We start from the raw sequence: 57671 nt of genomic DNA on the forward strand, positions 1-57671 counted from the left end.
GTAAACCAGAACTTCTTTGATGCCAGCCCGGCAGAAGCCAAACAGGTGTGGGGCGCGTTCGGCGTGATGATGAAAGGCATCGACGAAACCCAGGGCATCCGGGTGATCGGAAACATGGATGACGACCGTCTGATGGTCGGCCCGTCCACCGCCTCGCCGTGGACCACCTACGTGCTGGCGGATGCCGACAACCTCGACAGCGTGGTGGCCGCCTGCAACCTGTTCCGCACCACCCCGGTGGGCGACGGGGAGAGCAAGCTGTGGAAGTACTGCAAGATCGAAGCCCGCGTCGGGCGCGAACTGATTATTCAGTAACGGAGCCGATCATGAGCCCACAGGATGCGCTGCGTTTACAGCAGCTGGAGGATCAGCAGGCAGCCCGGGTCTGTATCAGCAACTACATGCGGCTGTGCGATCGGCTGGAGAGCATGGAGACGGTGCAGGCCATCGGGGCGCTGTTCAGCGCAGACGCCTGCTGGGAAGGGGTCGGTGAGCCCTACGCTACCCGGCTGGGCAGACATCAGGGACGTGCGGCGATTGAGGCGATGATGGCGGGCTACGTCCGCCACCCGGCGCACTTTGCCCTGAACGCCCATTTTCTCTGTTCCGAAGCGCTGTATCAGGAAGCCGACGGCGAGCTGCACGGCCGCTGGCTGATGCTGCAAACCTCCGCCTTTACCGCGGGCGGCGCGCACCTGAACGCGGCTGAGCTGCAGATTATTTTCCGTCGCGAGGCGGGGGAGATGACCATCCACCATTTCACCACCCGCAACCTGTTCAGCAGGCCGGTAAGCCACTGGCAGGCGGCGGATGCGCTCCCGGTACCTGACAACAAGTAGAACCCCGACGACGAGCAGGAGAGAGATTATGCAGTGTGACCACATCATCAATGTCAAAAATATCGATACCAACGCGACAGTCCCAGGCCGGAAAGAGATTGCGGCCCTGGTCAAACATGACCGCGTCCACACCTCGCTCTACACCTCAGACGAGCTGTTCCAGCTGGAGCTGGACCGTATTTTCACCAGGACCTGGGTCTGGGTGGCGCACGTCAGCGAGATCCCCGAGACCGGCAGCTTCAAAACCACTGAGATCGGCACCCAGCCGGTGATCGTGGTCCGCGACCGCAAAGGCACCATTCACACCCTGCTGAACCGCTGCCGCCACCGCGCGGCCACCGTCTGCGAACACCGCACCGGCAAAACCAACAGCTTCGTCTGCCCGTATCACGGCTGGGGCTACGCCCTCGACGGCAGCCTGCGCGGCGTGCCACACCCGGAAAGCTATGCCGATCAGCTGGAGAAAAACGAGCTCGGGCTGGTCTCCCTGCGGACCGAGCAGTACGCCGGCATGGTCTTCGCCACCTTTAACGAGCAGATCGAACCCCTGGAGGATTTCCTCGGCGCGGCGAAGAAGTGGATGGATCTGTTTATGAAGCAGGGTGCGGGCTACCCGATCAAGACCGGGCCTGCACACCGCTTCCGCTTCCCGGGCAACTGGAAGATCCAGCTGGAGAACACCACCGACGGCTACCACTTCCCGGTGGTGCACCGCTCCTTCCTCAGTTCGGTCGATAAGCAGACCGAAGAGATGCTGAACTTCGTCGACGGCAGCGGCTATGTCGAAGATCTCGGCAACGGCCACAGCGTGATGGTGATGATCCCCGAGCTGGTGGATCTCGAAGCCAACCTTGATGCGCCGATCCCGGAACGCTTTGTCGAGCTGGCGGACGAACTGCGCAAAGAGCACGACGAAGAGCAGGTGCGCCGCATCGTGCGGGCGGTGGGCGGCTCCGGCTTCAACCTCAACCTGTTCCCCAACATCGCCTGTTCGATGGCCTTCTTCCGCGTCCTGCAGCCGATCTCGGTGATGGAAACCGAGATCCACCACGCGGTGATCACCATGGACGGCGGACCGGAGATTGCTAATCAGGCACGTCTGCGTCTGCACGAACATTTCCAGGGCCCGATGGGCTTTGGCACCCCGGATGACTCCGAAGCCTGGGAGCGCGTTCAGCGCGGGGCCACCGCGGGGGATGACCTGTGGATCATGCTCAACCGCGGCCTGGCCGGGGAGTACCGCACCGATGACGGCCTGCGCAGCGACGTCAGCGCCGAAACCGGGATGCGTGCGGCCTACCAGCAGTGGAAAAAGTTAATGACGGAGAGCGAAAAATGATGACGCCAGATTCTGTCCTGTTTGCGGCGATGTCCGTAATCAACCTCGAAGGCGATCTGCTGGACCAGGGCGAGTTCAACGCCTGGCTGGATCTGTGGCAGCACGACGGCCTGTACGTGGTGCCCATCGACCCGAACGAGAAGGATTTTAAAAACACCCTCAACTACGCCTGCGACGATCACCACATGCGCGAGCGCCGGGTAAAGCGTCTCTACAGCGGGGAGTCGATCTCCACCACCCCGCGGGCCAGAACGCTGCGCACCCTGTCGCGCTTCCGCCTGCTGGCATCCAGCGAGGATCTGATCGTGGTGCGCGGGGCGCAATCCCTGTGGGAGCACCGCAAGGGCCACAGTCGCCACTACGCGGCGGACATTACCTGGCACCTTAAGCCGCAGGAAGGCAGGTTGCTGATTACCCAGAAGGTGATCCGCCTGGTCAACAGCGACGATGTGCTGCACAGCATCGGCTACATCCTCTGAGGAGCCATCCATGACGCAAACCGTATTAGTGACCGGCGCCGCCGCCGGTCTGGGCAACGCGATTGCCGCTCATCTGCTGAAGCAGGGTTACCAGGTGGTGCTGACCGATGTCGATCTGGATCGCGCCCGGGAGGCCGCGGATCGTCTCGATGACGGTCAGGGCCGGGTGCTGGCGCTGGGGCTGGATATCTGCCAGCCGCAGGATTTCGCGAAGGCGCTCGACGCCACTCTTGAGCGCTTCGGCAGCCTGCAGGTGCTGGTGAACAACGCCGCGCTGACCCTCGCCACGCCGGTGATGGAGATTGCCGTCGAGGAGTTCGACCGGGTGATCGCCACCAATCTGCGCGGCACCTTTGTCGGCTGCCAGACCTTTGGGCGCTACTTCGCCACCCGCGGCTACGGTCGCATCATCAACCTGGCCTCATTAGCCGGGCAGAACGGCGGCACCGCCTCCGGGGCGCACTACGCGGCCTCGAAGGGCGGCATTTTAACCCTGACCAAAATCTTTGCCCGCGAGCTGAGCAAATCCGGCGTGACGGTGAACGCCATCGCCCCGGGTCCGCTGGATCTGCCGATGGTTCACGCCCTGGTACCGGAAGAGAAGATGCCCGGCCTGCTGCAGATGATCCCGGTGGGGCAGTTAGGGGAAGCTGAGTTTGTCGCCCAGGCCGTGGCCCTGCTGGCATCCGAGCAAGCGTCGTTTGTCACCGGGGCGACCTGGGACATCAACGGCGGCCTGTTTATGCGTTAAGGAGTCAACATGCTGACATTACAGGTGATCGGGCGGGAGTTGCGGGGCGAGGTGGTCCTGCTGACCCTGGCGCATGCTGACGGGATCGACCTCCCGGCCTTCAGCGCCGGGGCGCATATCGATCTGCATCTGGCAGAGGACCTGGTGCGACCGTACTCCCTGTGCGGCGACCCTAAAGATCGCCAGCACTACCAGCTTGGCATTCTGAAAGACCAAAAGTCGCAGGGGGGCTCCCTGGCCGCCCATGCCCTCAACGTTGGGGATCGGATCCAGGTCAGCGACCCGCGCAACCTGTTTGCACTGGATGCGTCAGCCGGTCACAGCCTGCTGATTGGCGGCGGGATTGGCATCACCCCGATGCTGGCGATGGCCGCTGAGCTGCATGCCGCCGGGCGATCTTTCAGCCTGCACTACTGCGCCCGCTCGCGCGACGGGGCGGCCTTTATTTCCCAGCTGGAGCAGGCGCCATACGCCGACCGCGTTCAGCTGCACTTCAGCGACAGCCAGCGCCTGAACCTGGCGGCGGTGCTGACCGACGTTCCGGCTAACACCCACGTCTACACCTGCGGTCCGGTTCGCCTGATGGACGCCGTTACTGAACAGGCCGCGGCCCTGGGTTACCGCCCGGAGCAGGTGCATCTGGAGTGTTTCAGCGCCGAAGTCGAAACCGGCGGCGCGGCCTTTGAAGTGTTTGCCGCCTCCAGCGGCATCACCGTGCAGGTGCTGGAGAACCAGAGCATCGTCGAGGCGCTGGCGCTTGCCGGGCTGAAGGTGTGCGTCTCCTGCAAACAGGGGATCTGCGGCAGTTGCCTGACCGACGTACTGGAAGGCGAGCCGGACCATCGCGACAGCTACCTGACCGACGAAGAGAAAGCCGACGGCGACCAGATTTTGTTGTGTTGTTCCCGGGCGAAAAGCGCCCGTTTAGTCATCGATCTGTGAGGAAACCTTATGACACTGCAAACCGAATTTCGTAATGCCATGGCGCAGCTGGGGAGTGCGGTCTCTGTGATCACCACCGACGGCCCGGCGGGCAAGTTTGGCTTTACCGCCTCTGCCGTGTGCAGCGTCACGGACTCGCCGCCGACGCTGCTGGTCTGCATGAACCGCAACTCCTTCGCCAACGAGCACTTCAAACAGAACGGGGCGCTGTGCGTCAACGTGCTCTCCAGCGACCACCAGCATCTCTCCGGGGTGTTTGCCAACGCCAGCCTGCGCTCCGAGCAGCGTTTTGAGTATGACTCCTGGCAGGTGATGGCCAGCGGTGCGCCGGTGCTCAGCTCATCGGTCGCCAGCTTCGACTGCCTGATCGACACCTGTCATGAAGTGGGTAGCCACACCGTTTTCTACTGCCAGGTGCAGGCGATCCGCATCAGCGAAGCGCCGCGCGGGCTGGTTTACATCAACCGTCGCTACCATGCCGTCGGGCATGACCTGGAAGCGTAACACCCACAATAAAAGGTAACGCGGATGAGCAATGTCGTGACTCAAACCACCGCCGCTCCGGCTGCGGTGACGCAGGATGCCGGACAGCTGCGCAAGCTGGTGATCGCCTCGGTGCTGGGCAATGCCCTGGAATGGTATGACTTCTTCCTCTACGGCACCGCCGCGGCGCTGGTCTTCGGCCCGCTGTTCTTCCCGGTGGGCGGCGACCCGATGCAGGGCACGCTGCTGGCCTTCTCGGGCTTTGCGGTGGGCTTCCTCGCCCGTCCGCTGGGCGGGATCGTCTTCGGCCATATCGGGGATCGCTACAGCCGCAAGATGACCCTGATCATGACCCTGACCCTGATGGGGGCCACCACCTTTATCATCGGCCTGCTGCCGGTCTATTCGCAGATTGGCATCTGGGCACCGATTTCCCTCATTACCCTGCGCTTTTTACAGGGGGTGGCGTCCGGTGGGGAGTGGGGCGGCGGCGTCCTGATGCTGAGCGAGAACGCTCCGGCATCGCGCCGCGGCTACTTTACCGCCTGGAGCCAGATGGGGGTCTCCGGTGGGTTTGTCCTCTCGGCCTTCGCCTTTTACCTGGTGCAGAAGCTGCCGGAAGAGGAGCTGATGAGCTGGGGCTGGCGCGTGCCCTTCCTGCTCAGCATCCTGATCTTCCTGGTCGGGGTCTATATCCGCAAAAACATCCGCGAGAGCAAGGCTTTCACTCAGGCAAAACCGGAGGCGAAGCACGAGAAGATCCCGCTGATGGTGCTGATCCGCGAGCACCCGAAGGCGCTGCTGCAGGCCATCGCCCTGCGTCTGCCGGAGAACGGGGCCTCCTATATCTTCTTCACCTTCTCGGTGGTCTACGCCAGACACATCGGCATCGGCACCGGGGAGATCATCAGCGCCGTGACCCTGGCGATGCTGGTGGAGTTCTTCTCGATCCTGTTCTGGGGCGCGCTCTCGGATCGCATCGGCCTGAAGCCGGTCTACTACATCGGCGTCATCGGCCTGCTGGTGATGGCCTTCCCGTTTTTCTGGCTGCTCTCCACCGGAGATTACGGCTGGATCATGCTGGCGATGCTGCTGGGTCTGCCGTTCTGCCACGGGGCGATGATCGGCACTCAGCCCTGCATCATGAGCGACCTGTTCCCGGTGCGCGTGCGCTACTCCGGCCTGGCGCTGGGGCATGAGGTGGGCTCGATCTTCTCAGGCGGTCTCGGGCCGATGCTGGCGGTGGCACTGCTGATGTACTTCGACGCCTCCTGGCCGGTCTCCCTGCTGCTGATGGCTTATGCATTGCTGGCGTGGATCGCCCTGCGCAGCCTGCCGTCGACAACGAAAAATAACGAGGTAAGCAAATGATTGATAAACGGATTGCCGCTACCGATAGTGCCGTGGCGGACATTTTCGACGGCGCGGTGGTGATGGTGGGCGGCTTTGGCGCGGCCGGACAGCCCGCCGAGCTGCTGGATGCCCTGATCCGCCGTCAGCCGCGGGATCTGACCCTGATCAGCAACAACGCCGGGAACGGTGACTATGGTCTGGCGGCGCTGCTGAAAGCCGGTTGCGTGAAAAAAGTGATCTGCTCTTTCCCGCGCCAGACCGACTCCTGGGTGTTTGACGACCTCTATCGCCGCGGCGAAGTCGAGCTGGAGCTCGTCCCGCAGGGCAACCTCGCGGCCCGTATTCAGGCGGGCGGCTCCGGTCTGGGGGCGATCTTCACCCCTACCGGGTTTGGCACCGAGCTGGCGGCAGGCAAAGAGACCCGCCACATCGACGGTAAAGATTATCTCCTCGAGTATCCGCTAAAAGCCGATTTTGCCCTGATCAAAGCCCTGAAGGCCGACCGCTGGGGCAACCTGGTGTATGACAAAACCGGGCGCAACTTCGGGCCGATCATGGCCGCCGCCGCCAGCTGCACCATTGCCCAGGTGAGCGAAATCGTCGCCCTCGGCGAACTCGATCCGGAAGCGGTGGTCACCCCGGGCATTTTTGTTCAACGCGTGGTGACGGTTGCGCCCGTTCGCCTGCCGCAGACGGTATAAGGAGATCCCGTGAATAAACTGACCCATCAACAGCTGGCCGAACGCATCGCCCGTGATATCCCCGAAGGGGCCTATGTCAACCTCGGTATCGGCCTGCCGACCCGGATCGCCAACTACCTTCCGGCGGATCGCGAGATCTTCCTCCACAGCGAAAACGGCATTCTCGGTATGGGGCCTGCGCCTGCGCCCGGCTGTGAAGATCCGGAACTGATTAACGCCGGCAAGCAGCCGGTGACGCTGCTTGCCGGCGGCTGCTATTTCCACCACGGCGACTCGTTCACCATGATGCGCGGCGGCCACCTCGATATCTGCGTGCTGGGAGCCTATCAGGTCTCCGAGCGCGGCGATCTCGCGAACTGGAGCACCGGCGAACCCTCTTCCATTCCGGCGGTGGGCGGGGCGATGGACCTGGCGATTGGCGCGAAGCGCGTCTATGTGATGACCGAACATCTGACCCGTCAGGGCGAGTGCAAGATCGTCAAAACCTGTACCTACCCGCTGACCGGGATGGCCTGCATCGACCGGATCTACACCGACATGGCGGTGATGGATATCACCCAGCAGGGCATCGTGGTGCGCGAGCTGTTTGGCGACGTGACCCCAGAGTATCTCCAGTCCGTCACCCCGGTGGCGCTGACCTTTGCCCTCAACGCCGAAACCGAGGAGGCGTAATGGATCTGGGATATCGCCTCGATGGCCCGGAAGAGGCCCCGGTGCTGGTGCTCTCTAATTCGCTGGGCACTACCTGGCAGATGTGGCAGCCGCAGATGGCTGACTTTACTCAACACTTCCGCGTGCTGCGCTACAACACCCGCGGCCACGGTCGCTCTCCGGTTTCGGAAGGGGGTATCACCCTCGATTCGCTGGGGCAGGACGTGATCGCCTTGCTGGATCATCTGGATATTGAGCGCGCCTTCTTCTGCGGCATCTCCCTCGGCGGGATGACCGGGATGTGGCTCAACCGTCATGCCCCGTCGCGCTTTCCGCGCTTCGTGGTGGCCAACACCGCGGCGAAGATCGGCGAGTCCAGAGGCTGGTTACAGCGCGCCGCCACCGTCCGTCAGCAGGGAATGGCCCCGGTGGCCAGCACCGCGGCGGAACGCTGGTTTACCCCGGCCTTCCGCAAGCAGAACCCCGGCATGGTCCAGCTGCTGATCGACGATCTCGCCGACACCCCGACCGAAGGCTATGCCGCCTGCTGCGAAGCGCTGGCCGCGGCGGATCTGCGCGATGAGGTCGCCGCCATGCTGCGCCCGATGCGGGTGATTGCCGGTACTGAAGATCCGGTCACCACCCTGCAGGATGCGGAATGGCTCGCGGCCCAGGCGAAGCAGACCGAGTGCGTCGCCTTACCCGCCTCGCACCTGTCGAACGTCGCCTGCCCATCCGGGTTTAACCAGCACGTGATCACCTTTTTAACCGCAGGAGTTGCGACATGAGTATCACCATTGAATCCCTGGCCTGCTGGCTGGTGGATATCCCGACCATTCGCCCGCACAAGCTGTCGATGGCAACCATGGGTTGCCAGACGCTGACCATCGTCCGCATGGAATGCGCTAACGGCATCACCGGCTGGGGCGAAGCCACCACCATCGGCGGCCTGAGCTACGGCGCTGAAAGCCCGGAGGGGATTAAATCCGCCATTGAGACCTATCTGGCCCCGCTGCTGTGCGGCCAGTCATTCCACGGCGTGGCCGACCTGGCAGAGAAGATGAACGCCAGCGTGAAGGGCAATACCTTCGCTAAATCCGCCCTCGAAACCGCGTTTCTCGATGCTCAGGGCAAAGCGCTGGGGCTGCCGGTCAGCTCGCTGCTGGGCGGGGCGCTTACCACGCGCCTGCCGGTGCTGTGGACCCTGGCGAGCGGCGACACGCAAAAAGACATCGAAGAGGGCAAACGCCTGCTGGCGGAAGGGCGACATAACACCTTCAAACTGAAAATCGGTGCCCGGGGGCTGGATGTGGACGTTCGTCACGCCCTGGCGATCAAAGCCGCGCTTGGGGATGAGGTCAGCATCCGCGTGGACGTCAACCAGGCCTGGGATCTGACCACCGCCATCAAAGGGATAACCCGGCTGCAGGAGGGCGGGATCGACCTGGTGGAACAGCCGATCCCGCTGTGGGATCGGCAAGGGCTCATCACCCTCAGCCAGCGTTTTGCGGTGCCGATTCTGGCCGACGAAGCGGTGGCCACCAGCCATGACGGCTACTCCCTGGCAAGCGGCGGCTTTACCGGCGCGTACGCCCTGAAGATCGCCAAAGCGGGCGGCCCGGCGCAGGCCCTGAAGCTGGCGCACGTGGCACAGGCGGCGGGCGTGGCGCTGTATGGCGGCACCATGCTTGAAGGGACGCTCGGCACCGTGGCCTCGCTGCACGCCTGGTCGACGGTAAAGATGCAGTGGGGCACTGAGATGTTCGGCCCGCTGCTGCTGAAGGATGACATCGTGGTCCGTCCGCTGGACTTCATCCAGGGCGAGGTGACGTTACCGCCGGGGCCAGGACTGGGCGTCGACATCGACGAAGACAAGCTGCGTCATTACGCACGTTAATAAAAGGAAAACGCGATGCTTTTTAAAGTGGAAATGACGGTCAACATCCCGCCCTCGCTGCCGTCGGCAGAGGTTGAGGCGATCAAAGCGAAAGAGAAAGCTTACTCCCAGCGCTTACAGCGCGAAGGCAAGTGGCCGCACATCTGGCGCGTGGTCGGACAGTACGCCAACGTCAGCATTTTTGACGTGGCGGATAACCAGGAGCTGCACGACATCCTGACCGCGCTGCCGCTCTACCCGTGGATGGAAATCAGCGTGCAGCCCCTGTGCATGCATCCCTCCTCGATTCATCACGAACAGAAATAACAACAACAATCCGTACCCTACAATGAGGAAGAAGCAATGACCGTGAATCCTGTACATCAAACTGAGCTGGACACTTTACTGGCGATCAGCAGCGGCTTAAACGCCACTGGCGGCAACGATCGACTGAAAAACATCATGCACCAGCTGCTGAGCGATCTATGCAAGACCATCAAGCAGTTCGACGTGACCGACGAAGAGTTCTGGGTGGCGGTGAACTACCTCAACGAACTGGGCGGCCGCCAGGAAGCGGCGCTGCTGGCAGCCGGGCTGGGGCTGGAGCACTATCTGGATATGCGTGCCGATGAGAAAGAAGCCGCATCCGGCAACGACGTCGGCACCCCGCGCACCATCGAAGGGCCGCTGTACGTGGCCAACGCGCCGCTGAGCGAGGGCTTTGCCCGCATGGACGACGGAAAAGAGCAGGCTGAAACCCTATGGCTCCAGGGCCAGGTAACCGATCTGCAAGGTAAGCCGGTGGCCGGCGCGATTGTCGATATCTGGCACGCTAACACCCTCGGCGGCTATTCCTTCTTCGACCAGTCCCAGAGCGAATACAACCTGCGCCGCCGCATCCGTACCGGTGACGATGGTCGCTATGCTGTGCGCAGCATCGTGCCGTGCGGCTACGGCTGCCCGCCGGATGGCCCGACTCAGAAGCTGCTGACCGCGTTGGGGCGTCATGGTAATCGCCCGGCCCACGTGCACTTTTTTGTGTCGGCACCGGGGTATAAGCACCTGACCACCCAGATCAACCTGAACGGGGATGAGTATCTGTGGGATGACTTTGCGTTTGCGACAAGGGCGGAGCTGATTGCGAACCCGGTGAAGGTTACGGATGCGGCTGTGGCAAGGGAACGAGATATTGATGGGGAGCATACGGAGGTGAACTTTAGCTTTACGCTGGTGGAAGCGAATGAAGGGGGGGAAGAGGAGAGAGGGAAGCGGGCTCGGGTGATGGAGTGATTGCTGAGTATTGAAAGGACCGGGGCCGGTTTTTGGCCCCGTTTTTTAATTTTATAGGGGGATCACATTTATGGTTGGGTATGGAGATGATTCACTTGAATGACTGCTAAGTGTCAGGAGCGGACTTTGCTCATGAAGCAGTTAACCTACGGGTATTGGTTATTAATGCAGTTGATATTGTATTGTAATGAGTGATCAACCTCAGGTTGAGGGGGGACTCATTTATAGCCGAGTGTCCACTTTTGGTGGGTAACATCAGTTCAGCTATCCGCCGGACATCCGCAAAGCCATATACACCACAAACGCTATCGAATCGCTGAACAGTGTGATCCGAGCAGCGATTAAAAAATGCAAAGTGTTCCTGACAGATGACTCGGTACGAAAGGTTGTTTATCTGGCGATCAAGGATGCGTCGAAAAAGTGGAGTATGCCGCTCCAGAACTGGCGGCTGGCAATGAGTCGTTTTATTATCGAGTTCGGTGACCGCCTGAGCGATCACCTTTAACGAGTGGGCAGTTACACAGATTGAGAACGCACAGCAGGAGCCAAGCTGACAGTCAGGCTGAGCTTGAGATTACGCCAGGGACTAAGTTAATCAGTTCTGTCATCCCAACGCTAAATTAGCGTCAAGAAACGCTTTAGATTGCCGAAATATACATTTAGCGTTATTCCTGAAAATAAACAAAATGGATTTATCCGTATGAAGAAACTCTTAATTCTTTTTCCGTTGGTGTTTACTGCACCGGTACAGGCTTCTGAAGCCACTGTAGGTCAGGTTTGCAAGGCGGCTTCTGCTGCGATGTTTGGCCGTGACCATAAGATCATGCAGCTGGATAAAGTCGAATCAGGTATTGCCTATGTACATTATATCCGACAGAACGATGGCACCCGTTGGGCAATCAAGTGCAAACTTATAGGTGATCAAGTTATGTGGGCATCTGACAATCCTGACAGCACCGGTCGCTGGCGGGATGATCCTGCAGACAGTACTGTCAAATATGCTATTGAGGGTAAAAAAATAATTATTACCGAGCTCTACGGTGACGGTTCCAGTACCACGAACTCTTATCCCTTGAAGCAGCTAAAATGACTATGACCTGCTCTCCGTTGATTACGACACCTCAATGTTAGTCATGTAGTTGTGGGAGTTGCGAACTTCCGCTTCTCGCTTTTAGCAGACATCCATTGGTTCTTAACTTGTAAGTACGGGGCATGGCGTTGATTGAACCGTATAATAACTAAAAACCCGGTCTTTTTTGACCGGGTTATCTCTTATGTAAAAGCGTTCATCAACTGTCAGCAGCGCTTAGTGCGCCGTAATATACGGCTCTTTTACAAACTCCGCCAACAGCCACACCATATCATGCAGCAAACCCGTCAATTCCTTCGCCACGCCCGGCGGCAGCGTGCCTGCCAGCAGCGCCTGTGTTAACGCCTGCGCATAGTCCACCTGTAACGCCGTTTCCTGCCAGCACTCCGGTACGCAGGAGGTGACCTTTTCGCCGACGATTAGCTGTGCAATCAGATACGGCGGCAGATCGGCATCGCAGAGTTCTCGCAGCTGGCGGAGGCCATGCAGCAATCGCTCACAAAGCGCAGTGAATGCAGCTGCATCATCAGTTTCAACCAGCACGCTAACCAGCGCGGCACAGTGTTCGGCGGACTCGAAGAGATCCGCATCAGCCGGAAGGGGCAGGGCAATCAGTTGTTGAATAATGCTTTCGTCAGATGGGGTGTAAGACAGATTAAAGAGAGTTGTCATGTCGTGTTCCTTTTTAAAAAATCTCCTCACCATCCATGAGTTCCTACGCTCATGAGTGGTAGCGCTGACGGAGGTAGGAATGCCGTACACGACTAAAACGGCCAGCCTTGCGGCTGCTCCGCCAGCGCCACCGTGATTTTAACGGGATAAGCGCTGTCGCGACAAAAAATATTGTCGTGTCATGTAATTACGGGTTCCTACGCCCGATTGCGGATGTGCCGCAACGCCGTCACTCTACGACGCCGATCTCCTGAAAAAAAGAGGTAATCCCGAATTACATAAGGTTGCTTGAGGCTTTGCGAGGCGCTTTCCAGAAACGGCAATGCCGGGGGCGCTTCGCTTGCCCGGCCTACAAAGTTGGCGATCCAGTGATACAGTGAATACAGGCAACCACGCACCAGGAGAAAAGCAGATGAACGAACACCCGCTTCGCCAGATCATTAAGGCCTGTGACAGGGCGATCTCAGCCAAAGATTTCGATTCGCTGATGGAGTACTACGCTGAAGACGCCGTGCTGGTGGTGAAGCCCGGGACGATCGTCAGAGGCAAAAACAATATCCGCAGCGCGTTTATTTCTATCTCGGACTATTTTCAGGATCAGCTTATCGTCAAACAGGGCGAAATGGAGATTATCGAAGGCGGCGGCGATGCGCTGGTGATCATGGAAACACAGCTTTTTTACCCCGATGAACTGGGGGGAACCGCTGAGATAACACGTCGCGCAACCTATGTCTTCCGCCTGGAAAACGACCGCTGGCTCTGCACCATCGACAACTCTTACGGCACTTCGCTGTTAGATGGCGAGAATGCCTGAAAGTTGTGATCAGGTGGGGGTGACCAGCCCGATGCTGGCCATGCCTTTATTCCAGATAATCTGATGCAGGGAGGTCTGAATGATGCTGGTGATGGTTTTCGGCGTTAACAGCGCCCAGCAGATACCGTCCCGGTGACGAACCGAGCGGTACGTTACGCCGGTTTCACCCGCCACACGCAGGCTGGCGCCCAGCTGTTGCGGTTCGCTGTAGTCCGTTGGATGGTACCAGGGATGGGTATCCGCCAGGCCGGTGATATCGACAAATGACGAACTGCTCAGCTCGGTTTCCAGACAGCGATATTCGAAGCGCTCGAACTTCAGTTCAGGCACGTTCCGCCAGTAGTGCTGACAGTGGTAAACAACTTCGGCCAGCGCCGTTTCCTGGCTGTCCCCGAGGTAATAGACGCCAAAATCGCCATTCGAAAAGCGGCTGCCGTCGGGGTTGATATGGGTGAAGGCCGCCATCGCATAATGTGCGCCGCGGATCCCCAGCACCCACTCTTCACGCGGCAGCAGATCCAGATTTCCCACCTCCTGCGACAGGCGCGGGTTGGTTAGTTTCTGGATGTCGTAGAGAACGTCAAACTCCTCCGGGGTGGCAACGTCCTCAAACACGTAAATGGCCGGGTACTTGGTATGCAGCAGGCGATAGCCTTTGAAGGGGATTAGCGCTGTTCTGGGGATCTCAGGATGGATCATCCGGCCAGGCCTCCGCGCAGGACATCAACACGCCGGGCGACTTCATGCAGATTGCCGAACTCGCCATCCTCAATCAGGGATAACGGCGTTGCCCCATTGAAGTAAGCATTGTGGTTCGCCATGGTCATAAACCCGTAGACGTTCTCGGGGTTACTGAACACGATGCGCAGCGCCGAGTGCATATTCAGCAGGTAGCTGATCCGGGTTAACTGATCGTGACTTAACGAGGCCGTCTTCGTATCGTTATGGCGGTACTTATAGAGCGCCGCTCTGGAGAGTTGCAGTATGTTCTGCTGCTGCTCTGTTGTGCAGCCCCATTTTTCCAGAATGTTCATCGCAGCTCTGATGGCGATCAGATCGCGATCGCCGCGGGATTCAGAGGCAGGGTTCAGGTGCTTCGTCATAGGATGCCCCTCAGCTCAGATTGATTAATATAGTCTTAGCATGAACTAAATATAACAATCTGTCTACGTGAAGACACCTTTACCTGATTCATGGTCACTCTGCTTTATAACGCCCGGATCTCCTTAGAGCGCAGGGTGATATGCACCGGCACCGATTTATACGACGGCGTGCCGCTCTCTTTATCGAGATAATGTAGCGGAACCAGCACGTTAGCCTCGGGATAGTAAGCGGCCACCGTGCCGGGGGCGATGCTGTAGGCCACCAGGGTAATGTCGTTGAGGCGCTGCTGGCTGTCGGGCAGGGCGGTGGTGATATCCACCCGATCGCCATGCTCCAGCCCAAGCTGCTGCATATCGGCTTCGTTCATAAACAGCACGTCGCGGCGGCCAAACACCCCGCGATAGCGGTCATCGAGGGCGTAGATGGTGGTGTTGTACTGGTCGTGACTGCGCAGGGTGACCAGACGCAGCACATTCTCACCTTCACCGGGGAGATTCTCCTCAACGCCGTCAAACAGGGAGAACATCGCTTTGCCGGTGGGCGTCGGCCAGATGCGTTCGGTGGGGGGCAGCGGCATGCGGAATCCGCCAGCAATTCGGATGCGCGCGTTGAAGTTCTCAAAGCCGGGCAGGGTCTGTTCGATCCGGTCGCGGATACGGTCGTAGTCGGCCACCAGCTCCAGCCAGTCGGTGTTGCTGTTCGTCAGGGTGGCGTGGGCGATCCCGGCGACAATGGCTGGCTCCGAGCGCAGCAACGGCGAGGCAGGTTTCAGCTTACCGCTGGAGGCATGCACCATCGACATTGAATCTTCCACGGTAATCGACTGCTGGCCGCTGCGCTGCATGTCCAGCTCGGTGCGCCCGAGGCAGGGCAGGAGCCAGGTCTCTTTACCAACCAGCAGGTGGGTGCGGTTCAGCTTGGTGGCGACATGCACGCTGAGATCCAGTGTTTTCAGCGCCGGGAAGGCTTTGTCGTGATCGGGCATTGCTACGGCAAAATTACCCCCGAGGCACAGCAGCGCTTTGGCCTCGCCGTCGATCATCGCCTGAGCGGCCTGCACCGCGTCGTGGCCGTGGGCGGTGGGTGGCGTAAAGCCAAACACCGTGCCCAGCCGGTCGAGGAAGGCAGCGGTCGGTTTTTCGGTGATCCCCACCGTGCGGTTGCCCTGCACGTTGGAGTGGCCGCGTAACGGGCAGATGCCCGCCCCGGGCTTGCCGATATTGCCGCGCAGCAATAGCAGGTCGGCAATCAGGCGCACGTTGGCGGTGCCCTTGTTATGCTGGGTGATCCCCATGCCGTAGGTGATGATGGTGGCGCGGGACCTGGCGTAGATCTGCGCCACGTTCTCCAGATCGACGCGGCTGAGGCCGGACTCCCGTTCAATGGCCTCCCACGATGTCGCGGCGATGTCGGCGGCAAATTCTGCGAACCCTTGAGTCTGGGTAGCGATAAAGTCGTGATCCAGCGCGCCCAGCACCAGCAGATGTTTGGCAATCCCTTTTAACGCGGCGGCATCGCCCCCGGCTTTCACCTGATAGTAGGTCGAGGCGATATCGGTGGCGCTGTACGTCGCCATCTCCCTGACGCTTTGCGGATCGGCAAAGCGCTCCAGCGCCGTTTCGCGCAAAGGGTTAAAGACAATAATCGGCACCCCCCGGCGGGCAAGCTCGTGCAGGGTGCCCATCATCCGCGGGTGGTTGGTGCCCGGGTTGTGGCCGATGGAGATCACCAGCTCGGTCTGGTCAAAATCCTCCAGCGAGACGGTGCCTTTACCAATGCCGATGGAGCGGGGCAGGCCAACGCTGGTGGCCTGATGGCACATGTTGGAGCAGTCCGGGAAATTATTGGTGCCCAGTTCGCGGGCAAACAGCTGATACAGGAACGCGGCTTCGTTCGAGGCGCGCCCGGAGGTGTAAAATTCAACCTGATTGGGTGCCAGGCCGCGCATCACCTCCCCGATACGGGCGAAGGCGTCGTCCCATTCTACCGGGCGAAAGGTATCGCTCTGCGGATCGTATTTCATGGGATGGGTCAGACGGCCATAGCCCTCCAGCTCAAAATCACTTTTCTCCCACAGGGCGCTGACGGTGTGTTCTGCGAAAAACGCCGGCGTGACGCGCTTCGTGGTCGCCTCCCAGGTCACCGCCTTGGCACCATTCTCGCAAAACTGGAAGGTGGATTTGTGTTCTTTGTCTGGCCAGGCGCAGCCCGGGCAGTCAAAGCCGTCGGGCTGGTTGGTGCGCAGCAGAGTCGCAGGGGCGTCAAAGGCATCCATCTGCGTGCGCACGGCAATCGCCGTGGCCTTTAAGGCTCCCCAGCCGCCCGCCGGACCGGCGTAATGGTGAATGCCCGGAACGGCACGTCGTTTATGATTCATCTTGACTCCTACATGTTCTCAGCGTTTTGCTATCCCAACAACGCACCTGATTCTCTCAGTATCAGCCAGATTATCGCGTCTGACGGTTTTTCTCTGCTACAGATAATTTTCAAATTAATTACAAATTATTCACAGTTCAGCTCACAAAAACATCTTCCGGGTAATGTGAAGCGCGGTTATTGGTTGTATATACATGTTCTGTCATGTGACGGGCGGGTCAGCGCAAGCGGGATGTTTGGCTGCCAGTAATCAGGCACTCAGAGAGGAAACTATGTCGTCTTTATCGTCTTCAGAAGAGCAGTCAAACAAAAACGGGACGCGGTTGTCGGAAACGCGATCCATCGATTACATCCCGGATAATGAACGCCACGGCCACCCCTTCAGTCAGTTTACGCTGTGGTTTGGCGGCAACCTGCAGATCACCGCTATTGTGACCGGCGCGCTGGCGGTGGTGCTGGGCGGCGATGTGGTGTGGTCGATCGTGGGCCTGCTGGTGGGGCAGGTGCTCGGGGCGACGGTGATGTCGTTCCATGCCCTGCAGGGGCCGCGTCTGGGTCTGCCACAGATGATCATCAGCCGCGCCCAGTTTGGTGTGCTGGGTGCAGTGATCCCACTAGTGCTGGTCTGCGTGATGTACGTCGGATTCTCCGCCAGCGGCACGGTGCTGGCCGGACAGGCGATGGCGAAACTGCTGTCGGTGTCGAACGTGGCGGGTATGATCCTGTTCAGCGCGATCATTATTGTGATTGCAGTGCTGGGCTATCGCGTGATCCACAAGCTCGGCAAAGTGGCGAGCGTGGTGGGCGTACTGGCGTTTGTGTATCTGTTTATCGCCCTGCTGATGTCCAGCGATCTGGGGGCGATTGCGCAGAACAACCACTTCTCGATGCCGATGTTCCTGCTGGCAGTGTCGCTCTCTTCCTCATGGCAGATCGCCTTTTGCCCCTACGTATCCGACTACTCCCGCTATCTGCCGCGCGACGTCTCCGGGGTGAAAACCTTCTTCTCGGTCTTCAGCGGCACGGTGCTGGGCACCCAGGCGTCGATGACCCTCGGGGTGATCACCGCGGCGATTGCTGGTAGCGCCTTCAAGGGGCATGAGGTGAGCTATATCGTCGGGCTGGGCAAAAGCGAGGCGATGGCGATGGTGATCTACTTTGCGATCTGCTTCGGTAAAATCACCTTTACCACCCTGAACGCCTACGGCAGCTTTATGTCGCTGACCACTATCGTGTCGGGGTTCCGCAACCAGACCACCCTGAGCCAGAGAAGTCGGGTGATCTTTGTGGTGCTGATGGTGGCCATCTCCTGCGTGATTGCGTTGCTCAGTGAGCCCGCATTCCTGAAACACTTCACCCATTTCCTGCTGTTCCTGCTGGCGTTCTTCGTGCCGTGGAGCGCCATTAGTCTGACCGACTACTTTATTATTTCCCATAAAGCCGTCGATATTCCGGCGCTGTTCGATCCGCGTAAACGCTACGGCTACTGGAATTTGTTCGGTATCAGCGTCTATGCCGTTGGCGTGCTGATCCAGCTGCCGTTCATTGAGAACCCGCTCTACCACGGTTCGCTGACCTGGATTTTTGCCGGGAATGATGTGTCGTGGATCATCGGCTGGTTCTGTACGGCGGGGCTGTACTATGCCTTACGACGTTTTGATCGCCGGGTATTGCCGGAGCAGACTATCTACCCGGCATCGGGCAGGTAAGGGGAGAGATGCCGACCCTGAATGCAGGGTCGGCGTCGGTATTATCCGGCGTTAAAGGCAAAACCTTCGTCGGCCCAACCGGTCATGCCACCAATCATAATTTTCACCGGACGACCCAGTTGCGCCAGCTTCAGCGCTGCGCGATCGGCGCCGTTGCAGTGCGGGCCAGCGCAATAGACAACGAACAGGGTCTCGGGTGGCCACTCCGCCATTCTGTGGGCTGTAATATCGCGATGGCGCAGATGCACCGCCCCCGGAATATGACGGCGAGCAAATGCCTCCGGGCTGCCCACCACATGCAGCAGGACAAAATCGATATCGCCCTCTTTGAATGCGGTATGGACGTCGTCGCAATCCGTTTCCACACTCAGCCGTTGTAAAAAATGGTTCGCCGCGTTTTCTGCTGTCGCAGCAGGATAATCAGTCACATAGCTCATCGTTTCCTCCAGGTTTGAGGCTTTACTCTACGGTGACGGCGCGGTTTTGACAGCTGGCAGAAATGCCATATACCATCAGGATCATGACAAAAATACCCTGAGTGCGGTGATGAATAATCCTCTGGTGGTTGCGCTGGCCTATGACGGCTTATGTACGTTTGAATTCGGCATTGCCGTGGAAATTTTCGGCCTTGCCCGCCCTGAAATGGGGGATAACTGGTATCGCTTTGCGGTAGCGGGTGTCGAGCCGGGAGAGCTGCGCGCCACGGGCGGCATCCGGCTGATGGTCGACGGCGGGCTGGAATTGCTGGCGGAGGCCGGGACCATTATCGTTCCCGGCTGGCGGGGCGCCGATGTTCCGGTACCCGCCGCGCTGTGCGAGCAGCTGGTCGCCGCCCATCAGCGTGGGGCGAGAATTTTATCCATTTGCTCCGGTGTCTTTGTGCTGGCCGCCGCAGGGTTACTTGATAAGCGCCAGGCCACCACCCACTGGCGCTACACCGACCTGCTGCAACAGCGTTATCCCGCCATTCAGGTCACACCGGACGTGTTGTATATCGATAGCGGTGATGTCCTGACCTCCGCCGGTAGCGCGGCGGGCATCGACCTCTGTCTGCACCTGGTGCGCCGGGATTATGGCAGCGTGGCGGCCAACCAGGTGGCGCGTCGGCTGGTGGTGTCCCCGCATCGCGATGGCGGCCAGGCGCAGTTTATCCAGCAGGCGGTGCCCGTCGCCTATGAAGGCCATCGGCTTGGCGCGCTGTTTGATTATCTGCTTGAAAACCTTGCTGCTCCGCACAGCGTCGATTCCCTGGCGAAATTTGTCGGCATGAGCCCGCGCACTTTTCTGCGCCGTTTTGCTGCGACTACTGGCAAGACGCCTGCCCAATGGTTATTGCATGCTCGCCTGAGCCGCAGCCAGGATCTGCTGGAAAACAGCCAGCTGTCGATAGAACGGATTGCGGAGCAGGTCGGGTTTGGCAGCGTAGGGACGATGCGCCATCACTTCAGGAATCAGCTGTCGACGACGCCTGCGGCTTATCGGAAGGGGTTTGCTGCGAACCCTTTGTGAGGGAGACATAAAGATAAAACGTCAAAAGCAGACCATCTTCCGTAAATGTTGCGGCCAGAATTCGAGCAAGAGATTTGCTATGCCCTTAGTGGGCCGTATTCTGATTTTTATTAGGGTGAAGAAAAACACCTCCCTTCATGGGGGCAATTAATACATCATAATAAAATTAACGAACTCTAAGGGAATAGAGTCATGACACTTTACCAGCTAAAGCCCGCTTTTCAGGCACTTTTAAACCCGGTGATGATAGGATTATACAAACGCCGGGTTACCCCTAATCACATTACGCTCACTGCAATGGCCCTCTGTTTTATCACAGGCGCAGTGCTTATCCTTTTTCCTCAGCCTGTTCTCTTTGTTCTGCTTCCCGTTACGCTAATTGCGCGCATGGCACTTAATGCACTGGATGGCATGCTGGCACGTAATTACAACCAAACATCGCGTCCTGGAGCGATTCTCAATGAGATTGGCGATGTGCTTTCTGATATCGCACTCTACCTGCCTTTTATCTTGCTCCCATACAGCAATGTATCGCTGGGGATCATTATGCTGTTTTGCGCTGTGATGACGGAATTTTGCGGCGTGCTGGCGCAAACCCTCAACGGCGTGCGCAGCTATGCCGGGCCGCTGGGTAAAAGTGACAGAGCGCTGGCGTTCGGGATCTGGGGACTGGCGTTATTTGTCTGGCCGCAGCTTATGCAATGGAACAACGCCGTGTGGGGTGTTGCCGTCATATTGCTGCTGTGGACGATCGTAAACCGCTGCCGCAGCGCGTTAGGTGAAGAAGGGTAAAACAATGCTGCTGGAAAAATCCCTCGCGGTTATTTTTGCGCTTCTGCTTACAGCGACAGTAGTGAATAGACTACTGATACGGCTTCGCCCCGATAAAGACTGGCAGGAACTGACATTACGTATTCGCACCTGGTGGGCGATCATTTTACTGTTTTCTCTCGCGATGCTTAGCCCGCACTGGTTAACAATAACATTCTTCGCGTGGGTCAGTTTTATGGCGCTAAAAGAGTTTTTAACTCTTGTGCCATCACGGCAATCCGATTGTATACCCATACTCTGGCTATTTATTTCCGTCCCTGTTAACTACTGGCTGGTTGGAAATGGTTGGTACGAAATATTTGTGCTGTTTATTCCGGTTTATGTTTTTTTGCTTTTACCGGTAGGCATGGTTATTACGGGCGAAACACAAGGTTTTTTACGTACGGCATCACAGTTTCACTGGGGGATAATGACGACGGTTTATGCCCTGAGTCATGTCGCCTTTTTAGTGGTACTGCCTGCGGATGATAAACAGACAGGCGCACTGCTGGCGCTCTTTCTGGTGAGCCTGACGGAGCTCAATGACATTGCGCAGTATATATGGGGCAAAGCATTTGGACGTATTAAAGTGACGCCAAAGATCAGTCCCGGAAAGACAGTGGCGGGTTTGTTGGGTGGAGTGGCAACGACCGCGTTGGCAGCAGCAGGGTTGGGTCCGTTACTTACGCCGCTTACATGGTCATTGGCACTGCTGGCGGGCGTGGTTATCAGTATTACTGGATTTTGTGGTGATGTGGTGATGTCCGCCATCAAACGCGACAGGGGAGTTAAAGACAGCGGCACACTCCTCCCCGGGCACGGTGGCATCCTCGACAGGCTGGATTCACTTATCTTCACCGCGCCAATCTTCTTCCATCTTATTCGCTACGCCTGTTATTGACTCATGGCAACACCTCTTCATGTCTGTTGTCCTCGCTCTGCTTTATCTCTTCAAAGGAAATCTTGCTCATGATTAACACAAGGACGCCAGACGAGCGGCAATTTTTAACCAGTGACAATACGGAGCTGTTTTATCGCCATTGGCCTGCAATCTCAGCAGGCGCAACGTCGAAAGTCATTGTTCTCTTTCATCGTGGTCATGAACATTCCGGGCGCTTGCAACATATTATTGATGAGCTGGCGATGCCGGATACCGCTTTTTACGCCTGGGATGCCCGTGGTCATGGACGCTCGCCCGGTCTGCGTGGACATAGTCCGTCACTCGCCCGTTCGGTACAGGATGTCGACGAGTTCGTCCGTTTTACTGCGAACGATAGTCAGGCATCGATGGCGGATGTGGTAGTGGTGGCGCAAAGCGTCGGCGCGGTTATGGTCGCAGCTTGGGCACATGATTATGCCCCAGTTATTCGTGGTCTGGTTCTGGTATCCCCGGCATTTAAGGTGAAGCTGTATGTGCCGCTAGCCCGTTCCGGGCTGGCGTTGTTATATCGTCTCCGGGGTCTCTTTTTCGTTAATTCTTACGTTAAAGGAAAATACCTGACTCATGACCCACAGCGAGTCGCGAGCTTTAGTCAGGACCCGCTGATAACACACCCTATTGCGGTTAACATGCTGCTCGATCTCTATAAAACAGCGGAGAGGATCATCACTGATGCCGTTGCGATTACTTTGCCTGTTCAGATGCTTGTCTCCGGAGAAGATTATGTTGTACACCGTCAGCCGCAGCTCGATTTTTATCAAAAACTGCGGAGCCCATTAAAAGAGCTGCATGTTCTGAACGGTTTTTATCACGATACGCTGGGTGAAAAAGAGAGAGGGCTGGTATTCGACAAAATGCGTAAATTCATCGACACACTCTATAACCTGCCTTTACAACGATTTGATTACAGTAATGAAGATCGCTGGAGCCCGGGGGCGGATAGCTGGCGGATATTAAGCGGAGGTCCGGCACCCTGTTCGCTGGACGATATTGCATATCGCGGCTTGCGCTATGGCATGAAGATGTTGGGAACGCAGTCCACAGGTTTACGGCTGGGATTTGAGACAGGTTTTGATTCGGGCAGTACGCTGGATTATGTCTATCGTAACCAGCCTCAGGGCAGCAGTGCGCTTGGGCATTTAATTGACAAATGTTATCTCAATACCCTGGGCTGGAAAGGTATCCGCCAGCGCAAGCTCCACTTGCAACAGTTAATTCAGCAGGCAGTGACGAAACTCGTGGGGCAGGGCAAAGCAGTGCGGGTAGTTGATGTCGCCGCTGGTCACGGCCGATATGTACTCGACGCGTTGGAGGGCGAGGCATGCGTGAGCGAGATCCTGCTGCGCGATTACAGTGAGTTAAATGTGTCAAAAGGTCTGGAGATGATCGCTCGTCGCGGCATGACCGGATGCGCGCGTTTTGAAAGGGGGAATGCCTTCAACCGCATGGAACTGGCCTCACTGGATCCGCACCCAACGTTGGGTATAGTCTCAGGACTTTATGAACTGTTTCCAGAAAACAGATTAGTGCGTCAGTCGCTTGCCGGTCTGGCAGACGCTATTGAACCCGGTGGCATACTGATTTATACCGGCCAGCCATGGCATCCGCAGCTAAAAACGATCGCATGGTCCCTTACCAGCCATAAAGATGGCGAAGCCTGGGTGATGCGGGTCCGTACTCAGGGAGAAATGGATGCGCTGGTGCGAGAGGCGGGTTTTGAAAAATGTGCTCAGTTAATTGATGAATGGGGCATTTTTACTGTTTCTATGGCTGTACGACGTGATGATAGCGATCGATTACGTACTGCTGATTAGCATCTGACACAGCAAAAAATCCACGCAAGGGCGTGGATTTTTGTCTGTTTAGCAGGGATTAGACGTTAAACAGGAAGTTCATCACATCGCCATCTTTAACGATGTAATCTTTCCCTTCTGCACGCATCTTGCCGGCTTCTTTCGCGCCTTGCTCGCCTTTATAGGCAATAAAGTCTTCAAAGGCGATAGTCTGCGCACGGATAAAGCCTTTCTCGAAATCGGTGTGGATCTTACCCGCAGCCTGTGGAGCGGTCGCGCCGACAGGGATAGTCCAGGCACGCACTTCTTTCACGCCAGCGGTGAAGTAGGTCTGCAGGTTCAGCAGCTCGTAACCGGCGCGGATCACGCGGTTCAGACCTGGCTCTTCCAGACCCAGCTCGGCCATGAACTCGTCGCGGTCAGCATCATCCAGTTCGGCGATATCAGATTCCACCGCGGCACAGACAGCCACTACCACAGAACCTTCGGCCGCAGCGATTTCACGCACTTTGTCGAGGTATGGGTTGTTTTCGAAACCGTCTTCATTGACGTTAGCAATATACATGGTTGGCTTCAGGGTCAGGAAGCTCAGGTATTTGATCGCCGCTTTGTCTTCTTCGGTCAGGTTTTTCAGGGCACGCAGCATGCCGGCGTTTTCCAGCTGTGGCAGACATTTTTCCAGCGCAGCCTGTTCCGCTTTCGCGTCTTTGTCGCCGCCTTTGGCTTTCTTCTGCACGCGGTGCAGGGCGCGCTCGCAGGTGTCGAGGTCAGAGAGGGCCAGCTCGGTGTTGATAACCTCGATATCATCAGCCGGATCCACTTTGTTATTCACGTGGATGATGTTGTCGTTTTCAAAGCAACGTACAACGTGGCCGATGGCTTCGGTTTCACGGATGTTGGTCAGGAACTGGTTGCCCAGGCCTTCGCCTTTGGACGCGCCTTTCACCAGGCCAGCGATGTCCACGAACTCCATGGTGGTTGGCAGAATGCGCTGCGGCTTAACGATCTCCGCGAGCTGGTCCAGACGTGGATCGGGCATTGGCACGACACCGGTGTTTGGCTCGATGGTGCAGAACGGGAAGTTAGCTGCTTCGATGCCCGCTTTAGTCAGCGCGTTAAACAGGGTGGATTTGCCAACGTTAGGCAGACCAACGATACCGCATTTGAATCCCATTTCTGAATCACCTTAATGTCTTGATATTCAACACGTTAACATTAACGAGTCGAAGAAAAGTAAATAACTTTGCCTATTATACACGTAACCCGCAGCATGCGGGTCAAAAAAGGCGTCTCGCGCCGCTTATTGCGCTTTGAAAGCGTGAAGACGGTTGGTGGCCTTGGTTAAGCCATCCTGCAACCAGATTTCGGTGCAACGCGCCGCTTCGTCTACCGCGTCGTCGATCAGCTTCTGTTCCGAGGCCGGGGGCTTACCGAGGACAAAGCCGACAACTTTGTTTTTATCGCCCGGATGACCAATACCGAGGCGCAAACGGTGGAAATTGGGATTATTGCCCAGTTTGCTGATGATGTCTTTTAAACCGTTATGCCCGCCGTGACCGCCGCCGAGTTTGAATTTTGCCACGCCCGGGGGCAGATCCAGTTCGTCGTGCGCCACCAGGATTTCATCCGGATTGATACGGTAAAAGGTCGCCAGCGCGGCCACGGCTTTACCGCTTAAGTTCATAAACGTGGTCGGCACCAGCAAACGCACATCGGCTCCGGCCAGGTTAACGCGTGAGGTATACCCGAAGAATTTCGGCTCTTCGCGCAGGGGAGCGCGCAACCGCTCGGCCAGCAGATCAACATACCAGGCGCCCGCATTGTGGCGGGTGGCCGCATATTCCGCGCCGGGGTTGGCCAGGCCGACAATCAGTTTAATCGTCACGTTTTTTTATTCCTGAAAGTGCTAAGTCTGGCGCGTAGTGTACTGTCTGCCGGGTCGCTTGACAAAATTCTGCGCGCCGTTGCGTAGAAGATGAATAATACCGCCTTTGAACCATTAGAATTTCATGCTACTCAAAGGCTTATTTGTAAAGTTTTGTTGCCCCGATGTGCGTAAATGTGATCCCTGGCGCAATCAGCACAAGGGGTGTTGTCTATACTTTACACACAAGGATTAGGGAGATTATTCCCCTGCAACCCAAAGTTCCGGAGGTGACACATGAAACGCAGAAACGCTTCGTTACTCGGTAACGTGCTGATGGGGTTGGGATTGGTGGTCATGGTTGTTGGCGTCGGTTATTCCATTTTAAACCAGCTGCCGCAACTTGACCTGCCGCAATACTTCGCACATGGTGCGGTGCTGAGCATCTTCCTGGGTGCCGTATTGTGGCTGGCGGGTGCCCGCGTCAGCGGTCACGAGCAGGTCTGCGACAGATACTGGTGGGTGCGCCACTACGATAAGCGCTGCCGTCGCGATCAGCATAAGCACAGCTAATGTGTTAACCAATGAACAGCGAAACGGCTCCCTCTGGAGTCGTTTTTTTTTGCATCTCGTATTGACCCTCACGTAACGTAAGGCTCCAGAGTGACGCCACTGGCACAAGAAGGAGCCGTTATGTTAATTCAGGTCGGGGAACTGGCGAAACGCGCCGGGATCACCGTGCGCACCTTGCACCATTATGAACAAACAGGGTTGTTGCTGCCTTCTGCCAGAAGCGCAGCAGGTTACCGGCTCTACAATCTGGCCGATGTTCAGCGTCTGCATATGATTCAGGCGCTGGCAAAGGCGGGGCTGGAACTTGCTGAAATCAGGGACTTTCTGGAAAAAGATTCACTCTCGTTATCAGAGCTGCTAGAGGCACAAATCCGCCTGCTGGATAAGCAGGTGCGCAGCATTACCACGCTGCGCGACAGGCTTGTGGATTTGCGTACCGGGCTTGATACCCATGAGGATCTCGATCTGGAGTCCTGGTTACAGACTCTGGAGTTAATGAACATGTATGATCGCTGGTTTAGCAAAGAAGAGTTACAGCAGTTGCCGTTTGCACAACACAAAGAGGCGCTGGCAGATATCTGGGCCGCTCTGGTTCAGGAGGCGAAAAGCCTGCTGGAGAATGACGTTGCGGTCACCGATCCCCGGGCGAGAGATCTGGCTACACGCTGGATGGAGCGTCTCGAGCAGGACACGGCGGGCAAACCGGAGTTTCTCACCCGTCTCAATGAGATGCACAGCGTCGAACCCCAGATGCGTGAGCAAACGGGGATCACGGCAGAGATGATGGATTACATTACCCGGGCCTTTGCCGAATCAAAGCTGAGCATCTGGCAAAACTACCTCACACCGGAGGAGATGGCCTTTACCCGGGCGCACTATTTTGATCGCATGATGGAGTGGCCGCCGCTGGTGGCGAAGCTGCACCAGGCCCAGACGGAAGACCTGGATCCCGCATCCGACGCCGCGCAGCAGCTGGCCGAAAACTTGCTGGCGTTGTTCCAGTCCTACGCGGGAACCAGCCCGGTGACGCAGCAAAAATTTCGCCAGGCGATGCAGCAGGAGCCGCATCTGATGAAGGGAACCTGGATGACGCCCGCTGTCCTTGAGTGGCTCCAGCAGGCGATCGGTATCATGATGCAGCGGCGAATGTCACAGATCCGCTAACGCTGCCTCGCGGTTCGGATAGAACGCCAGACGACCCGCAATGGGTTGCACCCCTGCGCGCGCCATGGTGCGCAGGGGCTGGAATTCGAGATTACTTACCCGCAGTTCACAGCCTTCCGGCAGGCGTTGCACAAAGCGCTGGAAGGCGTCCAGCCCGCCGGCATCCAGCACCGGAACCGCATCCCACTTCAGGACCACAATCCGTTTCCCCGCGATGCGCGACTCCAGCTCGCTGAATAACCCTTCGGCGGCGGCAAAGAACAGGGGGCCAATTACCCGCAGCACCAGCACGTCGTCCGGGACCGTGACGTTGACCGTCGCCAGCCGGGTCATGCGGGCAATGCGACGCATAAACAGCAGTGAGGCCAGCACAATTCCGACGCTAATCGCAATCACCATGTCAAAAAGCACGGTCAGCGACATGCAGATTAGCATCACGATGATGTCGTCCTTCGGCGCGCGGCGCAGCAGGTTCACCACTTTATGCGCCTCGCTCATGTTCCACGCCACCATCAGCAGCAGGGCCGCCATGGCCGACAGCGGGAGCCACGAGAGCAGGGGAGCCAGCACCAGCAGAGCGAGGATCACCAGCACCGAGTGAATCACTGCTGAGACAGGAGATGTCGCCCCGGCGCGGACGTTAGCCGCTGAACGAGCAATGGCCGCCGTGGCAGTGATCCCGCCAAAGAACGGGGCGATAATGTTCCCCAGCCCCTGGCCGACCAGCTCGCTGTTGGCTTTGTGTTTGGTGCCGGTCATGCCGTCCAGCACCACTGCGCAGAGTAACGACTCAATCGCCCCCAGCATCGCCATCGAAAAGGCGGCAGGCAGCAGGGCGCGCAGGGAGTCCCAGCTCAGGGTGAAGCTGGAGCCAGGCAGATTCCACGGCAGTATAAGTTGGGGCAACAGCTGCGGGATGCCGTTACCCTGGGAGCCATCCGCCAGCACATAGTGGAACTGCGAGCCGATAGTGGCGACGTGGCCGCCCAGCAGGTTCACCACCCCCATCACCCCACAGCCCAGCAGCAGGGCGGGCAGATGGCCCGGCAGGCGGATGCCCAGTCGCGGCCAGAGGATCAACGTGCCCAGCGTCACCACGCCGATCGCCGCATCTCCCGGGTTTGCCGTTGGCAGCGCCATCGCCAGCGCACCCACTTTTTGCAGGTAATGTTCCGGAACATGGGCCATCTGCAGGCCAAGGAAATCCTTGATCTGCATGGTCCCGATGGTGATGCCGATCCCGGAGGTAAAGCCCAGGGTCACGGAAAGCGGAATGTACTCAATCAGCCTGCCAAAGCGCGCCAGGCCGAACAAAATCAAAAATACCCCGGACATCAGGGTCGCCACCAGCAACCCGGCGAGGCCGAACTGCTGGGAAACCGGATAGAGGATCACCACAAAGGCGGCGGTCGGCCCGGAGACGCTAAAGCGCGACCCGCCGGTCAGGGCGATCACAATCCCGGCAACGGCGGCGGTGTACAGACCGTATTGCGGTGCCACACCGCTACCAATCGCCAGCGCCATCGCCAGTGGGATAGCAATAATGCCGACGGTGATCCCGGCGATCAGGTCACGGGTGAAGCGTGACAGGGTATATTTTTCGTTCCAGCAGGCGTCGATGAGGGCGCGGAAGGGCAGAACGTGAGAGGAAGCGTTTTTCACAATCATCATCCAGGTGCGCATCATCTGTCATATCAATGGCAGGTGAAGGAGGCATTAATCATACAAATAAATACCACAGACAAAAAAACCCGCCGTAGCGGGTTTTCAGACTGCGTCCGATTAGTGTTCGAACATTGCAGAGATAGATTCTTCGTTGCTGATACGACGAATCGCTTCGGCCAGCATCCCGGACAGGGTCAAAGTACGCACGTTTGGCAGCGCTTTGATTTCGTCGCTCAGTGGGATGGTGTCACACACCACAACTTCATCAATGACGGAGTTGCGCAGGTTGTTCACTGCATTGCCGGAGAAGATCGGGTGAGTCGCGTAAGCGAATACGCGTTTAGCACCACGCTCTTTCAGCGCTTCGGCGGCTTTGCACAGAGTGCCGCCGGTGTCGATCATGTCGTCAACCAGCACGCAGTCACGGCCAGCAACGTCACCGATGATATGCATCACCTGAGAAACGTTAGCGCGTGGACGACGTTTGTCGATGATCGCCATGTCGGTATCGTTAAGCAGTTTGGCGATAGCGCGTGCGCGAACCACACCGCCGATGTCCGGAGAAACCACAATTGGGTTATCCAGGTTCAGCTGCAGCATGTCTTCCAGCAGGATTGGGCTGCCGAATACGTTATCAACCGGAACGTCGAAGAAGCCCTGGATCTGCTCGGCATGCAGGTCAACCGTCAGAACGCGGTCAACGCCAACACTGGAGAGGAAATCAGCGACAACTTTAGCGGTAATTGGCACACGTGCGGAACGGACGCGACGGTCCTGACGGGCATAACCAAAGTAAGGAATAACAGCAGTGATACGGCCAGCGGAAGCACGGCGCAGGGCATCGACCATGACAACCAATTCCATCAGGTTGTCGTTAGTTGGAGCACAGGTGGACTGGATGATGAAAATATCACCACCGCGTACATTTTCGTTAATTTGTACGCTGACTTCGCCATCGCTAAAGCGACCTACGGCGGCGTCGCCAAGAGAAGTGTACAGGCGGTTGGCAATACGTTGTGCTAGTTCCGGGGTGGCGTTACCAGCAAAAAGCTTCATATCAGGCACGAGAAGAACCTCAGGCATGCGTCCAGTGGTGGATAGTTCGCCGTAAACTGTGCGGGCCAGGCGAATGCTATCCAGGCGGTGTATTAAAGAGCGCGATGCAACGTCTGGAACAGGGTGACGTTGTCACCGAAACTCAGGTTGCGCCAGAATGGCCTGCTGCAGCGGGGAGACGTTCATACCACGCGCTACGAAACCATGCAGCCACTCTGGAGCCAGCTCGAGCACCTGACGTGCAGCGGATTCCGTATCAAATTCAGCAAAGACACAGGCCCCTGTGCCAGTCAGGCGCGACGGCGCGTATTCTAACAGCCAGGAAAGCGCGACATCAACCTCGCGAAAACGTTTTCTTGCGATAACCTCGCAATCGTTGCTGAATTCACAGTTTAATAACGTTTCTATTGACCTTATTGGGGTATCGCGTGGAAGGTCCGGATCTTTAAAGATAACCGGGGTCGGAATACTGACGCCCGGGTGGGCCACCAGATACCATTTTTCTGCGGGTTCGGCCGGAGAGAGGATCTCGCCCACTCCTTCAGCAAAAGCTGCATGCCCGCGGACAAACACCGGCACGTCGGCCCCAAGCGTCAGCCCGAGCGCGGCCAGTTCATCCACCGTAAGATCGCAGCCCCACAGATGGTTCAACACCACCAGCACGGTAGCAGCGTTAGACGACCCGCCGCCGAGCCCGCCGCCCATTGGCAGACGTTTCTCGACGCTGATATCGGCGCCACTACCTGCTGGCAGACGCCCTGACTCTTGCGCGGCGCGCATCAGCAGACGGGCGGCGCGCACGATCAGGTTATCCTCATCGGCCACGCCTTCGACTGGCGTCAGGAGACGGATCTGCCCGTCATCGCGCAGTTCAATGGAGATCGTGTCGCCGTAGTCAACAAACTGAAACAGCGTCTGCAGAGTGTGATACCCGTCAGCACGCTGTCCGGTGATGTATAAAAACAGGTTCAGTTTCGCGGGCGAAGGCCAGTGGGTCATCATTTGACAATCCAGTTATCCATCTTCAGCTTAATGCGCTGGCTGCCTTCGGTCAGCTCCAGGCTGGATGGCAGGGCCGGTTTGCTGTTGCTGTCGTAGCCGCCGTAGACCACTTTCCAGCTTTTACCGTTCTGGCTGTAGTTCACTTCGCTGAGGCGATACTGGTCATCGAGTTTATAGTCTGTGGCGTCACCCGGCAGGCCGAGGATCCACTGACGCAGGCTGGTGATTGGAATAGGCATCCCGGTCAGCTTGCCGATCATCTCTTCGGCATCGGTGCCGGTGTATTTCTTGCCTTTATTGTCGGTAACTTGTGCGCTGCCAGGCTGGGCAATCAGTTCCATTTCCGTGCTGCCAAGCGGGTTCAGCAGCAGCAGGCGGTAGCGATCCTGGCCGGTCTGCTGCCAGAAGAAGCGGGCGTACACTTTCTGCTGATCCGACAGATAAGCAAAGGCGCCGCGGGTTTGATACTGGTTTAACGCACGCACCTCTTGCTGATGCTGGCGCCACTGTGGCGAATCGGGGCTTTTGCCCGGCCCTTTCGGCGGCGTAATGGAACATGCGGTCAGCACCAGCGCGGCCAGGGGCAGCAGGCGAATCAGTCTGGTCATAATGATGGCAAATCCTTGAGATACGTGGCAGTTATATCGCTTAATGCTAGCGCCCGCATGCCGCAGCGTCTACGCTCATATTGTCTTAAATCATGAAATTAGCGTGGGGCACCTATTACTCCGAAAGGGGGCGGTCTCTTTTATTGATCTCGCGCATCCTGTATGATGCGGCCTGCTAACCTTATTAACGCTGGTACTACTCCCGCTCATATGACCCTTTTAGCACTCGGTATTAACCACAAAACAGCCCCGGTATCACTGCGAGAACGTGTGACGTTTTCGCCGGACACGCTCGACCAGGCGCTGGAAAGTCTGCTTGCCCAGCCGATGGTGCAGGGGGGCGTGGTGTTGTCAACGTGCAACCGTACTGAGCTCTATCTCAGCGTTGAAGAGCAGGACAACCTGCATGAAGCGCTGGTCCGCTGGTTATGCGAATACCACAATCTGAACGAAGACGAGCTGCGCAACAGCCTGTACTGGCATCAGGATAACGATGCGGTCAGCCATCTGATGCGCGTGGCCAGCGGTCTCGATTCGCTGGTGCTGGGCGAGCCGCAGATCCTCGGCCAGGTCAAAAAAGCCTTTGCCGATTCGCAAAAGGGCCACCTCAAGGCCAGCGAGCTGGAACGTATGTTCCAGAAATCCTTCTCCGTCGCCAAGCGAGTGCGAACCGAAACCGACATTGGCGCCAGTGCCGTTTCGGTTGCTTTCGCTGCCTGTACCCTGGCGCGACAAATCTTTGAATCGCTCTCCACGGTCTCGGTACTGCTGGTGGGCGCGGGCGAAACCATCGAGCTGGTGGCGCGCCATCTGCGCGAACACAAAGTCAAAAAGATGATGATCGCCAACCGCACCCGCGAACGTGCCCAGGTGCTGGCGGATGAAGTGGGGGCGGAAGTGATCGCCCTCAGCGACATCGACGCCCGCCTGAGCGAAGCGGATATCATCATCAGCTCTACCGCCAGCCCGCTGCCGATCATCGGCAAAGGCATGGTGGAGCGCGCCCTGAAATCCCGCCGTAATCAGCCGATGCTGCTGGTGGACATCGCCGTTCCGCGTGATGTCGAGCCTGACGTCGGCAAACTGGCGAACGCCTATCTCTACAGCGTGGATGACCTGCAAAGCATCATTTCGCACAACCTTGCCCAGCGTAAAGCGGCAGCGGTGCAGGCGGAGACGATCGTCGAGCAGGAAACCAGCGAATTTATGGCCTGGCTGCGCGCGCAAAGCGTCAGCGAGACCATTCGCGAGTACCGCGGTCAGGCGGAACAGGTCCGAAATGAACTGACAGCCAAAGCGATGGCGGCCCTTGAACAGGGCGGCGATCCGCAGGTCATCATGCAGGAGCTGGCATGGAAACTGACCAATCGCCTGATCCATGCCCCAACCAAATCACTTCAACAGGCCGCCCGTGACGGGGACGACGAACGCCTGAACATTCTGCGCGACAGCCTCGGGCTGGAATAGCGCGCCATACCCATTTTATTATTATAAGGTGCACTTACGCCTATGAAGCCCTCTATCGTCGCCAAACTGGAAGCATTGCACGAGCGCCATGAAGAAGTTCAGGCGCTGCTCGGCGATGCCGCAACCATTGCCGACCAGGAACGTTTTCGCGCTCTTTCGCGCGAGTATGCGCAATTAAGTGATGTTTCAAAATGCTTTACCGACTGGCAACAGGTTCAGGAAGATATTGAAACCGCGCAGATGATGCTCGACGACCCGGAAATGCGCGAGATGGCGCAGGAAGAGTTGCAGGACGCCAAAGTCCGCGCGGAAGAGATGGAGCAACAGCTGCAGGTGCTGCTGCTGCCAAAAGATCCGGACGATGAACGCAACGCCTTTGTCGAAGTTCGCGCCGGGACCGGCGGGGACGAAGCGGCCCTGTTTGCCGGGGATCTGTTCCGCATGTACAGCCGCTATGCCGAATCCCGCCGCTGGCGCGTGGAGATCATGAGCGCCAACGAAGGCGAACATGGCGGCTATAAAGAAGTGATCGCCAAAATCAGCGGTGACGGGGTATACGGTCGTCTGAAGTTTGAATCCGGCGGCCATCGCGTGCAGCGCGTCCCGGCCACTGAATCTCAGGGGCGTATTCACACCTCCGCCTGCACCGTGGCGGTGATGCCCGAGCTGCCGGAAGCCGAACTGCCGGACATCAACCCGGCAGATCTGCGTATCGATACCTTCCGCTCCTCCGGCGCGGGCGGTCAGCACGTTAACACCACCGACTCCGCGATCCGTATTACCCACCTGCCAACCGGCATTGTGGTTGAGTGCCAGGACGAACGTTCCCAGCACAAAAACAAAGCCAAAGCATTGTCGGTGCTCGGGGCGCGTATTCACGCCGCGGAAATGGCCAAACGCCAGCAGGCCGAAGCCTCCACCCGTCGCAACCTGCTGGGCAGCGGCGATCGCAGCGATCGCAACCGCACCTATAACTTCCCGCAGGGCCGCGTTACCGATCACCGCATCAACCTGACCCTTTACCGTCTGGATGAGACCATGGAGGGCAAGCTGGACTCCCTGATCGAACCTATCGTGCAGGAGTACCAGGCCGATCAGCTGGCGGCGCTGGCAGAGCAGGATTAATGGATTTTCAGCACTGGCTACAGCAGGCGATTAGCGCACTGGCGGGAGGCGAAAGCCCCCGTCGTGATGCGGAGATCCTGCTGGAGCATGTGACGGGCAAAGCGCGCACCTGGATTCTCGCCTTTGGTGAAACCGAGCTCACTGCCGACCAGCAGGCTCAGCTTGACCAACTCCTGGCCCGCCGCAAGACCGGCGAGCCGGTGGCGCACCTGGTGGGGGAGCGTGAGTTCTGGTCGCTGCCGCTGTATGTCTCGGCGGCTACTCTGATCCCCCGTCCCGACACCGAGTGTCTGGTGGAGCAGGCCCTGGCGAGACTGCCCGCCACGCCTGCACGTCTTCTCGATTTAGGTACCGGCACCGGGGCCATTGCCCTGGCGCTGGCCAGTGAGCGTCCGGATTGTCAGGTTACCGCCGTGGATGTCATGCCCGATGCGGTGGCGCTGGCACAGCGCAATCTTGCGCGTCTGGCGCTGCCTAACGTCACGGTGCTGCACAGCAGCTGGTTCACCGCCCTCGGCGATCGGCAGTTTGAGATGATCGTCAGCAACCCGCCCTACATTGATGAAGCCGATCCGCATCTTGCCGTAGGCGATGTGCGCTTTGAACCGCGCAGCGCCCTGGTTGCTGGCGATCATGGCCTGGCCGATCTCAGCCATATCATTACTCAGTCTCGCCAGCACCTGGTGAGCGGCGGCTGGCTGTTGCTGGAGCACGGCTGGACCCAGGGTGAAGCCGTGCGTGCGCTCTTACTGCAGGCCGGTTTTGACCAGGTTGAAACCTGTCGCGACTATGGCGGCAATGAGCGTCTGACCTTGGGCAAACGGCCATGAACAGCTTCTCTGTGCTGATTACCTTGCATCTGGCCGCCGTCACCCTCACCATCAGCTTTTTCGCGCTGCGTTACTGGTGGCGTTACAGCAATAATCAGCTGATCAACGCCCGCTGGGTCCGCATTCTGCCGCACTGCATTGACACCGTACTCTTTGTGTCGGGTGCGGGGTTAATGTGGGTAACGGGTTATCTGCCGTTCACCGATGACGGTGCATGGCTGACTGAGAAGCTGTTTGGCGTTATCATCTACATCGTTTTGGGTTTTATTGCGCTGGGGCGTCATCGTCCGCGCAGCCAGCAGGTGGGGTTTATCGCCTTTCTGCTGGGGCTGGTGGTGCTGTACATCATCATTAAACTCGCCACCACAAGAATACCGTTACTGGGGTAAGTCATGGAGTCCTTGGCCGATTTCGAATTTAACAAAGTGCCGTTGTGCGATGGAATGATCAAAGTATCAGAGATGATCCGCGATGATTTCATTTCACAATATGTCTACGACGAGCTGGAGAACCTGGTGAGTCTGGCGCGTGAAGAGATAAGTCAGGCGCGCCCGCAGGACTGGCAACTGGAGAAACTGATTGAGCTGTTCTACGGCGAATGGGGCTTTTGCGATACGCGTGGCGTGTATCGACTCTCCGATGCCCTGTGGCTCGATCAGGTACTGAAAAACCGTCAGGGTAGCGCTGTCTCCCTGGGGGCCATTTTATTATGGGTGGCGCACCGCCTGGATATCCCGCTGGTGCCGGTCATCTTCCCGACGCAGATGCTGCTGCGTGCCGAGTGGCTTGACGGCGAAATGTGGTTAATCAACCCGTTCAATGGCGAAACCCTCGACGATCATACGCTGGATGTCTGGCTGAAGGGCAACATCAGCCCGATGGCAGAGCTCTACAACGAAGATCTGGACGAAGCGGATAACGCTGAAGTGGTGCGCAAGCTGCTGGACACCTTAAAATCGGCGCTGATGGAAGAGCGGCAGATGGAACTGGCGCTGCGTGCCAGCGAGGTGCTGCTGCAGTTTAACCCGGAAGATCCGTATGAGATCCGCGACCGTGGTCTGATCTACGTCCAGCTCGAGTGCGACCACGTCGCGCTGACTGATTTGAGTTATTTCGTTGAGCAGTGCCCGGAAGATCCGATCAGCGAGATGATTCGCGCGCAGATTAATTCCATCGCGCATAAACAGATTACACTGCATTAATCTTAACTCCGATTCACCCTGAATAAGGCGATTCTATGAAACAAAAAGTGGTTAGCATTGGCGATATCAACGTGGCGAACGACCTGCCGTTCGTGCTGTTCGGCGGCATGAACGTTCTGGAATCCCGCGATCTCGCGATGCGTATCTGCGAACACTACGTGACCGTGACCCAGAAGCTGGGCATCCCGTACGTGTTTAAAGCCTCTTTTGACAAAGCCAACCGCTCCTCTATTCACTCTTACCGTGGCCCGGGCCTGGAAGAGGGGATGAAGATTTTCCAGGAGCTGAAGCAGACCTTTGGCGTGAAAGTGATCACCGACGTCCATGAAGCCAGCCAGGCGCAGCCTGTGGCCGACGTGGTTGACGTGATCCAGCTACCCGCGTTCCTTGCCCGTCAGACCGACCTGGTCGAAGCGATGGCGAAAACCGGTGCCGTTATCAACGTGAAAAAACCGCAGTTCGTGAGCCCTGGCCAGATGGGGAACATCGTTGATAAGTTTATCGAAGGCGGTAACGACCAGGTGATCCTGTGCGACCGTGGCGCTAACTTCGGTTACGACAACCTGGTTGTGGACATGCTGGGCTTCAGCGTGATGAAGAACGTCTCTAACCAGTCGCCGGTGATCTTCGACGTGACCCACGCCCTGCAGTGCCGCGACCCGTTTGGCGCAGCCTCCAGCGGCCGTCGTGGTCAGGTTACAGAACTGGCGCGCGCCGGTATGGCAACCGGTCTGGCAGGCCTGTTTATCGAAGCGCACCCGGATCCAGCCAACGCGAAATGCGACGGCCCGTCCGCGCTGCCGCTGGACAAGCTGGAGCCGTTCCTGAAGCAGATCAAAGCGATTGACGACCTGGTTAAGAACTTTGAAGAGCTGGATACGTCCAACTAATCCAGACAATGAAAAAACCCGCCTCGGCGGGTTTTTTTATGCCCGGCGGCGCTGCGCTTGCGCGGGCCTACGGGGACGATTTTCTCCCTCTCCCTGTGGGAGAGGGGCGGGGTGAGGGCATCACGCAAATATCGTCATCAGATAGGCTGCAAACAACGCCATATGCGCTGCGCCGTTAAGCACATTGGTGCGCCCGGTGGAGAACGAGATCTGGCACAGCAGCAGCGACGCTACCATTACAATCATCTCTGGCGCTCCCAGGCTGAAATGCAGATCGTTCCCGGTCAGGAAGGCAATCAGCGTCACCACCGGAACGGTCAGGGAGATGGTCGCCAGCACCGAACCAAAGAACAGGTTCATCGCGCGCTGTACCTGATTGTTCAGCACCGCACGCAGCGCCCCCAGCCCTTCCGGGGAGAGAATTAACAGCGCGACCAGGAAGCCGGTAAAGGCCACCGGCGCGTTCAGCTCGGTCAGCAGCGTTTCCAGCGGGTTAGCATTCATCTTGGTGACGGCGATAACCGCAATCAGATGCACGACCAGCCAGATAGTGTGCCACAGGCTGCTGTGGGCGGACGGCTTGCCGTGGTGCGGGTCATCGTCGTCGCCCTCATCTTCATGCTCATACACGAACAGGCTCTGGTGCGTTTTGGTCTGGATCAGCAGGAATACGCCGTACATCGCCGCTGAGATCAACGCCACCAGCAGGGCCTGTCCGGTCGTAAAGTTGCCGCCCGGCAGTGCCATCGGGAATACCAGCACGATAATCGCCAGCGGGAACAGGGCGATCAGATACTGCTTAATACCAAACAGGTTCAGGTACTGGGTTGCGAATTTGCGCCCGCCCAGCAGCAGTGAGAAGCCAACCAGCCCCCCGGTAACAATCATAATGATGGAGTAGAGCGTATCGCGCATCAGGGTCGGCGCCGCGTCACCGGTCGCCATCAGGGCGGAAATGAGGCTTACTTCGAGAATAACGACGGAAAGACTTAAAATCAGCGAGCCGTAGGGCTCTCCCAGCCGGTGGGCCAGCACGTCGGCGTGACGGACAACGCTGAAGGCGCTGCTCAGAATACCAACAAGTGCCAACATATTGATGCCGATGACCACTGGCAGTGACTGACTACTTCCCCAGAAGAGCAGCACGGCCAGGGCCAGCACCGGGAAAATGAGAGACGTCTCCTTATGACGGGTTTTCACCGTCTCGAGTGCGGTTGTCATGTAATTCTCCAGAGTTGCAGGTGCTTATAATTGTAGACAGAAAAAGAGGACGTTAAATTAACAGATTACTGTTAAATCTTAGTTATCTTTTACCTAATTTTACGGTATGAAGTCATTATGGGTTGAGATTGCCATAATAAGACATTTTTATTAAATATAGTCTTAATAACAGCTAATTAAGAAAAAGAATTATCCGATTATTAATTTGACTGGAAGCCTCGGCCATCGTCGACCACACTTATTAATTGATTAAAAAGAGGGGTTTGACATGCCATACAAATCGAAAAGCGATTTACCGGACAACGTTAAGCACGTACTGCCGGCACATGCTCAGGATATTTATAAAGAAGCCTTCAACAGCGCCTGGGATCAGTACAAGGATGAAGAGGACCGCCGGGGGGATGCCAGTCGGGAGGAGACCGCGCACCGCGTGGCCTGGGCGGCAGTGAAGAATGACTATGAGAAGGGTGATGATGATAAGTGGCACAAGAAGAAATAGCGCCAGCCTGATTGCCTGTGTTTATTAGTTTGCACCCTGCGCTTTGACTTTTGTGGCGGTTGCGCTATCGCTGTATTGCACCCGGCGAGTTTATTGCATATCGTCACGGTACTGCTTTCTAATTGAGCAGTAAAAAGACCCGGAAGGTTCATAAAAGTGTGCGCAGGGAAGCAGGCAGTGGCGGAGGTGCAATATGTTAACGCGTGATTTTCTTATGAAGGCTGATTGTAAAACGGCTTTCGGTGCGATTGAAGAATCGCTGCTGTGGTCAGCCGAACAGCGTGCGGCATCGCTGGCGGCAACGCTGGCCTGTCGCCCGGACACCGGTCCGGTGTGGCTCTTCGGCTACGGTTCCCTGATGTGGAACCCGGCACTGGAGTTTGTCGAATCGGCCACCGGCACCCTGCCGGGCTGGCACCGCGCATTCTGTCTGCGCCTCACCGCCGGTCGCGGCAGCGCCTGCCAGCCAGGTCGTATGCTTGCACTGAAAGAGGGCGGGCGCACCACCGGCGTGGCCTATCGGCTGCCGGATGCGATGCTGGAAGAGGAGCTGGCCCTGCTGTGGAAGCGTGAGATGATCACCGGCTGCTATATGCCGAGCTGGTGCAAGCTGGAACTTGATGACGGACGCACCGTTAATGCGCTGGTGTTTATTATGGACCCGCGCCATCCCCTGTTTGAAGCCGACACCCGGGCACAGGTTATTGCCCCGCTGATTGCCGCGGCCAGCGGTCCGCTCGGCACCAATGCGCAGTATCTCTTCTCCCTCGATCAGGAGCTGACGCGACTGGGTATGCGGGATGATTGTCTGAATGAGCTGGTATCGCGCGTGCGGGCCTTGCTCGACGGCAGCCAGCCCGACAGTCCGATGAGTGCGAGCTTCGCCTGAAAAAACGCCCGGTGGCCTTGTGGACACCGGGTAAACATTAAATGCGGAAATGTCCGGCGGTTTCAGCCAGCTCGCCTGCCTGACCCTGCAGGGCGCTGGCCGCGGCGGCCGACTCTACCACCAGTTCGGCGTTCTGCTGCACCATGCTGTCGAGGTGGGTTACCGCCCGGTTAATCTCCTGAATACCTTTCATCTGTTCGCTGGTGGCGACGGTGATCTCCCGCATGATCCCCGACATGCTGCCGATGCTGGTGACAATCTCATCCATACTCTGGCCGGCCAGGTGCACATAGCGTGAACCGGTCGCCACGCTGTCGGTGGTGGAGTCGATCAGGCTTTTGATCTCTTTTGCCGCCTGGGCGCTGCGGCTGGCGAGGCTGCGCACTTCACCTGCGACAACTGCAAAGCCACGACCCTGTTCACCCGCCCGCGCCGCTTCAACCGCCGCGTTGAGGGCCAGAATATTGGTCTGGAAGGCGATGCCGTCGATCACACTGGTGATATCGCCAATTTTGGTCGAGGCGGCTTCGATGGACTGCATGGTGGTGATCGCCCGGGAGACCACGCTCCCGCCGCGGGTGGCAGCCTCGGAGGCTTTTCCCGCCTGCTCGTTGGCGATGGCGGCCGATTCGGTCGACTGAGCGACGGAGGCGGTGATCTGCTCCACGGCGCTGGCGGTTTCACGCAGGCTGGAGGCGGCCCGCTCGGTACGGCCAGAGAGATCCTGGTTCCCGGCGGCGATCTCCTGGGCGGCGTTTTTCACCGAGGCGCTGGCGTCACGCAGCTGCACCATCACCACCGAAAGTTTGTCGCTGAAGGCGTTAAAGGCATGGGCGATCTGAGCCACCTCATCCTCGCCTTTCTCCGGCAGACGCTGGGAGAGATCGTTGGTGCCGTTGGCGATGGCGTGCATCGCATCGCGAATGTCCGACAGGCGCTTCAGCAGGCGGGCAATCACAAAATGCACCACCACGGCGCTGAGCAGGACCAGGATCACCAGCGACAGGGAAGAAGCTTTCAGCAGGGTGCGCATCCCGGAGGTGGCATCATCGCTGTCGAGAGCAACGACCAGCTGCCACTGGGTTCCGGCAATCGGGGTGGCGGCAAAGGTTTTGCTCGCGTCGTTAAACTGGCCTTCGGCGTTCTTGCCGCTCTCGAGTGCATTCAGATCGACGCCGGTAATGACATCGGTGAAGGCTTTCAGGGTCAGGGCAGGGTCGTTGGCGGCGATCACCGTCCCGTCACTGTCAATCAACAGCCCGCTGCTGGCCGGGGTCGGACGAATGCCGCGCACGTTGGCGATCACGCTGTCCATCGCCACGTCACCCGCCAGCACGCCTTTCAGCTCGCCGTTCTCTTTCACCGGCACCGCAAAAGTGACCACCAGCTTCTTAGTGCCGGTATCGACATAAGGGGCAGTGACGATAGCCCGATCTTCTTTCACCGCCTGCTGATACCACGGACGGATAGTCGGATCGTAGTCGGCAGGCACGCCGTCCGGATTGGAGAACTTCGCGGTTTTGCTGGCATAGCCGACATAGACGTTGATGAACCCGCCCGCCTGCGCCAGCTGTTTAAACATCGGCACCGGATCGTCGCTCAGGGCGACGCTCTGCAGGGAGTTAATAATAGTGGTTTTGCTGTTAACCCAGTCGGCGATTGCCAGGCTATGGCTGGCGCTGGTGCTGGCCAGCATATCGCGTTGCGATTGTTGATTGTCCTGGCGCGTGACCTGGAAATTAATCACGGTATTCAGAAGGAGCGCGGCGATCAGACATCCGACCGTCGCCGCAATAATACGAGCGCGAATTGACCTGAACATAATGTAATACCTGCTGTGTTGTTGTAAGAAGCCTATCGGCATCGGGCAGGCAAACTTGATGCTGGAACCGCGCTCATAAGAAAAAAATATTTCAGTTAAAGCATTATTAGAAAGTTAATAGTTTATCCGCGGATAACGTCCACTGCGCCAGCTCCACCAGAGTGCCGATTTCCACCCCGTCAATCAGCGGCAGGGCACTGATGCCGCGGCCGTCGGTGCAGGTCTTGCACAGTTTCACCGGCACGTTTTGCGCGGTCAGGATCTCCAGCATCTGCTGAATGTTATACCCCTCGGCAGGCTTCTGGCCGCGCAGCCCGGCGGTCACCGCGTCGGACATTAAAAACAGTCGCAGATCCAGGTCGGTTTCCTGCTCGCGTAAAGCAATCGCCAGCCGCAGGCTGTTAAACAGGGATTCACTGCCATAGGCCGCCCCGTTGGCGACTATCACGATCTTCTGCATCTTGACTCCTGAAAGGTAAAAAGGCATGAAAATTGCTTCTCTCAGTCAAACACTGACCCGGGAGAGGAAGCATGACTAACATCACCGGTGCCACCGAATGGTTTCAGCACGCCCGACTGATGCGTAAACAGCAGCTGTGCAAACTGGCGCAGTTGGGCCAGCTTGTCAGCCGGATCAGCCATCTTGCGCACATGCTACAGTGCGAGCGCGGGGCTTCCAACATCTGGCTCTGTTCTCAGGGCACGCTGTATGCCCTGGAGTGTAAAGCCAGCCGCGCGCTGGTGGACGAGCATCTCCGGGCGCTGCACCAGGCTCTGGGTACGCCGCTGATGGCCAGCGGTGCCCTCAGTGAGCGGGTAGGGAATGCCCTGCAGAGCCTGGAGCAACTTCCCGCCCTGCGCGAGACGATCACCGCCTGCGCGCTGCCCGCCGATGTGGCGATGGAGCGCTACAGCCGCACCCTGCGCAACCTGCTCAGTATCGTACCCCAGCTCAATGACAGCATTGACGATCCGCAACTCGCCGGCAGGTTTGTTGCCCTTTACAGCCTGATGCAGGGCAAAGAGCTGGTCGGCCAGGAGCGGGCGCTGGGGGCGATAGGCTTTACCCAGGGCTTTTTCAGCGAGGAGATGCGCCAGACCCTGGTGGATCGTATCGACGGCCAGCAGGCCTGCTTCGAGATCTTTCTCTCCCTGACGCCTGCCAGCCTGCATGACCATTTCAGCCTCAGCGTGCCGGGGGCCGAAACCGAACAGCTGCGCCGCCTGGCCTGCACCCGGCAGCCCGCTGCTGATAAGGGCGTGCTGGCGCTGCACTGGTTCTCATTGCAGACCGAACGTCTCGAACATCTGCGCGGCCTCGAAGAGATGCAGATTGCCGATCTGATGCTGGCGGTGGAGGCCCTGATTGGCCAGGCCGATGAGGATTTACCTGAGGAGCCGCCGTCGCAGGAGCCGCTGTCTCTTTATCCGCAAAAACCGCTCCTGCCCCTGGTGCGCCAGCAGGCCCGGGAGATCGAACAGCTCTCCCGCCAGCTGGCCTCAATGCGCGACACCCTTGAGGAGCGCAAGGTAATCGATAAGGCCAAAAGCGTGCTGATGACCCATCAGCAGATGAGCGAGGAGCAGGCCTGGTGCCAGCTGCGCAAGATGGCGATGGACAAGAACCAGCGGATGGTGGATATCGCCCGGGCGCTGCTGACGGTGAAGGCGCTCTGGCAACAGTAGATGCACTTCCGCTGGGCAACGCTTGCATGGTTGAGGTGCGTTCCCGCTGTCCGCTGGCATAAAATGCCCGGATTCTAAGAGGTTAAAAGCTGGCATCCCCTTTGCATTATTGAATTAACAATTTGAGACGACGCGCCAACGGCGGTGCGACGATCTTCAGGATAAAGGCGTCCTGCAGTGCTTCGGCACTGCCGGGCGCTTTTTTTTGGCTTTTTTCAGGAGTGAGCATGGTGGAATGGACAAGGCGGCGTTTTTTACAGGCCAGCGCGCTGGCAGGCGGGGCGCTGATATTACCGGGCGTCATGCAGGCGGCATGGGCCGCAGGCTCCGATAAACCGGAACTCGAGACGGTGCGCGTGGGCTTTATCCCGCTCACCGACTGCGCGCCGCTGGCGATCGCAGCATATAAAGGGTTCGATAAAAAATATGGCTTCACCCTGGTGCCCACCAAAGAGGCCAGTTGGGCGGCGGTGCGCGACAAGCTGGTGGCCGGGGAGCTGGATGCCGCGCACATTCTCTATGGCCTGCTGTACGGTCTGGAGCTGGGTATCGCCGGCAAACCTAAGCCGATGGCCAACCTGATGACCCTCAACCAGAACGGCCAGGCGATCACCCTGTCGAGCGATCTGGCCCAACAGGGCGTGCGCGACGTCGAGGGTCTGAAGAAGCTGATCGGCCAGCAGGCGCCGGGCACCTACACCTTCGCCCATACCTTTCCCACCGGCACCCACGCCATGTGGCTCTACTACTGGCTGGCCAGCGCGGGCATTAACCCCTTTGACGACGTGCGCACCGTGGTGGTGCCGCCGCCGCAGATGGTGATGAACATGCGTATCGGCAATATGGTCGGCTTCTGCGTCGGCGAGCCGTGGAACGCCCGGGCCATTAACGATCGCATCGGCTTTACCGCCGCCACCTCCCAGTCCATCTGGCCGGAACACCCCGAGAAGATCCTCGGCACCCGTCAGGAGTGGGTTGACGCCCACCCCAACACCGCCCGGGCGCTGGTCAGTGCCCTGCTGGAGGCCCAGCGCTGGATCGACGCCTCGCCGCAGAACAAACAGGAGACCGCTCAGCTGTTGTCCCGCCGCGCCTGGCTCAACACCAAAGAGCAGTACCTCACCGGGCGGATGCTCGGTGAGTACGACAACGGGGTGGGGCAGCGCTGGCAGGATGCTCACCCGATCCGCTTCTTTGAGGACGGGGCGGTCAGCTACCCGTGGCACTCCGACGGAATGTGGTTCCTGACCCAGTTCCGCCGCTGGGGGCTGCTGAAAACCGACCCGGACTACGCCGCCGTTGCCCAACGCATCAACCGCACCGACGTCTGGCAGGACGCCGCCACCGCAGTGGGGGGTATTCGCGCGCCATCCTCGCCGCTGCGCAGCAGCACCCTGATGGACGGCACCGTCTGGAACGGCACCGATCCGAAGGGTTACGCCAACCGTTTTGCCATTCATCGTACAGGGGCCTGATATGAAAAAAGTTAACACCAAAGCGGCACCCGCTGCGCCGGTCAGCGGAGAAGTGATCGCCCTGCCACCGGTGCAGGTGCGCCGCCGCACACCCGCGTTTGCTCGCCGGATCAACGACCTGCTGCAACGTCTTATTCCGGCGCTGCTCGGTCTGGGGCTACTGGTCATCGCCTGGCAGCTGGCGGCCATCAACAGCAAAGGCTTCCCGACCCCGCTCAGCACGCTGGATTCAGCCATCACCCTGTTTGCCGACCCGTTCTACCGTGACGGGCCGAACGATATGGGGGTGGGCTGGAACGTGCTGGCCTCGCTGCAGCGTGTCGCCATTGGCTTTGGCCTGGCGGCACTGGTGGGTATCCCGCTCGGCTTTATGATCGGTCGCTTTACCTTTCTGGCCCGCATGTTTAACCCGCTGATCGCGCTCCTGCGCCCGGTCAGTCCGCTGGCCTGGCTGCCGATTGGCCTGCTGCTGTTCCAGAAAGCGGAGCCCGCCTCCAGCTGGACCATTTTTATCTGCTCGATCTGGCCGATGGTCATCAACACCGCCGAAGGGGTGCGCCGTATTCCCGAGGACTACCTCAACGTGGCCCGGGTCCTGCAACTCTCCGAGTGGACGGTGATGCGCCGCATTCTGTTCCCCGCCGTGCTGCCTGCGGTGCTGACCGGGGTACGCCTCTCCATCGGCATCGCCTGGCTGGTGATCGTTGCCGCCGAGATGCTCACCGGGGGCCTGGGGATCGGCTTCTGGATCTGGAATGAGTGGAACAACCTCAACGTCGAAAACATTCTCATCGCCATCGTCATTATCGGCGTGGTGGGTTTGCTGCTGGAGCAGGGGCTGATGCTGATCGCCCGCCGTTTCAGCTGGCAGGAAAAATAAGGAGCGCACATGAAACCATTAATTCAGGTCCAGGCCGTCAGCCAGCGTTTTTCCACCGCCAGCGGCGAGTTTCTGGCGCTGCAGAATGTCTCTTTTGATATTCACGAGGGGGAGACCGTCAGCCTGATCGGCCACTCCGGTTGCGGCAAATCGACGCTGCTGAACCTGATCGCCGGGATCACCTTGCCGACGGAAGGCGGGCTGATCTGCGACAACCGCGAGATCGCCGGGCCGGGTCCGGAGCGGGCGGTGGTGTTCCAGAACCACTCCCTGCTGCCGTGGCTCACCTGCTTCGACAACGTGGCGCTGGCGGTGGATCAGGTGTTCCGCCGCAGCATGAGCAAGGCCGAGCGCCGGGAGTGGATCGAACACAACCTCGATCGGGTGCAGATGGGGCACGCCATCCACAAGCGTCCGGGGGAGATCTCCGGCGGGATGAAGCAGCGGGTCGGCATTGCCCGCGCCCTGGCGATGAAGCCGAAAGTGCTGCTGATGGATGAGCCGTTCGGCGCGCTGGATGCCCTGACCCGTGCCCATCTGCAGGATTCAGTGATGAAAATTCAGCAGGAGCTCAACACCACCATCGTGCTGATCACCCACGACGTCGACGAGGCGGTGCTGCTCTCGGATCGGGTCCTGATGATGACCAACGGCCCGGCGGCGACCGTCGGCGAGATCCTGCGCGTCGACCTGCCGCGCCCGCGTAACCGGGTGCAGCTGGCGGAGGAGAGCCGCTATCACCATATGCGCCAGCAGATCCTCCATTTCCTCTACGAAAAACAGCCGAAAGCGGCCTGAGGAGCACCACCATGCGCCTGGTCATTATTGGAAACGGAATGGCGGCAACGCGACTGATTGAGTCGCTGACCGACCGTGCCCCCGGGCGCTTCGTCATCACCGTCATTGGTGATGAGCGGGCTCCGGCCTACAACCGCATTCAGCTCTCCCCGGTGCTGGGTGGCGAGAAAGAGGCGAACGCCACGCGACTGCACGATGACGCCTGGTATCGTGCGCGCGGCGTCACGGTGCTGAGCGGCGAGCGGGTGCTGGCGGTAGTGTGCGAAGCGCGGATGCTGCGCACCGATAAACGTCTGATGGGGTGGGATGAGCTGGTGTTTGCCACCGGTTCCCGGCCTTTTGTGCCACCGATCCCCGGTGTGGGTCTGCCGCATGTCTTTACCTTCCGCACCCTCAATGACGTTAACGCCATTCTGGCGACCCCCGGCCCGGCGATAGTGCTTGGGGGCGGGGTGCTCGGGGTAGAAGCCGCCGCGGCGTTACAACGTCACCGTGACAACGTCACTTTAATCCATCGAGGCCCCTGGCTGATGGAGCAGCAGCTGGATCAGCAGGCCGGGCTGCTGCTGGAGCAGGCGCTGAGCGAGCGGGGCATCGGCTGCGAGCTGAACGGCGGCCTGACGGCCATCAATCCAGACAGCGTCACCCTCAGCAACGGTCGCACTGTTGCCGCCACGCGGGTGGTGCTGGCCACGGGCGTGACGCCCAACATCGCCCTGGCCCAGGCCAGCGGCGTGCCGTGCGGGCGCGGCATTCGGGTAGATGACCTGATGCGCACTGCCTTAGAGGGCATCAGCGCTATCGGCGAGTGTTGTGAAATTGACGGCCAGACCTGGGGCCTGGTGGCTCCGTGCCTGGCTCAGGCGGAGATCCTTGCCGCCCGTCTGGCCGGGGAGAACGTCAACCCCTTTACCCCGCTGCAAAACGGTATGCGCCTGAAGGTGACCGGCGTGGAGCTGTTCAGCGTCGGGGAAGTCACCGCGCAACAGGATGACGCGGTGTGGACCAGCTGGGATCCGTTGACCCGCCACTACCGCCGCTTACTGGTTCGTAACGGCACGCTGGCAGGCGTGCTGCTGATGGGGGAGTGTCGCAGCGCGGCCACCCTTACCGATTTACTGGCAACGTCAGAACCCGCCCAAGCGGACTGGCTGTTCGATCGATTCACTACGCAGCCGCTGGTTGCAGGACAAAACGCGATGACAAAACCTACTCTGATTGTGGTTGGGCACGGTATGGTCGGCCACCATTTTCTTGAAGACTGCGTGAACCGCGGTTTGCATCAGCAATACCAGATTGTGGTCTTTGGGGAAGAGCGCTATGCCGCCTACGACCGCGTCCATCTCTCGGAATACTTTGCCGGACGCAGCGCCGACTCGCTGTCGATGGTAAACGGTGATTTCTTTGCCGATAACGGCATTGAGCTGCGCCTGTCCCAGCAGATTGTCGCCATCGATCGCGACGCCCGGGTGGTGCGCACCGCAGGCGGGCACGAAACCCACTGGGATAAACTGGTGCTGGCCACCGGATCTTATCCGTTTGTACCCCCGGTGCCGGGGCGCGAGCTGCCGGGCTGCTTTGTCTACCGTACCCTTGACGATCTGGACCAGATTGCTGCCCATGCCAAAAGCTCCCGCACCGGGGTGGTGATCGGCGGCGGGCTGCTGGGGCTGGAGGCGGCCAACGCCCTGAAACAGCTCGGGCTGGAGACCCACGTGGTGGAGTTCGCCCCGAACCTGATGGCGGTGCAGCTCGATAACGACGGGGCCGCCATGCTGCGGCGCAAAATCGAAGCCCTCGGTGTGGGGGTGCACACCAGCAAAGCCACCACTGAGATCGCCGACACCGACGCGGGCAAGGTGCTGCGCTTTGCCGACGGCAGCGAGCTGGCCGCCGACATGGTGGTCTTTTCCGCCGGGATCCGCCCGCAGGATGCGCTGGCCCGGGGCTGCGATCTGCTGCTGGGCGAGCGGGGCGGGATCGCCATCGACAACCAGTGCCGCACCTCGGACGAGGATATCTTCGCCATCGGGGAGTGCGCCTTGTGGGAAGGTAAAATCTACGGACTGGTCGCGCCCGGCTACCAGATGGCGCGGGTAGCCAGCGCCGCGCTGGCCGGAGAGGCGAACGCCTTCACCGGGGCGGACATGAGCACCAAACTCAAGCTGCTGGGAGTGGACGTGGCCTCGTTTGGCGATGCTCACGCCCGTACGCCGGGGGCACAGAGCTACCAGTGGACCCACGGCCCGCAGCAGATCTACAAAAAGATCGTGGTTAGCGCCGACAACAAAACCCTGCTCGGCGGGGTGCTGGTGGGGGATGCCAGCGAATACGCCACCCTGGTGCAGATGATGCTCAACGACATCCGTCTGCCGAAGGATCCTGAGACCCTAATCCTGCCCGCCGTGGCAGGCAGCGCCCCGAAAGCGCTGGGGGTGGCAGCTCTGCCGGAGAGCGCGCAGATCTGCTCCTGCCACAACGTCAGCAAAGGCGATATCTGCCAGGCGGTGAGCAACGGTGCCACCGACATCGGGGCGGTAAAACAGTGCACCAAAGCGGCCACCGGATGTGGCGGGTGCAGCGCGCTGGTAAAACAGGTGATGGAGTTCCAGCTGGCAGCCCAGGGCGTGGAGGTGAAAAAGGATATCTGCGAGCACTTCGCCTGGTCACGCCAGGAGATCTACCACCTGGTGCGCGTCAACCGTATCCACACTTTTGAGCAACTGATTAGTCGTTACGGCCAGGGGCACGGGTGCGAGATCTGTAAGCCGCTGGTGGGCTCGGTGCTGGCCTCCTGCTGGAACGAATATCTGCTCAAACCGGCCCATCTGCCGCTGCAGGACACCAACGACCGCTACTTTGCCAACATCCAGAAAGACGGTACTTATTCTATCGTGCCGCGCATGGCCGCGGGTGAAGTGACCGCTGACGGGCTGATCGCCATCGGCCAGATCGCCAAACGCTATCAGCTGTACAGCAAAATCACCGGCGGGCAGCGTATCGACCTGTTTGGTGCCCGGCTGGAGCAGCTCCCGGAGATCTGGCAGCAGCTGATCGATGCCGGGTTTGAAACCGGCCACGCCTACGGCAAATCTCTGCGCACGGTGAAATCCTGCGTCGGCTCTACCTGGTGCCGCTACGGCGTGCAGGATTCTACCGGGCTGGCGGTGGTGCTGGAGAACCGCTACAAAGGGCTGCGCGCCCCGCACAAGATCAAGATGGCGGTCTCGGGTTGCACCCGCGAATGCGCCGAAGCCCAGAGCAAGGACGTGGGGGTGATCGCCACCGACAAGGGCTGGAACCTCTACCTGTGCGGCAACGGCGGGATGAAGCCGCGCCACGCGGATCTGTTTGCCAGCGATCTCGATGACGCCACGCTCCTGCGCTACGTCGATCGCTTCCTGATGTTCTACATCCGCACCGCCGATCGCCTGCAGCGCACCAGCACCTGGCGGGATAACCTTGAGGGCGGACTGGAGTATTTGCGGGAGGTGATCATCGACGACAGCCTCGGCATTGCCGACGAGCTGGAGCAGGAGATGCAGCGGGTGGTGGACACGTATCAGTGCGAATGGCAGACCACCCTGCAGGACCCGGGCCGTCTGGCACAGTTCCGCACCCTTGATGCGCAGCCTGCGGCAACCAAACGCTGGCAGGCGGTTTGTTCTCTGGAGGAGATCCCCGAGGAGGCGGGAATTGGTGCCCGTCTGGGTGAGCAGCCCATCGCGCTGTTCCGCTTCGGCAAGTCGGTCTACGCCCTGGAAGACCGGGAGCCGGGCGGCAGCGCCAGCGTGCTCTCCCGCGGTATCCTCGGTGATGCCGGGGGCGAGCCGGTGGTGATCTCCCCGCTGTACAAAACGCGGATCCGTCTGCGGGATGGGCGTCAGGTCGATACCGGTGAAGTAGCGGTCCGCGCCTGGCCGGTGAAGGTTGACGGCGACCGGGTGCTGGTGGGCAGCGAAGAGCTGGTGATGCGTGCGGAGGCCTCATGAGTGAAACCCAAACGACCTGTCCCTACTGCGGCGTCGGCTGCGGAATCATTGCAACCGTGGAAGATGGCACGGTGAGCGTGCGCGGCGACGACAGCCATCCAGCCAACTTCGGTCGACTGTGCGTCAAAGGCTCGGCATCAGGTGAGACTACCGGCCTGGCGGGACGCCTGCTGCACCCGGAGGTGGACGACCAGCCGGTGAGTTGGGACCAGGCGCTGGAGACGGCGGGTACCCGCCTGCGGGAAATCATTGACACCTACGGGCCGCAGGCGGTGGCCTTTTATGCCTCAGGCCAGCTGCTGACCGAGGATTACTATGCCGCCAACAAGCTGATGAAAGGCTTTATCGGCGCGGCCAATATCGACACCAACTCCCGGCTCTGCATGTCCTCGGCAGTGGTGGGCTACAAGCGCGCCTTCGGGGAGGACATCGTTCCGTGCAGCTACGACGACGTTGAGCAGACCGACCTGGTGGTGCTGGTGGGCTCCAACGCTGCCTGGACCCATCCGGTGCTCTGGCAGCGGCTGGCGCAGGCTCGCGCCGCTAACCCGGCGATGAAGGTGGTGGTGATCGACCCGCGGCGCACCGCGACCTGCGACATTGCCGACCTGCATCTGGCCCTGGCGCCGGGCAGCGATGCCGGGCTGTTTGTCGGCCTGCTGAACGCCATCGATCCTGCGCAGGCCAGCGACTGGCCGCCCGAGCGGGTGGCGGCGTTTTGCGACCTGCCGCCTGAGGAGGTCGCCACCTTTTACGCCTGGTTTAACGCCGCCCCGCGGGCGGTGACGCTCTACACCATGGGGATCAACCAGTCCATCAGCGGCAGCGACAAGTGCAATGCGATTATTAACGTCCATCTGGCGAGCGGCAAAATTGGCCGCGAAGGCTGCGGGCCGTTTTCGCTGACCGGTCAGCCCAATGCGATGGGCGGCCGTGAGGTGGGCGGTCTGGCGAATCAGCTGGCGGCGCACATGAACTTTACCCCAGACGATCTCTGCCGGGTGGCGCGCTTCTGGGGAACGGAGCGGCTGGCCCAGACCCCGGGGCTGATGGCGGTGGAGCTGTTCGAGGCCATTGCCCGCGGGGAGGTGAAAGCGGTGTGGATCATGGGCACCAACCCGGCGGTGTCACTCCCGGACAGCCATGCGGTCTGTCAGGCCCTGGCCGCCTGTCCGCTGGTGCTGGTCTCGGAAGTGATGCGCGACACCGATACCAGCCGCTTCGCCCACATCCGCTTTCCGGCGCTTGGCTGGGGGGAGAAAAACGGCACCGTCACTAACTCCGAACGACGTATCTCACGCCAGCGCGCCTTTCTGCCCGCGCCCGGCGAGGCGAAACCGGACTGGTGGATCATCGCCCGTATTGCTGAAAAACTGGGCCACGGCGCGGCCTTTGCCTGGGATCATCCCCACGCCATTTTTACCGAGCATGCCGGGCTGTCGGCGTTTGAGAACCAGGGTGAACGGGCGTTTAACCTCGCTGAACTGGCAAACCTGACCCGCGAGCAGTGGGATGATCTGACTCCCTGGCAGTGGCCCATTCATCCTGAGGCGTTAACCCACGCCCGTATTATCCCGGTTACCCCGCAGCCGCACGGCGCGACGCCGAATCTGCTCTATCCCTTTATGCTCAACAGCGGGCGACTTCGCGACCAGTGGCACACCATGACCCGCACCGGCTATGTCCCACGCCTGATGCAGCACCGGGATGAGCCGACGGTGGATATTTCCCCGCAGGATGCCGCCCGGCTGGGAGTTCAGGACGGACAGCTGACGCGCATCAGCGGCCCGCGTGGGCTGATGGTGGCCCGGGCGCGGATCGCTGCCGGGCAGCGCGCCGGGGAGCTGTTTGTCCCGATGCACTGGAACAGCTGTTTTTCGCGCCAGGGCAAGGTTAATGCCCTGGTGGAGGGACGCTGCGATCCCCATTCCGGTCAGCCGGAAAGCAAGCAGACCGCGGTGCGGCTGATGCCCTGGCAGCCCGCCTGGCAGGGGGAGCTGTACAGCCGCGAGGAATTGACTCTGCCGACGCACATCCACTGGTGGCGCAAGGCGACCGCCGGGGTGTCGCGCCTGACCCTGGCGGGGGACAAGCCGCTGCTGGAGTGGCTAATGGCACACTGCACCGGGCAGGGCTGGCAGCTGCAAATTGCGCAAACCGGCGAGCGTAGCAGCCTCCTGGCCTGGCATGACGGGGCGCTGATGCTGGGATTCTGGCAGGGGAGCGTATTACCGACGCTGGGGCATGCTTTTATTGAAGAGGCGTTTCGCACCGCCCCGGTGGAGCTGGCCGAACGTCACGCTCTGCTGGACGGGCAACATCCCGGGGAGCGAGTTGAGTCCGGGCGCATTATCTGTAGCTGTTTCAGCGTTGGCGAAAACGCGATCCGTGCGGCGATTGAGGAAGGGTGTGACTCGGCGGCGGCGCTGGGGGCGAAACTGCGCTGCGGCACTAACTGCGGCTCCTGCGTGCCGGAGCTGAAGGAGATGCTTTCCGTGCGGGTGTAAGTGCCTGATGGCGCTAACGCTTATCAGGCCTACGGTCCCGTAGGCCGGGTAAGCGCAGCGCCACCCGGCAATCAGGCACCCTATTTCAGGATATTCCTGAAATTTTCCTTAGGGCTGAAATTTTTCCTCAACCGCGCTAAGGTGTTAACTCTGTTTTCATCAACACAGGCTCCCTTTCACGACGGTGATAGTTGTTTCTCCCCGCATACGCTGGCTGTTCCTCCTCCTCTGTACTCCCGGAGCCGTTCACAGTGCCCCGAATTCCTTTATCCAGCAGGCGCAAAACCCCTTTGATAATAACGGCGACAGCCTGCCGGACTTAGGCATGGCGACCCCAACGGGGGAGGGTGAGAAGCATCTGGCGGAGATGGCGAAAGCCTTCGGGGAGGCCAGCATGACCGACAACGGCCTGACCACCGAGGAGCAGGCCCGGCAGTTTGCCCTGAGCCAGGTGCGGGACGCGGTCAGTCAGGAGGTCAATCAGCACATCGAATCGTGGCTCTCTCCCTGGGGCAACGCCAGCGTCGATCTGCTGGTGGATGATGAGGGGCAATTCACCGGCAGCAAGGGCAGCTGGTTTATCCCCTGGCAGGATAACAATCGCTACCTGACCTGGAGCCAGCTCGGCCTGACCCAGCAGAAGGACGGCCTGGTGAGCAACGCGGGCATCGGCCAGCGCTGGGTGGCGGGCAAATGGCTGCTGGGTTACAACACCTTTTACGACAATCTGTTGGATGAAAACCTGCAGCGCGCCGGGCTGGGGGCGGAAGCCTGGGGCGAATACCTGCGGCTGTCGGCCAACTACTATCAGCCTTTTGCCAGCTGGCGGGACAGCTCGGCGGTAGAGGAGCAGCGTATGGCGCGCGGGTACGACGTCACCGCCAAAGCCTGGCTGCCGTTCTGGCATCACCTCAATACCAGCGTCAGCTTTGAACAATACTACGGTGATAACGTCGATCTGTTTCATACCGGGACCGGGTATCGCAACCCGCTGGCGGTCAATCTGGGGCTGGATTACACCCCGGTGCCGCTGGTGACCTTCTCCGCCGCGCACAAGCAGGGGGAGAGCGGGGTGAGTCAGAATAACCTCGGCCTGAAGCTCAACTATCGCTTCGGGGTACCGCTGAAAAAACAGCTCTCTGCCAGCGAAGTGATGGACAGCCGCTCCCTGCGGGGCAGTCGCTACGATCCGCCGGAACGCGAGAGCCTGCCGGTGCTGGAATTCCGGAAGCTGAAGACCCTGTCGGTATGGCTGGCCACGCCGCCGTGGGATCTGCACCCGGGTGAGACGGTGGTACTGAAGCTGGATATTCGCAGCCGACACGGGGTGCGTGCGCTGCACTGGCAGGGGGATACTCAGGCGTTGAGCCTGACCTCACCGGCGCAGGCCAGTGACAGTGACGGCTGGAGTATTATTCTGCCGGCGTGGGATAACCGCGAGGGGGCGAGCAATCGCTGGAAACTGTCGGTAGTGGTGGAAGATAAAGCCGGGCAGCGTGTCTCTTCCAATGAGATCACGCTGGCGCTGACGCAGCCGCTGCTGGCGCTGCCAGAAGAGGACCCGCGCTGGACGCTGCTGCCGGACGAGTAGACTTAGAAAATGCGTTCCTGATGCACCCACACCGCGGCTTCCACGCGGGATTTCAGCTTCATCTTCTTCAGCATATGTTTCACGTGCACCTTGACCGTGCTTTCGGTGATGTCCAGGCGACGAGCAATCATCTTGTTCGGCAGCCCCTGGGCAATCAGCTTGAGGATATCGCGCTCGCGCGGGGTCAACTGACTGACGTCGCGGTCAGAGGTAGCGCGGTTGGCGCGCAGGCTGGCCGCCAGCACCGGGGTCAGGGCTTCGCTCAGAACCATGTCACCAGCCGCCGCCTGTTGCAGGGATTTCAGCAGCTCTTCCGGCTCCATGTCTTTCAGCAGGTAGCCATCGGCGCCGCGTTTCAGGGCGGTGACCACGTCCTCTTCATGGTTGGAGACGCTGAACACCACCACCCGGCCGGAGAGCGATTTCTCGCGCAGTTTGTCCAGGGTTTCGAGGCCGTTCATGCCGGGCATATTCAGGTCGAGCAGGATCAAATCAGGATCGAGCGCCTCGGCCAGTTCAATGCCCTGTTCACCATTGCTGGCTTCGCCCACGACGGTGATATCCGAGGCCATGCTGATAAGTTGTTTTACGCCGGTGCGCAGCATCGGATGATCGTCGATCAGCAGGATTGTTGCAGGCTCCTGATTAGACATGGTGTTCTCCTTGGGCAGTGAAAAGAGGCTTTTCGGGAATAAAGGTGACAATGACGTCCGTTCCGCCAGACTCGCCTGGACGGACCTGACAATCTCCACGCAGACTTTGTGCACGGTCGCGCATAATAATCAGACCGTAGTGGTTACTTCTTTCGGCGTTGGCCGGTAAACCGCGGCCGTTGTCGCGCACCACCAGTTTGACCTGGTTGTCGTGTTGACTCACGGTGAGCGAAACCGCCGTCGCCCCGGAATGTTTCAGCGCGTTGCTTAACGCTTCCCGGGCGATCTGCAGCAGATGAATGGCCTGGTGAGAGGGGACAAACCGCGGCGGCAGCTGGTAATCCAGGGTTACGGTAAAGCCGAGCCGGGCGCTGAACTCCTGGCAGCTGGCTTCGAGGGCTGGGCGCAGGCCGGGCTCCGTCAGCTGCAGGCGGAAGGTGGTCAGCAACTCGCGGAGCTGCACCCAGGAGGTGTTCAGCTCATTGCGGATCTGGCTCAACAGCTGTTTGTGGCTCTCCGGCAGGTCGGTGTCCTGCATCTGCAGACAGCTGACCTGCATCTTCATACAGGAGAGCGACTGGGCGATGGAGTCGTGTAACTCCCGGGCAATGGTGGCGCGCTCTTCCATCACAATCAGCTGCTGCTGTTTTTCCTGGTGGCGGTCGAGCGCCAGGGTGGCGGTCAGCTGCTCCACCAGGGTATCCACCAGCTGCTGCTGATCGTGGTTAAGGTGGCGTCCGGCAGGCAGGGTGGCCAGTAAAATGCCGTACTGGGTCAGGTTATCCGCCAGTCGCCACTTCAGGGTCGTGCCGCTGGTGGTCAGCGGCGGCAGGCTGCGCGGACAGAGGTGGCAGCCGATTTCATCGCAGCTCATATCTGACTGACAGGTAAATTCCTGGTGATTTTCTTCATCTTCCATGTCATACACCCGCAGCTCAATGTCGTGCAGCAGGGTCAGATTCTGCAGGCCGTTAAGCACCGGCGAGAGCCGCTCGCACAGCGGTACCTGAGAGTGCAGGCGGCGGTTGGCCTGCCAGAGGAAAGAGAGGATCTCGTTTTTCTGCTCCAGCCCGGCGGTTTTTTCCCGCACCCGCTGCTCCAGCACCGCATAGCTTTCGGCCAGCTCCCCGGACATGGTGTTCAGCGCTTCGCCGAGCATCGCCATCTCATTGCGGCCGTTAATGTGCGCCCGTTGGGTAAAATCGCGCTGGGTAACCGCCCGGGCCACCGCCAGCAGTTGTCGCCAGGGATGCAACAGTCGGGCGCGCAGCCAGATAATGGTGAACACCAGCAGCAGGGCCATAAACAGCACCATCAGCCGCTGCATCACCACTACCCGCGCAATACGCTGTTCAGTGCTGCTGTCGAAGGCGGTGACCAGATTATCGATCCGGCTGACAAAAGCGGAGATATCACTGGCGACCGCGTCGGGGTTTTGTGCCTGCCGCAGGCCCGGTGCCAGCTGGTTTTGCCAGTAATCCTGCAGGGCTTTCAGCTGCGCCTGTTGGTCATCGTGCTGCGCCGCGCTTTGCAGCACCGGGCTGAAGGCCGTGGCATTCATCTCATCAAGGAGGACCTGATCTTTGGCTTCCAGCGGGATCGCCGCCAGCAGGCGATAGCTCTGCATGCGCAGCGAACCGGCTTTGTTAATGGCGTGCGCGCTGCCCTGAACGCCCTGCACCAGCCAGCCGGAAATTGCCATTCCCGCCACCCCGATTGCGGTAGACAGCATGACAATCAGCACCAGTTGGTTAACCAGCGTCAGCGGTGAAAAACAGCGTTTAAACATAGGGTAGTCTGGCTCCTGACAATGCCTGAACTCGGCAAGGGCTCTATTCTCAGCCATACCCTGGAGTATACCCATACCTAAAAAGGATTACCCATTAATTGCCATTTGTCTGATGAATGGGGGGAGGGGGTAAGCGGGGAGTAGCAGTCCAGTGAAAAACCACACCTTTTTTAGCGGAATGGGCTACTCACCAGGGAGTACATCAACTTTTTCCGGCGGAATTTGCCTGCCTTGCCCTTGATTTATATCAACTTCCTGTCGGCTTAAAACCCTGATCTTTGTAGCATCTTTTAAGAATCAGAGGTGTCTATGAGTCACTCAACTACCCCCGAAAGGGATTCCGGCCCGGTCATTACGGAGTGGCGTCCGGAAGATCCGGCGTTCTGGCAACAGCGCGGTCAACGTATAGCCAGTCGTAATCTGTGGATTTCCGTTCCTTGTTTGCTGCTGGCGTTCTGCGTCTGGATGTTGTTCAGCGCCGTCGCCGTTAACCTGCCAAAAGTGGGCTTTACGTTTACTACCGACCAGTTGTTTATGTTAACGGCGCTGCCGGCGCTCTCCGGTGCGTTGCTGCGTGTGCCTTATGCCTTTATGGTGCCGCTGTTTGGCGGTCGCCGCTGGACCGCGTTCAGTACCGGGATCATGATTATTCCGTGCGTGTGGCTGGGCTTTGCGGTGCAGGATACCTCTACGCCGTTCAGCGTCTTTGTGATTATCTCTCTGCTGTGTGGCTTTGCGGGCGCTAACTTTGCCTCCAGCATGGCTAACATCAGCTTCTTCTTCCCGAAACAGAAGCAGGGTGGCGCGCTGGGGATCAACGGCGGGCTGGGCAACATGGGCGTCAGCGTCATGCAGCTGATTGCGCCGCTGGCGATCTCGGTTTCTATCTTCGCAGCCTTTGG

Annotated in this window: 55 protein-coding genes and 1 pseudogene (2 of these 56 cut by a window edge); 40 read left to right on the forward strand and 16 right to left on the reverse strand. The window is 59.1% G+C overall.

Annotation, left to right across the window (positions count from 1 at the left end; genetic code table 11):
- The 16 genes and pseudogenes from LG383_RS06130 to LG383_RS06205 form a co-directional block, all read left to right on the forward strand.
- A protein-coding gene (locus LG383_RS06130; protein ID WP_225758565.1) for an IacB protein crosses the window boundary here: on the forward strand, positions 1-315 show its 3' portion. 42 nt of this gene lie to the left of the window's left edge; the window shows 315 of its 357 coding nt (coding positions 43-357); its start codon lies off the left edge, out of view; it ends in the stop codon at positions 313-315.
- An 11-nt stretch (positions 316-326) separates the two neighbouring features.
- On the forward strand, positions 327-839 hold the full coding sequence (locus LG383_RS06135) for a nuclear transport factor 2 family protein (RefSeq protein WP_225758566.1): 513 nt from the start codon (positions 327-329) through the stop codon (positions 837-839).
- A gap of 28 nt (positions 840-867) precedes the next feature.
- Positions 868-2178, forward strand: a complete 1311-nt coding sequence (locus tag LG383_RS06140) for a Rieske 2Fe-2S domain-containing protein (protein WP_225758567.1) — start codon at positions 868-870, stop codon at positions 2176-2178.
- Positions 2178-2657, forward strand: coding sequence for an aromatic-ring-hydroxylating dioxygenase subunit beta (locus LG383_RS06145; RefSeq protein ID WP_332027066.1), 480 nt, complete (start codon positions 2178-2180; stop codon positions 2655-2657). Before LG383_RS06140 ends, LG383_RS06145 begins: the two co-directional genes overlap by 1 nt.
- Positions 2658-2667: 10 nt before the next feature.
- On the forward strand, positions 2668-3408 hold the full coding sequence (locus tag LG383_RS06150; protein WP_225758569.1) for an SDR family NAD(P)-dependent oxidoreductase: 741 nt from the start codon (positions 2668-2670) through the stop codon (positions 3406-3408).
- A 9-nt stretch (positions 3409-3417) separates the two neighbouring features.
- Entirely contained in the window at positions 3418-4350 is a 933-nt protein-coding gene (locus tag LG383_RS06155) for a PDR/VanB family oxidoreductase (RefSeq protein WP_225758570.1), read from the forward strand.
- Positions 4351-4359: 9 nt separating this feature from the next.
- The gene (locus LG383_RS06160) at positions 4360-4854 is read left to right on the forward strand and encodes a flavin reductase (protein ID WP_225758571.1); all 495 of its coding nucleotides are present in this window, start codon (positions 4360-4362) and stop codon (positions 4852-4854) included.
- A 24-nt stretch (positions 4855-4878) separates the two neighbouring features.
- On the forward strand, positions 4879-6204 hold the full coding sequence (locus LG383_RS06165) for an MFS transporter (protein ID WP_225758572.1): 1326 nt from the start codon (positions 4879-4881) through the stop codon (positions 6202-6204).
- Positions 6201-6887 carry a 3-oxoacid CoA-transferase subunit A gene (locus tag LG383_RS06170; RefSeq protein ID WP_225758573.1) on the forward strand — a complete coding sequence of 229 codons (687 nt, stop codon included), beginning with the start codon at positions 6201-6203 and terminating at the stop codon, positions 6885-6887. Before LG383_RS06165 ends, LG383_RS06170 begins: the two co-directional genes overlap by 4 nt.
- 9 nt (positions 6888-6896) lie before the next feature.
- Entirely contained in the window at positions 6897-7559 is a 663-nt protein-coding gene (locus LG383_RS06175; RefSeq protein ID WP_225758574.1) for a 3-oxoacid CoA-transferase subunit B, read from the forward strand.
- Positions 7559-8326, forward strand: a complete 768-nt coding sequence (gene pcaD / locus LG383_RS06180) for a 3-oxoadipate enol-lactonase (RefSeq protein ID WP_225758575.1) — start codon at positions 7559-7561, stop codon at positions 8324-8326. Before LG383_RS06175 ends, pcaD begins: the two co-directional genes overlap by 1 nt.
- The gene (locus tag LG383_RS06185; RefSeq protein WP_225758576.1) at positions 8323-9435 is read left to right on the forward strand and encodes a muconate cycloisomerase family protein; all 1113 of its coding nucleotides are present in this window, start codon (positions 8323-8325) and stop codon (positions 9433-9435) included. Before pcaD ends, LG383_RS06185 begins: the two co-directional genes overlap by 4 nt.
- Positions 9436-9450: 15 nt before the next feature.
- Positions 9451-9741: a muconolactone Delta-isomerase gene (catC, locus tag LG383_RS06190; protein ID WP_225758577.1), complete on the forward strand. Its 291-nt coding sequence runs from the start codon at positions 9451-9453 to the stop codon at positions 9739-9741.
- A gap of 36 nt (positions 9742-9777) precedes the next feature.
- The gene (gene catA, locus LG383_RS06195) at positions 9778-10704 is read left to right on the forward strand and encodes a catechol 1,2-dioxygenase (protein ID WP_225758578.1); all 927 of its coding nucleotides are present in this window, start codon (positions 9778-9780) and stop codon (positions 10702-10704) included.
- Positions 10705-10963: 259 nt separating this feature from the next.
- Positions 10964-11209, forward strand: a pseudogene (locus LG383_RS06200) (transposase); the annotation flags it as partial.
- A 195-nt stretch (positions 11210-11404) separates the two neighbouring features.
- Positions 11405-11794: a hypothetical protein gene (locus LG383_RS06205; RefSeq protein ID WP_225758579.1), complete on the forward strand. Its 390-nt coding sequence runs from the start codon at positions 11405-11407 to the stop codon at positions 11792-11794.
- A gap of 216 nt (positions 11795-12010) precedes the next feature.
- On the opposite strand, the gene LG383_RS06210 is transcribed toward LG383_RS06205, so the two are convergent.
- The gene (locus LG383_RS06210; protein ID WP_225758580.1) at positions 12011-12466 is read right to left on the reverse strand and encodes a hypothetical protein; all 456 of its coding nucleotides are present in this window, start codon (positions 12464-12466) and stop codon (positions 12011-12013) included.
- A 412-nt stretch (positions 12467-12878) separates the two neighbouring features.
- Here LG383_RS06210 and LG383_RS06215 point away from each other — a divergent pair, with 412 nt between their 5' ends.
- The gene (locus LG383_RS06215) at positions 12879-13280 is read left to right on the forward strand and encodes a DUF4440 domain-containing protein (protein ID WP_106993231.1); all 402 of its coding nucleotides are present in this window, start codon (positions 12879-12881) and stop codon (positions 13278-13280) included.
- A gap of 9 nt (positions 13281-13289) precedes the next feature.
- Here the strand turns inward: LG383_RS06215 and LG383_RS06220 are convergent, their stop codons facing one another.
- The 3 genes from LG383_RS06220 to LG383_RS06230 form a co-directional block, all read right to left on the reverse strand.
- On the reverse strand, positions 13290-13979 hold the full coding sequence (locus LG383_RS06220) for an RES family NAD+ phosphorylase (RefSeq protein ID WP_225758581.1): 690 nt from the start codon (positions 13977-13979) through the stop codon (positions 13290-13292).
- Positions 13976-14383, reverse strand: coding sequence for an MbcA/ParS/Xre antitoxin family protein (locus LG383_RS06225; protein ID WP_106993229.1), 408 nt, complete (start codon positions 14381-14383; stop codon positions 13976-13978). Before LG383_RS06225 ends, LG383_RS06220 begins: the two co-directional genes overlap by 4 nt.
- 104 nt (positions 14384-14487) lie before the next feature.
- Positions 14488-16761 (reverse strand): FdhF/YdeP family oxidoreductase, encoded by a 2274-nt coding sequence (locus LG383_RS06230; protein ID WP_225758582.1) that lies wholly within the window; start codon positions 16759-16761, stop codon positions 14488-14490.
- Between the two features lie 322 nt (positions 16762-17083).
- Here LG383_RS06230 and LG383_RS06235 point away from each other — a divergent pair, with 322 nt between their 5' ends.
- On the forward strand, positions 17084-18469 hold the full coding sequence (locus LG383_RS06235) for a cytosine permease (RefSeq protein WP_225759509.1): 1386 nt from the start codon (positions 17084-17086) through the stop codon (positions 18467-18469).
- 41 nt (positions 18470-18510) lie between these two features.
- Here LG383_RS06235 and LG383_RS06240 read toward each other — a convergent pair whose 3' ends face one another.
- Positions 18511-18906 (reverse strand): rhodanese-like domain-containing protein, encoded by a 396-nt coding sequence (locus tag LG383_RS06240; RefSeq protein WP_225758583.1) that lies wholly within the window; start codon positions 18904-18906, stop codon positions 18511-18513.
- 109 nt (positions 18907-19015) lie between these two features.
- On the opposite strand from LG383_RS06240, the gene ftrA reads away from it, so the two are divergent.
- From ftrA to LG383_RS06260, 4 genes are all read left to right on the forward strand, one after another.
- Positions 19016-19978, forward strand: a complete 963-nt coding sequence (ftrA, locus tag LG383_RS06245; RefSeq protein WP_225758584.1) for a transcriptional regulator FtrA — start codon at positions 19016-19018, stop codon at positions 19976-19978.
- A gap of 192 nt (positions 19979-20170) precedes the next feature.
- The gene (locus LG383_RS06250; protein WP_225758585.1) at positions 20171-20770 is read left to right on the forward strand and encodes a CDP-alcohol phosphatidyltransferase family protein; all 600 of its coding nucleotides are present in this window, start codon (positions 20171-20173) and stop codon (positions 20768-20770) included.
- Between the two features lie 4 nt (positions 20771-20774).
- On the forward strand, positions 20775-21689 hold the full coding sequence (locus LG383_RS06255; protein ID WP_225758586.1) for a phosphatidate cytidylyltransferase: 915 nt from the start codon (positions 20775-20777) through the stop codon (positions 21687-21689).
- Between the two features lie 68 nt (positions 21690-21757).
- Positions 21758-23542 carry a bifunctional alpha/beta hydrolase/class I SAM-dependent methyltransferase gene (locus LG383_RS06260; RefSeq protein WP_225758587.1) on the forward strand — a complete coding sequence of 595 codons (1785 nt, stop codon included), beginning with the start codon at positions 21758-21760 and terminating at the stop codon, positions 23540-23542.
- A gap of 58 nt (positions 23543-23600) precedes the next feature.
- Here LG383_RS06260 and ychF read toward each other — a convergent pair whose 3' ends face one another.
- Entirely contained in the window at positions 23601-24695 is a 1095-nt protein-coding gene (gene ychF, locus LG383_RS06265; protein ID WP_225758588.1) for a redox-regulated ATPase YchF, read from the reverse strand.
- Positions 24696-24821: 126 nt separating this feature from the next.
- Positions 24822-25406 carry an aminoacyl-tRNA hydrolase gene (pth, locus tag LG383_RS06270; protein ID WP_106993223.1) on the reverse strand — a complete coding sequence of 195 codons (585 nt, stop codon included), beginning with the start codon at positions 25404-25406 and terminating at the stop codon, positions 24822-24824.
- 276 nt (positions 25407-25682) lie between these two features.
- Between pth and ychH the strand changes: the two genes are divergently transcribed.
- Positions 25683-25958 carry a stress-induced protein YchH gene (gene ychH / locus LG383_RS06275; RefSeq protein ID WP_106993222.1) on the forward strand — a complete coding sequence of 92 codons (276 nt, stop codon included), beginning with the start codon at positions 25683-25685 and terminating at the stop codon, positions 25956-25958.
- Positions 25959-26078: 120 nt separating this feature from the next.
- Positions 26079-27122, forward strand: coding sequence for a MerR family transcriptional regulator (locus LG383_RS06280; protein ID WP_225758589.1), 1044 nt, complete (start codon positions 26079-26081; stop codon positions 27120-27122).
- On the opposite strand, the gene dauA is transcribed toward LG383_RS06280, so the two are convergent.
- The 4 genes from dauA to lolB all read right to left on the reverse strand — a co-directional run bounded on the left by dauA (position 27108) and on the right by lolB (position 31453).
- A complete protein-coding gene (gene dauA, locus LG383_RS06285; RefSeq protein ID WP_166185320.1) occupies positions 27108-28784 on the reverse strand; it encodes a C4-dicarboxylic acid transporter DauA in 1677 nt (558 codons plus the stop codon). The genes LG383_RS06280 and dauA overlap by 15 nt on opposite strands.
- A 120-nt stretch (positions 28785-28904) precedes the next feature.
- Positions 28905-29852, reverse strand: coding sequence for a ribose-phosphate diphosphokinase (prs, locus tag LG383_RS06290; protein WP_003856663.1), 948 nt, complete (start codon positions 29850-29852; stop codon positions 28905-28907).
- 123 nt (positions 29853-29975) lie between these two features.
- A complete protein-coding gene (gene ispE, locus LG383_RS06295) occupies positions 29976-30845 on the reverse strand; it encodes a 4-(cytidine 5'-diphospho)-2-C-methyl-D-erythritol kinase (RefSeq protein WP_225758590.1) in 870 nt (289 codons plus the stop codon).
- Positions 30842-31453, reverse strand: a complete 612-nt coding sequence (gene lolB / locus LG383_RS06300) for a lipoprotein insertase outer membrane protein LolB (RefSeq protein WP_106993219.1) — start codon at positions 31451-31453, stop codon at positions 30842-30844. Before lolB ends, ispE begins: the two co-directional genes overlap by 4 nt.
- 210 nt (positions 31454-31663) lie before the next feature.
- Here lolB and hemA point away from each other — a divergent pair, with 210 nt between their 5' ends.
- The 6 genes from hemA to kdsA are packed head-to-tail and all read left to right on the forward strand — an operon-like array spanning position 31664 to position 36967.
- Complete coding sequence (gene hemA / locus LG383_RS06305; protein WP_225758591.1) at positions 31664-32920, forward strand: glutamyl-tRNA reductase; 1257 nt, start codon at positions 31664-31666, stop codon at positions 32918-32920.
- 42 nt (positions 32921-32962) lie between these two features.
- Entirely contained in the window at positions 32963-34045 is a 1083-nt protein-coding gene (prfA, locus tag LG383_RS06310) for a peptide chain release factor 1 (RefSeq protein WP_106993217.1), read from the forward strand.
- Entirely contained in the window at positions 34045-34875 is an 831-nt protein-coding gene (gene prmC, locus LG383_RS06315; protein ID WP_225758592.1) for a peptide chain release factor N(5)-glutamine methyltransferase, read from the forward strand. The genes prfA and prmC overlap by 1 nt, the downstream gene beginning before the upstream one ends.
- On the forward strand, positions 34872-35264 hold the full coding sequence (gene sirB2 / locus LG383_RS06320; protein WP_106993215.1) for an invasion regulator SirB2: 393 nt from the start codon (positions 34872-34874) through the stop codon (positions 35262-35264). The genes prmC and sirB2 overlap by 4 nt, the downstream gene beginning before the upstream one ends.
- Positions 35265-35267: 3 nt before the next feature.
- Entirely contained in the window at positions 35268-36077 is an 810-nt protein-coding gene (gene sirB1, locus LG383_RS06325; RefSeq protein WP_166182726.1) for an invasion regulator SirB1, read from the forward strand.
- Between the two features lie 35 nt (positions 36078-36112).
- On the forward strand, positions 36113-36967 hold the full coding sequence (gene kdsA / locus LG383_RS06330) for a 3-deoxy-8-phosphooctulonate synthase (protein WP_106993213.1): 855 nt from the start codon (positions 36113-36115) through the stop codon (positions 36965-36967).
- 120 nt (positions 36968-37087) lie between these two features.
- Here the strand turns inward: kdsA and chaA are convergent, their stop codons facing one another.
- Complete coding sequence (chaA, locus tag LG383_RS06335; protein WP_106993212.1) at positions 37088-38188, reverse strand: sodium-potassium/proton antiporter ChaA; 1101 nt, start codon at positions 38186-38188, stop codon at positions 37088-37090.
- A 268-nt stretch (positions 38189-38456) separates the two neighbouring features.
- Here chaA and chaB point away from each other — a divergent pair, with 268 nt between their 5' ends.
- Both chaB and LG383_RS06345 read left to right on the forward strand, forming a co-directional pair.
- A complete protein-coding gene (gene chaB / locus LG383_RS06340; protein ID WP_166182724.1) occupies positions 38457-38687 on the forward strand; it encodes a putative cation transport regulator ChaB in 231 nt (76 codons plus the stop codon).
- 193 nt (positions 38688-38880) lie between these two features.
- Complete coding sequence (locus LG383_RS06345; RefSeq protein WP_225758593.1) at positions 38881-39576, forward strand: gamma-glutamylcyclotransferase; 696 nt, start codon at positions 38881-38883, stop codon at positions 39574-39576.
- 37 nt (positions 39577-39613) lie between these two features.
- On the opposite strand, the gene LG383_RS06350 is transcribed toward LG383_RS06345, so the two are convergent.
- Positions 39614-41398 carry a methyl-accepting chemotaxis protein gene (locus tag LG383_RS06350; protein ID WP_225758594.1) on the reverse strand — a complete coding sequence of 595 codons (1785 nt, stop codon included), beginning with the start codon at positions 41396-41398 and terminating at the stop codon, positions 39614-39616.
- Positions 41399-41504: 106 nt separating this feature from the next.
- Positions 41505-41858, reverse strand: a complete 354-nt coding sequence (gene ychN, locus LG383_RS06355; RefSeq protein ID WP_225758595.1) for a DsrE/F sulfur relay family protein YchN — start codon at positions 41856-41858, stop codon at positions 41505-41507.
- Positions 41859-41929: 71 nt separating this feature from the next.
- On the opposite strand from ychN, the gene nasR reads away from it, so the two are divergent.
- From nasR to LG383_RS06390, 7 genes are all read left to right on the forward strand, one after another.
- Positions 41930-43084: a nitrate regulatory protein NasR gene (gene nasR, locus LG383_RS06360; RefSeq protein WP_225758596.1), complete on the forward strand. Its 1155-nt coding sequence runs from the start codon at positions 41930-41932 to the stop codon at positions 43082-43084.
- A gap of 227 nt (positions 43085-43311) precedes the next feature.
- Complete coding sequence (locus tag LG383_RS06365) at positions 43312-44559, forward strand: CmpA/NrtA family ABC transporter substrate-binding protein (protein WP_225758597.1); 1248 nt, start codon at positions 43312-43314, stop codon at positions 44557-44559.
- A gap of 1 nt (position 44560) precedes the next feature.
- Positions 44561-45439 carry a nitrate ABC transporter permease gene (ntrB, locus tag LG383_RS06370; protein WP_106993206.1) on the forward strand — a complete coding sequence of 293 codons (879 nt, stop codon included), beginning with the start codon at positions 44561-44563 and terminating at the stop codon, positions 45437-45439.
- 9 nt (positions 45440-45448) lie between these two features.
- Positions 45449-46237, forward strand: a complete 789-nt coding sequence (locus tag LG383_RS06375; protein ID WP_225758598.1) for an ABC transporter ATP-binding protein — start codon at positions 45449-45451, stop codon at positions 46235-46237.
- An 11-nt stretch (positions 46238-46248) separates the two neighbouring features.
- Positions 46249-50229 carry a nitrite reductase large subunit NirB gene (gene nirB / locus LG383_RS06380; RefSeq protein WP_225758599.1) on the forward strand — a complete coding sequence of 1327 codons (3981 nt, stop codon included), beginning with the start codon at positions 46249-46251 and terminating at the stop codon, positions 50227-50229.
- Complete coding sequence (locus LG383_RS06385; protein WP_225758600.1) at positions 50226-52736, forward strand: nitrate reductase; 2511 nt, start codon at positions 50226-50228, stop codon at positions 52734-52736. Before nirB ends, LG383_RS06385 begins: the two co-directional genes overlap by 4 nt.
- A gap of 187 nt (positions 52737-52923) precedes the next feature.
- Positions 52924-54327 carry a YchO/YchP family invasin gene (locus LG383_RS06390; protein ID WP_304608147.1) on the forward strand — a complete coding sequence of 468 codons (1404 nt, stop codon included), beginning with the start codon at positions 52924-52926 and terminating at the stop codon, positions 54325-54327.
- Positions 54328-54329: 2 nt separating this feature from the next.
- Here the strand turns inward: LG383_RS06390 and narL are convergent, their stop codons facing one another.
- The gene (gene narL / locus LG383_RS06395) at positions 54330-54980 is read right to left on the reverse strand and encodes a two-component system response regulator NarL (protein WP_039030700.1); all 651 of its coding nucleotides are present in this window, start codon (positions 54978-54980) and stop codon (positions 54330-54332) included.
- Positions 54973-56769, reverse strand: a complete 1797-nt coding sequence (gene narX, locus LG383_RS06400; RefSeq protein ID WP_225758601.1) for a nitrate/nitrite two-component system sensor histidine kinase NarX — start codon at positions 56767-56769, stop codon at positions 54973-54975. The genes narL and narX overlap by 8 nt, the downstream gene beginning before the upstream one ends.
- Positions 56770-57078: 309 nt before the next feature.
- Here narX and LG383_RS06405 point away from each other — a divergent pair, with 309 nt between their 5' ends.
- A protein-coding gene (locus tag LG383_RS06405) for a NarK family nitrate/nitrite MFS transporter (RefSeq protein WP_106993199.1) crosses the window boundary here: on the forward strand, positions 57079-57671 show its 5' portion. 802 nt of this gene lie beyond the right edge of the window; only the first 593 of its 1395 coding nucleotides appear in the window; the start codon lies at positions 57079-57081; its stop codon lies off the right edge, out of view.

Source organism: Leclercia sp. Marseille-Q4284 (assembly GCF_916618945.1).
Lineage (GTDB): Bacteria > Pseudomonadota > Gammaproteobacteria > Enterobacterales > Enterobacteriaceae > Enterobacter > Enterobacter tamurae.

Excerpts from the sequence above, each read along its gene's own strand:
- LG383_RS06260 (WP_225758587.1), top strand. The coding sequence starts at position 21,758 with ATGATTAACACAAGGACGCCAGACGAGCGGCAATTTTTAACCAGTGAC.
- LG383_RS06145 (WP_332027066.1), top strand. The coding sequence starts at position 2,178 with ATGACGCCAGATTCTGTCCTGTTTGCGGCGATGTCCGTAATCAACCTC.
- hemA (WP_225758591.1), top strand. The coding sequence starts at position 31,664 with ATGACCCTTTTAGCACTCGGTATTAACCACAAAACAGCCCCGGTATCA.
- catC (WP_225758577.1), top strand. The coding sequence starts at position 9,451 with ATGCTTTTTAAAGTGGAAATGACGGTCAACATCCCGCCCTCGCTGCCG.
- nasR (WP_225758596.1), top strand. The coding sequence starts at position 41,930 with ATGACTAACATCACCGGTGCCACCGAATGGTTTCAGCACGCCCGACTG.
- nirB (WP_225758599.1), top strand. The coding sequence starts at position 46,249 with ATGCGCCTGGTCATTATTGGAAACGGAATGGCGGCAACGCGACTGATT.
- ftrA (WP_225758584.1), top strand. The coding sequence starts at position 19,016 with ATGAATAATCCTCTGGTGGTTGCGCTGGCCTATGACGGCTTATGTACG.
- LG383_RS06205 (WP_225758579.1), top strand. The coding sequence starts at position 11,405 with ATGAAGAAACTCTTAATTCTTTTTCCGTTGGTGTTTACTGCACCGGTA.
- LG383_RS06225 (WP_106993229.1), bottom strand. The coding sequence starts at position 14,383 with ATGACGAAGCACCTGAACCCTGCCTCTGAATCCCGCGGCGATCGCGAT.
- ispE (WP_225758590.1), bottom strand. The coding sequence starts at position 30,845 with ATGATGACCCACTGGCCTTCGCCCGCGAAACTGAACCTGTTTTTATAC.
- ychH (WP_106993222.1), top strand. The coding sequence starts at position 25,683 with ATGAAACGCAGAAACGCTTCGTTACTCGGTAACGTGCTGATGGGGTTG.
- LG383_RS06150 (WP_225758569.1), top strand. The coding sequence starts at position 2,668 with ATGACGCAAACCGTATTAGTGACCGGCGCCGCCGCCGGTCTGGGCAAC.
- LG383_RS06255 (WP_225758586.1), top strand. The coding sequence starts at position 20,775 with ATGCTGCTGGAAAAATCCCTCGCGGTTATTTTTGCGCTTCTGCTTACA.
- pcaD (WP_225758575.1), top strand. The coding sequence starts at position 7,559 with ATGGATCTGGGATATCGCCTCGATGGCCCGGAAGAGGCCCCGGTGCTG.
- prmC (WP_225758592.1), top strand. The coding sequence starts at position 34,045 with ATGGATTTTCAGCACTGGCTACAGCAGGCGATTAGCGCACTGGCGGGA.
- sirB1 (WP_166182726.1), top strand. The coding sequence starts at position 35,268 with ATGGAGTCCTTGGCCGATTTCGAATTTAACAAAGTGCCGTTGTGCGAT.
- LG383_RS06155 (WP_225758570.1), top strand. The coding sequence starts at position 3,418 with ATGCTGACATTACAGGTGATCGGGCGGGAGTTGCGGGGCGAGGTGGTC.
- narL (WP_039030700.1), bottom strand. The coding sequence starts at position 54,980 with ATGTCTAATCAGGAGCCTGCAACAATCCTGCTGATCGACGATCATCCG.
- narX (WP_225758601.1), bottom strand. The coding sequence starts at position 56,769 with ATGTTTAAACGCTGTTTTTCACCGCTGACGCTGGTTAACCAACTGGTG.
- chaB (WP_166182724.1), top strand. The coding sequence starts at position 38,457 with ATGCCATACAAATCGAAAAGCGATTTACCGGACAACGTTAAGCACGTA.
- LG383_RS06140 (WP_225758567.1), top strand. The coding sequence starts at position 868 with ATGCAGTGTGACCACATCATCAATGTCAAAAATATCGATACCAACGCG.
- LG383_RS06365 (WP_225758597.1), top strand. The coding sequence starts at position 43,312 with ATGGTGGAATGGACAAGGCGGCGTTTTTTACAGGCCAGCGCGCTGGCA.
- ychN (WP_225758595.1), bottom strand. The coding sequence starts at position 41,858 with ATGCAGAAGATCGTGATAGTCGCCAACGGGGCGGCCTATGGCAGTGAA.
- LG383_RS06240 (WP_225758583.1), bottom strand. The coding sequence starts at position 18,906 with ATGAGCTATGTGACTGATTATCCTGCTGCGACAGCAGAAAACGCGGCG.
- kdsA (WP_106993213.1), top strand. The coding sequence starts at position 36,113 with ATGAAACAAAAAGTGGTTAGCATTGGCGATATCAACGTGGCGAACGAC.
- ychF (WP_225758588.1), bottom strand. The coding sequence starts at position 24,695 with ATGGGATTCAAATGCGGTATCGTTGGTCTGCCTAACGTTGGCAAATCC.
- LG383_RS06375 (WP_225758598.1), top strand. The coding sequence starts at position 45,449 with ATGAAACCATTAATTCAGGTCCAGGCCGTCAGCCAGCGTTTTTCCACC.
- LG383_RS06170 (WP_225758573.1), top strand. The coding sequence starts at position 6,201 with ATGATTGATAAACGGATTGCCGCTACCGATAGTGCCGTGGCGGACATT.
- LG383_RS06280 (WP_225758589.1), top strand. The coding sequence starts at position 26,079 with ATGTTAATTCAGGTCGGGGAACTGGCGAAACGCGCCGGGATCACCGTG.
- LG383_RS06210 (WP_225758580.1), bottom strand. The coding sequence starts at position 12,466 with ATGACAACTCTCTTTAATCTGTCTTACACCCCATCTGACGAAAGCATT.
- LG383_RS06135 (WP_225758566.1), top strand. The coding sequence starts at position 327 with ATGAGCCCACAGGATGCGCTGCGTTTACAGCAGCTGGAGGATCAGCAG.
- ntrB (WP_106993206.1), top strand. The coding sequence starts at position 44,561 with ATGAAAAAAGTTAACACCAAAGCGGCACCCGCTGCGCCGGTCAGCGGA.
- LG383_RS06385 (WP_225758600.1), top strand. The coding sequence starts at position 50,226 with ATGAGTGAAACCCAAACGACCTGTCCCTACTGCGGCGTCGGCTGCGGA.
- LG383_RS06350 (WP_225758594.1), bottom strand. The coding sequence starts at position 41,398 with ATGTTCAGGTCAATTCGCGCTCGTATTATTGCGGCGACGGTCGGATGT.
- catA (WP_225758578.1), top strand. The coding sequence starts at position 9,778 with ATGACCGTGAATCCTGTACATCAAACTGAGCTGGACACTTTACTGGCG.
- LG383_RS06220 (WP_225758581.1), bottom strand. The coding sequence starts at position 13,979 with ATGATCCATCCTGAGATCCCCAGAACAGCGCTAATCCCCTTCAAAGGC.
- LG383_RS06160 (WP_225758571.1), top strand. The coding sequence starts at position 4,360 with ATGACACTGCAAACCGAATTTCGTAATGCCATGGCGCAGCTGGGGAGT.
- chaA (WP_106993212.1), bottom strand. The coding sequence starts at position 38,188 with ATGACAACCGCACTCGAGACGGTGAAAACCCGTCATAAGGAGACGTCT.
- lolB (WP_106993219.1), bottom strand. The coding sequence starts at position 31,453 with ATGACCAGACTGATTCGCCTGCTGCCCCTGGCCGCGCTGGTGCTGACC.
- prfA (WP_106993217.1), top strand. The coding sequence starts at position 32,963 with ATGAAGCCCTCTATCGTCGCCAAACTGGAAGCATTGCACGAGCGCCAT.
- LG383_RS06185 (WP_225758576.1), top strand. The coding sequence starts at position 8,323 with ATGAGTATCACCATTGAATCCCTGGCCTGCTGGCTGGTGGATATCCCG.
- LG383_RS06250 (WP_225758585.1), top strand. The coding sequence starts at position 20,171 with ATGACACTTTACCAGCTAAAGCCCGCTTTTCAGGCACTTTTAAACCCG.
- LG383_RS06345 (WP_225758593.1), top strand. The coding sequence starts at position 38,881 with ATGTTAACGCGTGATTTTCTTATGAAGGCTGATTGTAAAACGGCTTTC.
- sirB2 (WP_106993215.1), top strand. The coding sequence starts at position 34,872 with ATGAACAGCTTCTCTGTGCTGATTACCTTGCATCTGGCCGCCGTCACC.
- LG383_RS06215 (WP_106993231.1), top strand. The coding sequence starts at position 12,879 with ATGAACGAACACCCGCTTCGCCAGATCATTAAGGCCTGTGACAGGGCG.
- LG383_RS06230 (WP_225758582.1), bottom strand. The coding sequence starts at position 16,761 with ATGAATCATAAACGACGTGCCGTTCCGGGCATTCACCATTACGCCGGT.
- LG383_RS06165 (WP_225758572.1), top strand. The coding sequence starts at position 4,879 with ATGAGCAATGTCGTGACTCAAACCACCGCCGCTCCGGCTGCGGTGACG.